General features: G+C 72.3%; 48 protein-coding genes and 1 riboswitch (1 of these 49 cut by a window edge). Of the genes, 32 read left to right on the top strand and 16 right to left on the bottom strand.

Going from position 1 to position 57,671, the window contains the following annotated elements:
- Window positions 1-134, top strand: partial view of a putative T7SS-secreted protein gene (locus tag ACFV3R_RS13900; protein ID WP_385580766.1) — the end only. It extends 1,117 nt beyond the left edge of the window; only the last 134 of its 1,251 coding nucleotides appear in the window; its start codon lies off the left edge, out of view; the stop codon is at window positions 132-134.
- Window positions 135-175: 41 nt separating this feature from the next.
- Window positions 176-670, top strand: coding sequence for a hypothetical protein (locus ACFV3R_RS13895; protein ID WP_385580762.1), 495 nt, complete (start codon window positions 176-178; stop codon window positions 668-670).
- A gap of 73 nt (window positions 671-743) precedes the next feature.
- On the opposite strand, the gene ACFV3R_RS13890 is transcribed toward ACFV3R_RS13895, so the two are convergent.
- On the bottom strand, window positions 744-1,469 hold the full coding sequence (locus tag ACFV3R_RS13890) for a hypothetical protein (protein ID WP_385580758.1): 726 nt from the start codon (window positions 1,467-1,469) through the stop codon (window positions 744-746).
- Between the two features lie 502 nt (window positions 1,470-1,971).
- Here ACFV3R_RS13890 and ACFV3R_RS13885 point away from each other — a divergent pair.
- Together ACFV3R_RS13885 and ACFV3R_RS13880 are read left to right on the top strand one after the other, a co-directional pair.
- Window positions 1,972-4,041: a helicase-associated domain-containing protein gene (locus ACFV3R_RS13885; protein WP_385580755.1), complete on the top strand. Its 2,070-nt coding sequence runs from the start codon at window positions 1,972-1,974 to the stop codon at window positions 4,039-4,041.
- Between the two features lie 101 nt (window positions 4,042-4,142).
- Entirely contained in the window at window positions 4,143-4,793 is a 651-nt protein-coding gene (locus tag ACFV3R_RS13880; protein WP_385580753.1) for a uridine kinase, read from the top strand.
- A 23-nt stretch (window positions 4,794-4,816) separates the two neighbouring features.
- On the opposite strand, the gene ACFV3R_RS13875 is transcribed toward ACFV3R_RS13880, so the two are convergent.
- Window positions 4,817-6,268, bottom strand: a complete 1,452-nt coding sequence (locus tag ACFV3R_RS13875) for a glycine hydroxymethyltransferase (RefSeq protein ID WP_385580750.1) — start codon at window positions 6,266-6,268, stop codon at window positions 4,817-4,819.
- Between the two features lie 18 nt (window positions 6,269-6,286).
- Window positions 6,287-6,375: riboswitch (ZMP/ZTP riboswitch) on the bottom strand.
- A 186-nt stretch (window positions 6,376-6,561) separates the two neighbouring features.
- Between ACFV3R_RS13875 and ACFV3R_RS13870 the strand changes: the two genes are divergently transcribed.
- From ACFV3R_RS13870 to ACFV3R_RS13860, 3 genes are all read left to right on the top strand, one after another.
- The gene (locus tag ACFV3R_RS13870; protein ID WP_385580747.1) at window positions 6,562-7,044 is read left to right on the top strand and encodes a type II toxin-antitoxin system PemK/MazF family toxin; all 483 of its coding nucleotides are present in this window, start codon (window positions 6,562-6,564) and stop codon (window positions 7,042-7,044) included.
- A gap of 79 nt (window positions 7,045-7,123) precedes the next feature.
- Window positions 7,124-7,825, top strand: a complete 702-nt coding sequence (locus tag ACFV3R_RS13865) for a methylated-DNA--[protein]-cysteine S-methyltransferase (protein WP_385580744.1) — start codon at window positions 7,124-7,126, stop codon at window positions 7,823-7,825.
- Window positions 7,826-7,866: 41 nt separating this feature from the next.
- Window positions 7,867-8,421 carry a DUF1697 domain-containing protein gene (locus tag ACFV3R_RS13860; RefSeq protein ID WP_385580741.1) on the top strand — a complete coding sequence of 185 codons (555 nt, stop codon included), beginning with the start codon at window positions 7,867-7,869 and terminating at the stop codon, window positions 8,419-8,421.
- 185 nt (window positions 8,422-8,606) lie between these two features.
- Here ACFV3R_RS13860 and ACFV3R_RS13855 read toward each other — a convergent pair whose 3' ends face one another.
- Window positions 8,607-9,515 carry a glycerophosphodiester phosphodiesterase gene (locus tag ACFV3R_RS13855; protein WP_385580738.1) on the bottom strand — a complete coding sequence of 303 codons (909 nt, stop codon included), beginning with the start codon at window positions 9,513-9,515 and terminating at the stop codon, window positions 8,607-8,609.
- A gap of 433 nt (window positions 9,516-9,948) precedes the next feature.
- Here ACFV3R_RS13855 and uvrB point away from each other — a divergent pair, with 433 nt between their 5' ends.
- From uvrB to ACFV3R_RS13840, 3 genes are all read left to right on the top strand, one after another.
- Window positions 9,949-12,117: an excinuclease ABC subunit UvrB gene (gene uvrB, locus ACFV3R_RS13850; protein ID WP_385580735.1), complete on the top strand. Its 2,169-nt coding sequence runs from the start codon at window positions 9,949-9,951 to the stop codon at window positions 12,115-12,117.
- A gap of 410 nt (window positions 12,118-12,527) precedes the next feature.
- Window positions 12,528-13,106: a TerD family protein gene (locus ACFV3R_RS13845; protein ID WP_385580732.1), complete on the top strand. Its 579-nt coding sequence runs from the start codon at window positions 12,528-12,530 to the stop codon at window positions 13,104-13,106.
- A 447-nt stretch (window positions 13,107-13,553) separates the two neighbouring features.
- Entirely contained in the window at window positions 13,554-14,546 is a 993-nt protein-coding gene (locus ACFV3R_RS13840; RefSeq protein WP_385581120.1) for a TerC family protein, read from the top strand.
- Between the two features lie 171 nt (window positions 14,547-14,717).
- On the opposite strand, the gene ACFV3R_RS13835 is transcribed toward ACFV3R_RS13840, so the two are convergent.
- A complete protein-coding gene (locus ACFV3R_RS13835; RefSeq protein ID WP_385580729.1) occupies window positions 14,718-15,374 on the bottom strand; it encodes an MBL fold metallo-hydrolase in 657 nt (218 codons plus the stop codon).
- A gap of 463 nt (window positions 15,375-15,837) precedes the next feature.
- On the opposite strand from ACFV3R_RS13835, the gene uvrA reads away from it, so the two are divergent.
- Complete coding sequence (gene uvrA / locus ACFV3R_RS13830; protein ID WP_385580725.1) at window positions 15,838-18,855, top strand: excinuclease ABC subunit UvrA; 3,018 nt, start codon at window positions 15,838-15,840, stop codon at window positions 18,853-18,855.
- Window positions 18,856-19,009: 154 nt separating this feature from the next.
- Here uvrA and ACFV3R_RS13825 read toward each other — a convergent pair whose 3' ends face one another.
- The 3 genes from ACFV3R_RS13825 to ACFV3R_RS13815 all read right to left on the bottom strand — a co-directional run bounded on the left by ACFV3R_RS13825 (window position 19,010) and on the right by ACFV3R_RS13815 (window position 22,235).
- Entirely contained in the window at window positions 19,010-19,654 is a 645-nt protein-coding gene (locus ACFV3R_RS13825) for a DUF4230 domain-containing protein (RefSeq protein WP_385580721.1), read from the bottom strand.
- 542 nt (window positions 19,655-20,196) lie between these two features.
- The gene (locus tag ACFV3R_RS13820; RefSeq protein ID WP_385580718.1) at window positions 20,197-21,147 is read right to left on the bottom strand and encodes a carbohydrate kinase; all 951 of its coding nucleotides are present in this window, start codon (window positions 21,145-21,147) and stop codon (window positions 20,197-20,199) included.
- Window positions 21,144-22,235 (bottom strand): LacI family DNA-binding transcriptional regulator, encoded by a 1,092-nt coding sequence (locus tag ACFV3R_RS13815; protein WP_385580715.1) that lies wholly within the window; start codon window positions 22,233-22,235, stop codon window positions 21,144-21,146. Before ACFV3R_RS13815 ends, ACFV3R_RS13820 begins: the two co-directional genes overlap by 4 nt.
- 245 nt (window positions 22,236-22,480) lie before the next feature.
- On the opposite strand from ACFV3R_RS13815, the gene ACFV3R_RS13810 reads away from it, so the two are divergent.
- The 14 genes from ACFV3R_RS13810 to ACFV3R_RS13745 all read left to right on the top strand — a co-directional run bounded on the left by ACFV3R_RS13810 (window position 22,481) and on the right by ACFV3R_RS13745 (window position 39,101).
- The gene (locus tag ACFV3R_RS13810) at window positions 22,481-23,524 is read left to right on the top strand and encodes a zinc-dependent alcohol dehydrogenase family protein (RefSeq protein WP_385580712.1); all 1,044 of its coding nucleotides are present in this window, start codon (window positions 22,481-22,483) and stop codon (window positions 23,522-23,524) included.
- Window positions 23,521-25,026 (top strand): sugar porter family MFS transporter, encoded by a 1,506-nt coding sequence (locus ACFV3R_RS13805; protein ID WP_385580709.1) that lies wholly within the window; start codon window positions 23,521-23,523, stop codon window positions 25,024-25,026. The genes ACFV3R_RS13810 and ACFV3R_RS13805 overlap by 4 nt, the downstream gene beginning before the upstream one ends.
- A gap of 86 nt (window positions 25,027-25,112) precedes the next feature.
- Window positions 25,113-25,517 (top strand): Rieske (2Fe-2S) protein, encoded by a 405-nt coding sequence (locus ACFV3R_RS13800; RefSeq protein WP_385580706.1) that lies wholly within the window; start codon window positions 25,113-25,115, stop codon window positions 25,515-25,517.
- A 217-nt stretch (window positions 25,518-25,734) separates the two neighbouring features.
- On the top strand, window positions 25,735-28,281 hold the full coding sequence (uvrC, locus tag ACFV3R_RS13795; RefSeq protein WP_385580703.1) for an excinuclease ABC subunit UvrC: 2,547 nt from the start codon (window positions 25,735-25,737) through the stop codon (window positions 28,279-28,281).
- A gap of 166 nt (window positions 28,282-28,447) precedes the next feature.
- The gene (rapZ, locus tag ACFV3R_RS13790; RefSeq protein WP_385580699.1) at window positions 28,448-29,353 is read left to right on the top strand and encodes an RNase adapter RapZ; all 906 of its coding nucleotides are present in this window, start codon (window positions 28,448-28,450) and stop codon (window positions 29,351-29,353) included.
- Window positions 29,350-30,399 (top strand): uridine diphosphate-N-acetylglucosamine-binding protein YvcK, encoded by a 1,050-nt coding sequence (yvcK, locus tag ACFV3R_RS13785; protein ID WP_385580697.1) that lies wholly within the window; start codon window positions 29,350-29,352, stop codon window positions 30,397-30,399. The genes rapZ and yvcK overlap by 4 nt, the downstream gene beginning before the upstream one ends.
- Window positions 30,390-31,379, top strand: a complete 990-nt coding sequence (gene whiA, locus ACFV3R_RS13780) for a DNA-binding protein WhiA (RefSeq protein ID WP_385580694.1) — start codon at window positions 30,390-30,392, stop codon at window positions 31,377-31,379. The genes yvcK and whiA overlap by 10 nt, the downstream gene beginning before the upstream one ends.
- Before the next feature lie 350 nt (window positions 31,380-31,729).
- Window positions 31,730-32,734, top strand: coding sequence for a type I glyceraldehyde-3-phosphate dehydrogenase (gene gap, locus ACFV3R_RS13775; RefSeq protein ID WP_385580692.1), 1,005 nt, complete (start codon window positions 31,730-31,732; stop codon window positions 32,732-32,734).
- Between the two features lie 170 nt (window positions 32,735-32,904).
- Window positions 32,905-34,116, top strand: coding sequence for a phosphoglycerate kinase (locus ACFV3R_RS13770; protein ID WP_385580690.1), 1,212 nt, complete (start codon window positions 32,905-32,907; stop codon window positions 34,114-34,116).
- An 8-nt stretch (window positions 34,117-34,124) separates the two neighbouring features.
- On the top strand, window positions 34,125-34,910 hold the full coding sequence (tpiA, locus tag ACFV3R_RS13765; protein WP_385580687.1) for a triose-phosphate isomerase: 786 nt from the start codon (window positions 34,125-34,127) through the stop codon (window positions 34,908-34,910).
- Between the two features lie 191 nt (window positions 34,911-35,101).
- Window positions 35,102-35,338, top strand: coding sequence for a preprotein translocase subunit SecG (secG, locus tag ACFV3R_RS13760; protein ID WP_385580684.1), 237 nt, complete (start codon window positions 35,102-35,104; stop codon window positions 35,336-35,338).
- A gap of 224 nt (window positions 35,339-35,562) precedes the next feature.
- The gene (locus ACFV3R_RS13755) at window positions 35,563-35,898 is read left to right on the top strand and encodes an RNA polymerase-binding protein RbpA (protein ID WP_093836171.1); all 336 of its coding nucleotides are present in this window, start codon (window positions 35,563-35,565) and stop codon (window positions 35,896-35,898) included.
- Window positions 35,899-36,220: 322 nt separating this feature from the next.
- On the top strand, window positions 36,221-37,882 hold the full coding sequence (gene pgi, locus ACFV3R_RS13750) for a glucose-6-phosphate isomerase (RefSeq protein WP_385581117.1): 1,662 nt from the start codon (window positions 36,221-36,223) through the stop codon (window positions 37,880-37,882).
- A 151-nt stretch (window positions 37,883-38,033) separates the two neighbouring features.
- Window positions 38,034-39,101 (top strand): LacI family DNA-binding transcriptional regulator, encoded by a 1,068-nt coding sequence (locus tag ACFV3R_RS13745; protein ID WP_385580680.1) that lies wholly within the window; start codon window positions 38,034-38,036, stop codon window positions 39,099-39,101.
- Between the two features lie 45 nt (window positions 39,102-39,146).
- On the opposite strand, the gene ACFV3R_RS13740 is transcribed toward ACFV3R_RS13745, so the two are convergent.
- Window positions 39,147-39,869, bottom strand: a complete 723-nt coding sequence (locus tag ACFV3R_RS13740) for a polysaccharide deacetylase family protein (RefSeq protein WP_385580677.1) — start codon at window positions 39,867-39,869, stop codon at window positions 39,147-39,149.
- 550 nt (window positions 39,870-40,419) lie between these two features.
- Between ACFV3R_RS13740 and ACFV3R_RS13735 the strand changes: the two genes are divergently transcribed.
- The 3 genes from ACFV3R_RS13735 to ACFV3R_RS13725 all read left to right on the top strand — a co-directional run bounded on the left by ACFV3R_RS13735 (window position 40,420) and on the right by ACFV3R_RS13725 (window position 42,837).
- Complete coding sequence (locus ACFV3R_RS13735) at window positions 40,420-41,802, top strand: endo-1,4-beta-xylanase (protein ID WP_385580672.1); 1,383 nt, start codon at window positions 40,420-40,422, stop codon at window positions 41,800-41,802.
- A 112-nt stretch (window positions 41,803-41,914) separates the two neighbouring features.
- Complete coding sequence (locus tag ACFV3R_RS13730; protein WP_385580669.1) at window positions 41,915-42,244, top strand: hypothetical protein; 330 nt, start codon at window positions 41,915-41,917, stop codon at window positions 42,242-42,244.
- A 173-nt stretch (window positions 42,245-42,417) separates the two neighbouring features.
- Window positions 42,418-42,837, top strand: a complete 420-nt coding sequence (locus tag ACFV3R_RS13725; protein WP_385580667.1) for a PPOX class F420-dependent oxidoreductase — start codon at window positions 42,418-42,420, stop codon at window positions 42,835-42,837.
- A gap of 91 nt (window positions 42,838-42,928) precedes the next feature.
- Here ACFV3R_RS13725 and pgl read toward each other — a convergent pair whose 3' ends face one another.
- The 5 genes from pgl to tkt are packed head-to-tail and all read right to left on the bottom strand — an operon-like array spanning window position 42,929 to window position 49,505.
- Window positions 42,929-43,678 (bottom strand): 6-phosphogluconolactonase, encoded by a 750-nt coding sequence (gene pgl / locus ACFV3R_RS13720; RefSeq protein ID WP_385580665.1) that lies wholly within the window; start codon window positions 43,676-43,678, stop codon window positions 42,929-42,931.
- Window positions 43,675-44,718, bottom strand: a complete 1,044-nt coding sequence (gene opcA / locus ACFV3R_RS13715) for a glucose-6-phosphate dehydrogenase assembly protein OpcA (RefSeq protein WP_385580662.1) — start codon at window positions 44,716-44,718, stop codon at window positions 43,675-43,677. The genes pgl and opcA overlap by 4 nt, the downstream gene beginning before the upstream one ends.
- The gene (gene zwf, locus ACFV3R_RS13710) at window positions 44,715-46,244 is read right to left on the bottom strand and encodes a glucose-6-phosphate dehydrogenase (RefSeq protein WP_385580659.1); all 1,530 of its coding nucleotides are present in this window, start codon (window positions 46,242-46,244) and stop codon (window positions 44,715-44,717) included. Before zwf ends, opcA begins: the two co-directional genes overlap by 4 nt.
- Before the next feature lie 4 nt (window positions 46,245-46,248).
- Window positions 46,249-47,367, bottom strand: coding sequence for a transaldolase (gene tal, locus ACFV3R_RS13705; protein ID WP_385580656.1), 1,119 nt, complete (start codon window positions 47,365-47,367; stop codon window positions 46,249-46,251).
- Window positions 47,368-47,405: 38 nt separating this feature from the next.
- On the bottom strand, window positions 47,406-49,505 hold the full coding sequence (gene tkt / locus ACFV3R_RS13700) for a transketolase (protein ID WP_385580654.1): 2,100 nt from the start codon (window positions 49,503-49,505) through the stop codon (window positions 47,406-47,408).
- A 583-nt stretch (window positions 49,506-50,088) separates the two neighbouring features.
- On the opposite strand from tkt, the gene ACFV3R_RS13695 reads away from it, so the two are divergent.
- Window positions 50,089-51,057, top strand: coding sequence for a heme o synthase (locus tag ACFV3R_RS13695; RefSeq protein WP_385580651.1), 969 nt, complete (start codon window positions 50,089-50,091; stop codon window positions 51,055-51,057).
- Between the two features lie 181 nt (window positions 51,058-51,238).
- Window positions 51,239-52,123: a hypothetical protein gene (locus ACFV3R_RS13690; RefSeq protein WP_385580648.1), complete on the top strand. Its 885-nt coding sequence runs from the start codon at window positions 51,239-51,241 to the stop codon at window positions 52,121-52,123.
- 209 nt (window positions 52,124-52,332) lie between these two features.
- Here the strand turns inward: ACFV3R_RS13690 and ACFV3R_RS13685 are convergent, their stop codons facing one another.
- The 3 genes from ACFV3R_RS13685 to ACFV3R_RS13675 all read right to left on the bottom strand — a co-directional run bounded on the left by ACFV3R_RS13685 (window position 52,333) and on the right by ACFV3R_RS13675 (window position 55,131).
- Complete coding sequence (locus ACFV3R_RS13685) at window positions 52,333-53,340, bottom strand: heme A synthase (RefSeq protein WP_385580645.1); 1,008 nt, start codon at window positions 53,338-53,340, stop codon at window positions 52,333-52,335.
- A gap of 67 nt (window positions 53,341-53,407) precedes the next feature.
- Window positions 53,408-54,199 (bottom strand): ABC transporter permease, encoded by a 792-nt coding sequence (locus ACFV3R_RS13680; RefSeq protein WP_385580641.1) that lies wholly within the window; start codon window positions 54,197-54,199, stop codon window positions 53,408-53,410.
- Entirely contained in the window at window positions 54,196-55,131 is a 936-nt protein-coding gene (locus tag ACFV3R_RS13675; protein WP_385580638.1) for an ABC transporter ATP-binding protein, read from the bottom strand. The genes ACFV3R_RS13680 and ACFV3R_RS13675 overlap by 4 nt, the downstream gene beginning before the upstream one ends.
- 336 nt (window positions 55,132-55,467) lie before the next feature.
- Here ACFV3R_RS13675 and ACFV3R_RS13670 point away from each other — a divergent pair, with 336 nt between their 5' ends.
- Together ACFV3R_RS13670 and sufB are read left to right on the top strand one after the other, a co-directional pair.
- Entirely contained in the window at window positions 55,468-56,166 is a 699-nt protein-coding gene (locus ACFV3R_RS13670) for a helix-turn-helix transcriptional regulator (protein ID WP_385581114.1), read from the top strand.
- The gene (gene sufB / locus ACFV3R_RS13665) at window positions 56,163-57,584 is read left to right on the top strand and encodes a Fe-S cluster assembly protein SufB (protein WP_385580635.1); all 1,422 of its coding nucleotides are present in this window, start codon (window positions 56,163-56,165) and stop codon (window positions 57,582-57,584) included. The genes ACFV3R_RS13670 and sufB overlap by 4 nt, the downstream gene beginning before the upstream one ends.
- Window positions 57,585-57,671 lie beyond the last annotated feature (87 nt).

The following is a 57,671-nucleotide window of genomic DNA, read 5'->3' as shown; positions in this document are numbered from 1 at the left end:
GGGGGAAGGTCGGGTTCCAAGTCGAGGTCGACCCACAGAAGGTCGTGGACACGGTCGGTGACATAGGGGACAAGGTGGGTGAAGGGCTCGACGCGGTGGGTAACGGGTTGGAGTCCCTCAATCCCTTCGGATAACACTGGGCCGCGCACCTCGCACACTAGGGAGTTGACCGACAATGGCAACCACACTGCCCCTGAAAATCGAGTTCTCACTGCCGGAGGGCTGGCAGCCGGCGCCCCCCGACGAGGTCGGTGCTCCGGGGGTGGCTTTCATTGCCCTCCATCCCGCATCGCAGGACACCTTCACCGCGAATATCACCATCGCGGGCAAGGACCACGAGGGGGATGTCGACCTGATGGCCCTCGCGCACGAGTCGGTTCAGCGCCTACGTGAGGGGGCCGCGGTGAGCGTCGCCCGGCAGGCTCAGGGAGGGACACCGGAGATTCCCGCCCTGACGCAGACTCTGCGTGTCTCCACCACATTGCGTAAGCGGCCCACCGAACTGATCCAGAACCAGGTTTACCTGCTCATGCGCGACGCGCGCGACCCGTCCAGGAAGGCGGTGATCGAACTCGCGCTGACGGCCAAACAGTCGCAGCTGGAACAGGTCGCGGAGGACTTCGAGGAATTCGTCCGGTCCATTCGGCCGGCGAACTCCGGCAAGGCATGAGACATGGGCACTCCGATGCCCGCGGTGAGCCTCGGTGACGTGTCGCCAGGGCTCACCGCGGGCTTAACCCTTCTCAGTACGTGCGTGTGGCCTGGACGGGCAACTGGTCCACGACGTCGCAGAGATAGTCCAGCATCTGGTCGATGTGTTCCGCCAGCAGGCGCCCGGGGCGTGAGGTGATGAGGAGGTCGCCCTGGAAGCGGAGCGGCCAGTCGCGAGAGCGTTCATCGGACATGAGAAACCTCGTCAACGGACCTGACAGGATTTCTCGTGCGGACTTCTGCTCGTCGGCGACCAGGAGGAATGTGTCGTCGAACGCGGGGTCGCCCAACTCCATCACCCTGCCGGCGCTGAACACATTCTCCATGCGGGCGTTCACCTTGTCACCGAACCGCGGTTTCTTGACGATCAGCCGTGGCACGGACGTCGAAAGAGTCACTGTGAACAGGGCGAAGTGCTTCACCGTGTCCGGCCCGTCCACGTCCCTGTCCCGCCGGACATACTCGAAGCAACTGATCGTGCGGCCACGGTACTCACCCACGATGTGGTCCTGTACGGGCACGTTCTTGCACGTGGTGGGCAGTGGGGAACCGCCGCAGTAGCGATCGGCCCCGTCGGGCACGACACCGACGTGTGTCCACCCTCGGTTCCTCACCAACTGCATGATTTCTTCACGCCGTTGCGGGTTTGGGCTCCCCTTCTTCTTCCCTCGTAGCCAAACCCATATGCCGCCGACCAGAGCGGCGACCATGAACAGGAGGGTGCCGAGCGCAATGAGTCCTTCCTGAGCCTCTTCCATGCGGCATGAGTATGTCGGACAGTGCGGCGGAAGCGAATACCGGGGCCACGGGACCACTCCGCGCCGGATTCCGCCTGCCGGGAGGCGGACGGGCGTGCCGGGCGCCCCACGGACGGCGCAGCTTCGACCGTCCCGGGACCCCTCAGCTCGTCCTCGGTGCGAAGCCGCCTCCGCGCCCGAGGCAGTCGTCGGCCCGACGCTCGACGATCTTGACCAGGTCTTCGCCTGCCGCACGCGGCTACGTCCCCGCCCCGGCTGCGCACTGCTTACGTTCCTCTCAGCAGAAGGGAATCCCGTCCCACCGCCGCAGTGCTCATCCAGCCCGGCGCCGACGCTCGAGCCCGCCGCACAGCGGGCCGGGCCCGTACCTGCGCGGAGGCTCCCGGCTCTCCCTTCGCTTCGGCGCCGCAGCCCGAGAACCGGCCATGGTGCTGAGCCGGCAGGACCGGACCGGTGAAGTGCAGCGCCCCACCTTGAAGCCCGGCGGCCTAAGGTCGGGGACGTGGAAGGTCTCGACGTACTCACCGGCGCCCTCGCCCGGCGCACCCCCGACCGGCTGGCCGCCCTCCTCGTCCGGTACGCGGAGCCGCTCTCCCGCAGGCCCGCGCCGACCACCCTGCGCGAACTGGCGACGGCGCTGTGGTCCTACGAGACGCTGCACCACGTCGTCCTCCACCTGGACCACCCGCGTCTGACGGTGCTCGCCGCCGCGGCACGCGTCAGCCAGGCACGGGCCGCCGGGAGCGCGACGGCCCCCGAGACGCCGGCCGCGGACGCCGGATACCAGACGCTGTTCTCGCACAGCCTCACCTTCACCCATCTCGCCAGCGCCCCCGTACCGTTCGCGGAACTCCACGCGGCCCTCGACACCACCCGGGCGGGCGCGGCACGTACCGCAGTCGAGGCGGCCGTGGACCGGCTCCGCCGCGACGCACTGCTGGTCGTCGCCGAGCCGTACACCGCCGAGGGGGAGGACGCGGCGCTGCTCCTGCCACCCCGGCTGCCGCAACTCCTCGGACGCGTCGGTTCCGGCCCTCTCGTCCCCGCCCCGCCCGCACCCTTCCCGCCGCTCCCCGCAGCCCCCGCCCCCGGCCGGGCAGCCGCGGACGACGGCCCTGAGAGCCGCTGCGGCGGGGCGAGCGGGACCTCAGGGCCCGACCGCGACCTCGTGGCGGACGAGGCGCAGGTGGCCCTGACCGTCTTCCTGGCCACCGCCGACCGGCTGCTGCACGCCCTCGCCGAACGTCCGGCCACTCTCCGCAAGGCCGGTGGGCTCGCCGTACGCGAGATCCGCCGGCTCGCCGAGGCCGCCGGAGCCGGCGTGGCGCGGACCCGGCTCCTGCTGGACCTGACACTGGCCGCCGGCCTGACCGCCCTCTCCCGCACCCCGGCCGGCATCACCGCCGCACCCACGGCCGCCTACGACGACTGGCTGGCGGCCCCTTCGGCGCAGCGGGCCGTCCCGCTCCTGAGCGCCTGGCGCGATCTGTGGCACGTCCCCGGCCACGAGCCCCCCGGCGTCACCCCCACCGCCCTGGTGCGCGGTGAGGACCGGCACGCCCCCGCCCTGCGGTACGCACTGCTCGCCGCCCTGGCCGAGGGCACCGCCGGGCCCGGGCCGCGAGTCGCCGTCCCCGCCGCCCGGACCGGCCGGCCGACGCCCACGGCACCGCCGAGGGGCCCCGACGACCACGAACTGGCGCGCGCCCTCACCGCCACCGCGGCCTGGCACCGGCCACTGGCCTTCACCGAGGAGGCCCCGGACACCGACCGGGCCGCAGCATGCCTGGCCGAGGCCGCCTACCTGGGACTCGTCGCCCACGCCACCCTCACCCCGGCCGGCACCGCCCTCCTGGGCGCGTCCGGCACTGCCGAGGCCCCGCCCCCCGGCGGTGACGACCTGCCGGGAGTCGAGGAGGCCGAGGCAGCGCTGGCCCGTACGCTGCACTCCCTCCTGCCGCAGCCGCTGGACCACGCCCATTTCCAGAGCGACGCCACGGCCACCGTCACCGGGACCCCCGCCCCGCAGCTCACCGCACTGCTGACCTCGGTGGCGACCCGGGAGACCGGAGATGCCGCCGTGACCTGGCGGTTCAGCAGCACCTCGGTGCGCGCCGCCCTCACTGCGGGGCACCGTGCGTCAAGCCTCCTGGACGCCCTGGCCGCCGTCTCTGCCACCGGTGCACTGCCGCCGGCCCTGACCACGCTGATCACCGAGGCGGCCCGCAGCCACGGCCGCCTCCGGGTCCTTCCCGCGGCGTCCCCCGGCGCCTGCCGCGTGCAGTGCGACGAGTCCTCGCTGGCCGCCGAACTCCTCGTGGCGGAGGGCCTGCAGGTCCTGGAACTGCGGCCGGAGACGAGCACGGTGCTTGCCGGCTCGCAGTCCCCGGCGGCGACCCTGTCAGCCCTGCGCAGCGCCGGGTACGCACCGACAGCGGCCGACGGTTCCGGAACCCCCCTCCTCGAACGGCCCGCCGCCCACCGGGCCCCCACCACCGCACCCCGTGCCGTCGACCGCCTCGCACAGGCCCGCCGGCTCCTGGACCGTGAGGCGGAGGCGCGCGTGCCCTGACCGCCGCACGGCCTCGCCGACGCGCTGTCCAGGAGCGGGCGGGCCGTCGACAAGCCCGGCCCTCCGCGTCCGGCGCCGGCCGCCCCGCGCACAATGGGGGAGTGCAGTGGGAAGCGATCACCTGGGACCGGCTGACCGACGCGCTTGCCGAGCACCTGCTCCGCACGGCCCCCGAGGGCGGCGGCCCCTGGCTGCGCGTCGCACTCGACGGGGCACCGGCGGCCCACCCCGAGGACCTGGCCGGCCGCCTGGCGGAGGCACTGCGGCTCGGGGGGCGGGAGGTGCACCGGGTCGACGCCCACGGCTTCCTGCGGCCGGCCTCGCTGCGACTGGAGTACGGCCACCACGACGCCGACGCCTACTACACCGAGTGGTTCGACCGCCGGGCGCTGTGGCGGGAGGTGTTCACGCCGCTGGAGGCGGGGGGCACGGGCCGGGTCCTGCCCGACCTCTGGGACCCCGTCACGGACCGGGCCACCCGCAGCCCGTACACCCGGCTCGCCCCCGGCGGCGTCCTGCTGCTGCACGGACCGCTGCTGTTCGGGCAGTGGTTCCCCTTCGACCTGTCCGTCCACCTGAGCCTGTCGCCCGCCGCGCTGGAGCGGGCGACACCGCAGGACGAGCGGTGGACGCTGCCGGCGTTCGCCCGCTACGAGGCGGAGGTGGCGCCGGCCGGGGCAGCCGACGTCGTGGTACGCGTCGACCACCCCCGCAGGCCGGCGTGGAGCGGCCCGCCCCCGACCGGGCACTGAACGCGCCCGGGCCGGCCGCCGGTTCAGCTCAGGTCGACGCCGGGGTACAGCGGGTGCCGGTCCAGCAGTTCCGCGGCGCGCTCGGCGACCTTCGCCGCCACCCCTGCGGCGATCGCGTAGCGGGCCTTGGAGGGCCCGCCGGCTCCGGTGCCCGACGGCGAGGTCGCGCGCAGCACCGTGTCGATGAGCTCGGCGATCTCGTCCATCTCCGCGCCGCCGAGGCCCCGGGTGGTGAGCGCCGGGGTACCCAGCCGGACGCCCGAGGTGTACCAGGCGCCGTTGGGGTCGCGGGGCACCGCGTTGCGGTTGGTGACGATGCCGGCGTCCAGCAGCGCGGCCTCCGCCTGCCGCCCCGTCAGGCCGTAACCCTGGACGTCGAGCAGGACGAGGTGGTTGTCGGTGCCACCGGTGACCAGGGACGCACCGCGGTGCAGCAACCCCTCCGCCAGGGCGCGGGCGTTGTCCACCACGCGCTGCGCGTAGTCGCCGAACGCCGGCTGCCGGGCCTCCGCCAGCGCCACCGCCTTCGCCGCCATCATGTGGGGCAGCGGTCCGCCCAGGACCATCGGGCAGCCCCGGTCGACGTGCTCGGCGAGGTCCTCGTGGCAGAGCACCATGCCGCCCCGCGGTCCGCGCAGCGACTTGTGGGTGGTGGTGGTCACCACGCCGGCGTGCGGCACCGGGTCGAAGTCACCGGTGAGGACCTTGCCGGCCACCAGGCCGGCGAAGTGGGCCATGTCCACCATCAGCGTCGCCCCGACCTCGTCGGCGATCTCCCGCATGATGCGGAAGTTGACCCGCCGCGGGTACGCGGAGTAGCCGGCGACGAGCACCAGCGGCCGGAACTCGCGGGCCGCCGCCCGCACCGCGTCGTAGTCGAGCAGCCCCGTCTCCGGGTCCGTGCCGTAGCTGCGCTGCTCGAACATCTTGCCGGAGATGTTGGGGCGGAAGCCGTGCGTGAGGTGCCCGCCGGCGTCCAGGGACATACCGAGCATGCGCTGGTCGCCCAGGGCCCGCCGCAGCTGCGCCCAGTCCTCCTCGGACAGGTCGTTGACGTGGCGCACCCCCGCCCGGGCCAGCGCCGGGCTCTCCACGCGCTGGGCGAGGACGGCCCAGAACGCGACGAGGTTGGCGTCGATGCCGGAGTGCGGCTGCACATAGGCGTGCGGGGCGCCGAAAACCGCGCGGGCGTGCTCGGCGGCGACCGACTCGATCGTGTCGACACTGCGGCAGCCGGCGTAGAAGCGGCGGCCGACGGTGCCCTCGGCGTACTTGTCGGTGAGCCAGTTGCCCATCGCCAGCATCACGGCGGGTGAGGCGTAGTTCTCGCTGGCGATGAGCTTGAGGGACGCCCGCTGGTCGGCGATCTCGGCGCCGATGGCGTCGGCGATACGGGGTTCGACCTGGCGGACGACGTCCAGGGCGCTGCGGAAGGCGGTGGACGCCTGCTCGGACGCGACGGGGTGGTTCGTCATGGGGCCTCCTGGGTGACGGTAGGCGGCCCAGGCGCGCGACCTCGAAATCCAGGCTCGGCCGCTTCCCCGTGGTCGGTTCCACTTGTGCGCCAGTTGCGGCCGTGGGCGAGTCTAACAACGCGGCCGCGGTCCCCACCCCGGGAAGCCGGGGAAGCCCCGGACGCCCCGGAAGCCCGGAAAACACGGGAGCGGGGAGGCTGCGGGTGTCCGGGAGGCCCGGAAAGCGCGAGAAGCCCGGGAGGCGCCGGGACCCGGGGGCCGCGGGCGGCGGCGCAGGGCGCTAGCGTGCGCCCGTGACACGACCTCACCACGACACCGCCCGTCCGCAGGACGTCGACCCGCCCGCCACCTCGCCCGGCCGCTCCGGAGCCACGGCCACCGAGGAGGTGGAGCCCCGTGCCGTCGGCCCGGTGCGGACCCTCTACGCACCCGACCCCGACGGCGAGCCCGACCCCGGCGAGATCGTCTGGACCTGGGTCCCCTACGAGGAGAACGACGGCCGCGGCAAGGACCGCCCGGTACTCGTCGTAGCCCGCGAGCCGGCGGCCGGCACGCTGCTGGCCGTCCAGCTCTCCAGCAAGCGGCACGACATGGACCGCGAATGGGTGTCCATAGGCTCCGGGCCGTGGGACGGCGCCGGCCGCCCCTCCTGGGTGAACCTCGACCGGGTCCTGCGCGTCCACTCCGAGGGCATGCGCCGTGAGGCGTGCGCGCTGGACTGGCCGCGGTTCGACCGGGTCATCCACCGGCTGCGGAAGATCTACGGCTGGCGCTGACCGGCGGACCGGCGCCCCGGGACGGCGGCCGTCCGCCCGCGGAACCCCGGCTGTCGGTGGTGCCTCCTAGCCTGGTCGCGTGAGACTCTCCCTCGACCAGGACGGCGGACGCCCCGCCACCGCCGCAGCCCGCCCCGGCGGTGGTCCCGACGACGGCTGCGGTCCGCCGCAGGCCGCCGGCGGGCCCCGTCCCGGCGGCACCGCCCCGGCCCCCGGGACGCCCGACCGGGCCGCGGCCGCCGACGGCGGGTGGGCCTGGGGCCGCCGGGACACCCCCATCGGGCCGCTGCTGCTGGTGGCCACGGCTGCCGGCCTGCGGCAGGTGGTCTTCCACGCCGACGACCGCACCACCGGCCGCACCCTGGCGCGGCTGCGCGCCGCCGAAGGCGAGGCGAGGGCCGGTGACGACGACCTCGCCTCGGCACACCTGGAGCAGGCCGCAGCGGAACTGGCCGCCTATCTCGACGGCGGCCTGCGCCGGTTCACCGTCCCGCTGGACTGGTCCCTGACCTGCGGCTTCACAGGCCGGGTCCTGCGGGAACTCGCCGCACACGTCCCCTACGGCACCGTGGTCGGCTACCAGCACCTCGCCGACCGGGTGGGTGAGCCGGGGGCGGCCCGCGCGGTCGGTGCCGCCATGGGGGCGAACCCGCTTCCCGTCGTCGTGCCCTGCCACCGGGTGGTGGCGAGCGACGGCGGCATCGGCGGGTTCGGCGGCGGCCTGGAGACCAAGCGCCGGCTGCTGGCGCTGGAAGGCGTCCTGCCGGACCCCCTGTTCTGAACCGCCCCTGCCCTCAGCGGCCGAGTCAACCGGAGGAACCCATGCCGTCGCGCCAGGTAGCACTGCTCAGAGGGATCAACGTGGGGGGACGCACCATGTTCCCGACCGCCCGGCAGCGGGAACTGATGGCCGAACTCGGCTACCGGGACGTCACCGTCCACCTCCAGACCGGCAACATCGTCCTGGCCGACCCCGGTACGCCGCCCGAGCAGACCGCCCGGACCATCGAGGAGGCCGTCGCCGCCGAACTGGGCAGACCGGTCGCGGTCACCGTCCGCACCGCCGCGGAACTGGCGGCCACCGTCGAGGCCAACCCCTTCCCGGAGGCCGTCGCGGAGCCGAAGACCCTGCACGTCGTCTTCCTCGCCGAGGCGCCGGCCGATCCGGGCGCCTTCGACCGCATCGACGCGGCCCGCTTCGCCCCGGACGCCTTCCGCCTGGCCGGGCGGGAGATCTACCTGTGGTGCCCGGACGGCGTCGGACGCTCCAAGCTGGCCGCCACCGTCACCCGCACCGGCGATGCCGTGGGCGGCTCCGCCACCGCCCGCAACTGGAACACCGTCACCCGGCTCCTCCGACTCACCGGCGGTGCCTGACAGCAGGCTCGCCCAGCAGTGTCCGCGGCGGTGTCCGCGGCCGGGGCCGCCGGGCAGAAAGCCCCGGACGGGAGTACCCGAGGCCGGCAGCGCCCGCGCCCGGAGCTGTCCGTGTCCAAAGCTGTCCGTGTCCGAAGCCGTCCGTGTCCAGGGACTGCTTCCACCGTCGCTCCCGTCCGCCGCCCTCACTGCCGGTGCAGGGCCGACGCCACGACGTCCGGCACGTCGCTGATGACGCCGTCGGCGCCCGCCCGCGCCAGCCGTACCGCCTCGTTCTTCTTGTCCACCGTCCAGACGAAGGACCGCAGCGGCTCACCGTGCGGCCCGCGCCTGCCGTGCACGGCGGCCAGGTAGGCCGCGTCCGCTTTCCGCTGCTCCGGGTTGACCAGGTCGCAGAAGCGCGCGTACTGCGGCAGTTCACGCACCCTGGGCCGGCCGAGGAAGCCGGTGCGCACCGCCGGGCGCAGCCGGTGAACGGTGCGCAGGGCCCGGGCGTCGAAGCTCTGGACCACCAGCCGTCGCCGGACGTGGGCCTGGTCCAGCCACCCCGCGGTGCGGAGCGTGGCGAGCGTCTGCCGCTCGATGCCCGGGTAGCGGGCGGGGTCCTTCAGCTCCAGCAGCAGGCTCTGCCGGTTGCGCTCCAGGGCGGCCAGGTAGGCCGTCAGCGTCGGGACCCGCTCACCGCGGTACCGGCGGCCGAACCAGCCGCCCGCGTCCAGCCGCCCCACCTCTGCCGCGGTGAGGTCGCCGACCCGCCACGGCGACCTGCCGGGGTAACGCTGCTCGACGTCGGTGGTCCGCGTCAGCGTCGCGTCGTGCAGGACGACGAGGACGCCGTCGCGGGTGCGCTGCACGTCGTTCTCGACCCAGCGCACCCGGCGCCGGGCGGCCTCGTCGACGGCCGCGACGGTGTTCTCCGGCGCGTAGTGCGAGGCACCCCGGTGGCCGACGGTGACCACCTGGCGGGCACCGGGGGAGGTCTTCGCGGGTGTGGCGGAGGCCGCCGGCGCCGGGGGGCGGGCGGGGGAGAGGACGGCGGTGAGGGCGATGACCACTGAGGCGGCGGCGACGGCGAACGGACGGTGACTTCGCAAGGCGGGCTCCAGGGCGGGCCGGGGCGATGCCGCGCGTCCACCCCCGGCACGGCCGGGCGGCGGGCGGTGGCCTACCGTCAACGGACTGCCACCCACAGCCACCGCTGCAACGTTCCCCGGTCGGGTTCACCCGTGGGCGGGACAGCACAGGCCACGCGCGCGCCCCGCAGACGGCGGTCCCGCGCCCCCCACCGGCGGCGCACACGCCGGCCCTGCCCCGGCCGCCGAGGGCGCGCACGCCCGTCCGGGACCGGCCCCCGAGGCCCCCTCGCCCCCGGGGGCGCCACCGCTCCCGGCGCCCCGTCCCCGCGCGCCCCACCCGCGCCGCCACTGCCCGTCGCCGGTTCGGCCGTCTCGAAGTCCTCGCAGGTCAGAGCGGGTGGACGCCCTCATCACCCGTCGGATGTCGGTGGGGAGTCGTACCGTGGTTGTCATGCGGCCCGTTACCCAGATCGAACGCACGGTGGCACCCTTCGAGGTCGTCAGCCCCTACCAGCCCAGCGGCGACCAGCCGACCGCGATCGCCGAGCTCGCCCAGCGGGTCGGCGGTGGTGAGAAGGACGTCGTCCTGCTCGGCGCGACGGGCACCGGCAAGTCGGCGACCACCGCGTGGATGATCGAGAAGTTGCAGCGCCCCACGCTGGTGATGGCGCCCAACAAGACCCTCGCCGCGCAGCTCGCCAACGAGTTCCGCGAGCTCCTCCCGAACAACGCCGTCGAGTACTTCGTCTCGTACTACGACTACTACCAGCCCGAGGCCTACGTCCCGCAGTCGGACACCTACATCGAGAAGGACTCCTCCATCAACGAGGAGGTCGAGCGGCTGCGCCACTCCGCGACGAACTCGCTGCTCACCCGGCGGGACGTCGTGGTGGTCGCCTCCGTGTCCTGCATCTACGGCCTGGGCACCCCGCAGGAGTACGTCGACCGCATGGTCCCCCTCAAAGTGGGCCAGGAGGTCGACCGCGACGAGCTGCTGCGCCGGTTCGTGGACATCCAGTACACCCGCAACGACATGGCGTTCACCCGCGGCACCTTCCGGGTCCGCGGCGACACCATCGAGATCTTCCCGGTCTACGAGGAGCTCGCCGTCCGCATCGAGATGTTCGGTGACGAGATCGAGGCGCTCTCCACCCTCCACCCGCTCACCGGCGAGGTGATCAGCGAGGACCAGCACCTCTACGTCTTCCCCGCCAGCCACTACGTCGCCGGGCCGGAGCGGATGGAGCGGGCCATCGCGGGCATCGAGGCCGAACTCACCGAGACGCTGGCCACCATGGAGAAGCAGGGCAAACTGCTGGAGGCCCAGCGGCTGCGGATGCGCACGACCTACGACATCGAGATGATGCGCCAGATCGGCACCTGCTCGGGCATCGAGAACTACTCGCTGCACATCGACGGCCGCGAGAAGGGCACCGCCCCCAACACCCTGCTGGACTACTTCCCGGAGGACTTCCTCCTGGTCATCGACGAGTCCCACGTGACCGTCCCCCAGATCGGCGCGATGTACGAGGGCGACGCCTCCCGGAAGCGGACGCTGGTCGAGCACGGCTTCCGGCTGCCCTCCGCGATGGACAACCGCCCCCTGAAGTGGGAGGAGTTCCAGGAGCGCATCGGGCAGACGGTCTACCTCTCGGCGACACCCGGCAACTACGAGCTGTCCCGGGCCGACGGCCACGTCGAGCAGATCATCCGCCCCACCGGACTGGTCGACCCGGAGGTCGTGGTCAAGCCCACCGAGGGGCAGATCGACGACCTGGTGCACGAGATCCGCACCCGCACCGAGAAGGACGAGCGGGTCCTGGTCACCACCCTCACCAAGAAGATGGCCGAGGACCTCACCGACTACTTCCTCGAACTCGGCATCCAGGTGCGCTACCTCCACAGCGACGTCGACACCCTGCGCCGCGTCGAGCTGCTGCGGGAACTGCGGGCGGGCGAGTACGACGTACTGGTCGGCATCAACCTCCTCCGTGAGGGACTGGACCTCCCGGAGGTCTCCCTGGTGGCGATCCTCGACGCCGACAAGGAAGGCTTCCTGCGCTCCGGCACCTCCCTCATCCAGACGATCGGCCGCGCGGCGCGCAACGTCTCCGGCCAGGTCCACATGTACGCCGACAAGACGACGCCGGCGATGGAGCGGGCCATCGACGAGACCAGCCGGCGGCGGGAGAAGCAGCTGGCCTACAACAAGGCCAACAACATCGATCCGCAGCCGCTGCGGAAGAAGATCGGCGACATCGTGGCCACCATCGCGCGCGAGGAGGTCGACACCGAGGAACTGCTCGGCACCGGCTACCGCAAACCGGCGGAGGGCAAGGGCAAGGGCAAGCCCGCACCCGTGCCGTCCCTGGGAGGCAAGGCCGCGCAGGGCGGCGGGACCCGGGGAGCCAAGGCCGCGAAGGACGGCAAGAGCAAGCAGGAAGCCGCCGCCCCCACGGACCGGCCCGCCGAGGAACTGGCCGGCATCATCGAGGAGATGACCGAGCGGATGCGCGCCGCGGCAGCCGAGCTCCAGTTCGAGGTGGCGGCCCGCCTCCGCGACGAGGTCGGCGAACTCAAGAAGGAACTCCGTCAGATGCAGGAGGCCGGTCTCAAGTAAGGAGAGTCCCTGCCCACTGGCCGCCCGGGCCGCGCGGCCCGGGCACCGCTTCTCGCCGCGTTGCCGAACAGCCCGGGTGGCTGCCGCCCGGTGGCCCGACTAGCAGGTGTGCCCACGGGGGCTCGTTCTGCGCCCCGACGGTGAGCGAAGCGGAACGCTTGCCGTGTGCTCGTGTGCCCGTGAGCCCGTGTGCCCGTGTGCCCGTGAGCCCGTGTGCCCGTTGAGGCTGGTGTGCGGCGTGCGCCGGGCCCACCCCGGGCATGTGTAGCGATGGCGCCACAAAACGTGCAGCCGGGCGCCCGGTTCCCCACGCGGCGCATAGGGTCGAGGTGTCACCGGCACCGGGGCGGTCCCGCCGCGGGGCGCCGGTGCACACCGGGCACCACGCGAACGCAGAGAGGGGACGGCGAGTGTCGGTCAACCTGTCCAAGGGTCAGGGCATCAGCCTGCAGAAGTCCGACGGAAACGCCCTGACCGCAGTGAAAATGGGGCTGGGATGGCGCGCGGCGCGCCGCAAGGGACTGTTCGGCATGAGGACGCGGCAGATCGACCTCGACGCCTCCGCCGTGCTCTTCGCCGGCCGGGAGCCGGTGGACGTGGTGTTCTTCCAGCACCTCACGAGCAACGACGGCTCGGTGCAGCACACCGGCGACAACCTCGTCGGCGGTACGGGGGAGGGGGCCGACGACGAGGTCATCCTGGTCGACCTGCCCGGCGTGCCCGAGAAGGTCGACCAGATCGTCTTCCTCGTCAACTCCTACTCGGGCCAGACCTTCGAGGAGGTGGAGGACGCCTTCTGCCGCCTCGTCGACCAGGGGAACGGTCAGGAGCTGGCGCGGTACACCCTGGCAGGCGGCGGCCGGCACACCGCGCAGATCATGTCCAAGGTCCACCGCGGGCCCGCCGGCTGGCAGATGACCGCCATCGGTGAGCCCGCCGACGGCCGCACCTTCCAGGACGTGGTCCCGGCGATCCTCCCGCACCTCTGAGGGGTCCTTGCCATATGCCCGCCCGGGCCGCGTGGTCCGGCACCGCACCTCACGGCGTTGCCGAAAAGCCCTGGTAGCTCCGCTACGAGGACTCTCCGGCGCCTTGCGATGCACGGCACCGGACCACGCGACCTCATCGGACGCTCATCCTGCAAGGACCTCTGAGGCACGGGCCACCACCGGCCCACTCCACGGCCGCCCGGTCGCCGACCGGGCGGCCGTTCCCATGCCCGGCCACGACCAGCCGATATGGTCAACCCTTTACTGTTCTTGGTGCTTCCTTTACTCTTCTGGGTGTGGAGGGGAGTACTCCTCGCGCGGCGTCCCCGTCATCACGGACATCCGTCCCGGGGAGCCGGCCCGCACCGCCCGCCCCGGCGGTACGGGTGGAAGAGACCTCCGGCAGCGACGACGCTGGACATGCCGTACGACCTCGCCGGAGGAGCAGTGGACGTCTCCCTCACCCTTTGGATCCTCACAGTTCTCGGCCTGTGCGCCCTGGTCGGCGCCGACTTCCTCATCGGCGGGCGCAGGCCCCACGAGGTCTCCCTGCGGGAGGCCGCGACCTGGACGGGCGTCTGGGTCGCGCTGGCCGGCCTCTTCGGCCTGGGTCTCTACTTCTTCGCCGGCGGTGAGCCCGCCGGAGAGTTCTTCGCCGGGTACGTCACCGAGAAGTCGCTGAGCGTGGACAACCTCTTCGTCTTCGTCCTGATCATGGGCAAGTTCGCGGTGCCCGCGGCCTACCAGCAGCGGGTGCTCATGGTGGGGGTGCTCATCGCGCTCGTCCTGCGGGCCGTCTTCATCGCTGCGGGAGCGGCGATCATCGCCAACTTCTCCTGGATCTTCTTCGTGTTCGGTGCCTTCCTCGTCTGGACGGCCTGGAAGCTCGTCCAGGAGGCCCGCAGCGGGGGAGCGGCGGACGAGGAGTTCGAGGAGAACCGTCTGCTGCGGGCGGTCGAGCGGCGCTTCCCGTCCACGAGCCGCTACCACGGGACCAGGCTGCTCGTCGTGGAGGGCGGCCGGCGGCTGATGACGCCGATGCTGGTGGTCGTCCTGGCCATCGGCACGACCGACCTGCTCTTCGCCCTGGACTCCATCCCTGCGATCTTCGGGCTGACCCAGGACCCGTACGTCGTCTTCACCGCCAACGCCTTCGCGCTCATGGGGCTGCGGCAGCTGTACTTCCTCATCGGCGGACTGCTGGAGAAGCTGGTCCACCTCTCCTACGGCCTGTCGGTGATCCTCGGCTTCATCGGCGTGAAGCTGGTTCTGCACGCCCTGCATGAACAGGGCGTGCCCGTGCCCGAGATCAGCACGCAGGTGTCGCTGGGCGTCATCTGCGCGGTGCTGGTGGTCACGACCGCCACCAGCCTGCGGGCCTCCCGCCGCCGGGCCCGCGCGGAGGCGGAGCGTGAGCGTGTGGCGTCCCCGGGAGCCTGAGCGCCCGCGGCGCCGACGGCCGGTGGGGCGGGGGCCCGTAAGCCGTGGGCGGGGCGGCCTCGGCGTGGGCGGCGAAGGTCTTCAGGAGGCCCTGGCGGAGCGGTGGGGCCGATCGGGGCGGGGCAGGTCCGGGCGGGCACGGCTCCGGGCCCGAGCGGCCCCCGGGGGGCGTCACCAGCCCCGTGCCCGCCACTCCGCGAGGTGGGGCCGCTCGGCGCCGAGGGTGGTGTCGGCGCCGTGTCCCGGGTAGACCCACGTCTCGTCCGGCAGCCGGCCGAAGAGCTTGGTCTCGACGTCGGTGAGCAGCCGGGTGAAGGCCTCGGGGTCCTGGTGGGTGTTGCCCACTCCGCCGGGGAAGAGGCAGTCGCCGGTGAAGACGTGCGGGTGGCCGTGCGGGTCGTCGTAGACCAGGGCGATGCTCCCCGGCGTGTGGCCGACCAGGTGGCGGGCGGTGAGCTCGACCTCCCCCACGGTGATGACGTCACCGTCCTCGACCAGCACGTCGGTCGGCACCGGGATGCCCTCGGCGTCCTCCTTGCCCGCGTACGTCCTGGCCCCCGTCGACCCGGCGACCTCCGCCAGCGCACTCCAGTGGTCACCGTGGCGGTGGGTGGTGACCACCGACTCCACGCCGTCCTCGCCGATCAGCGACAGCAGGGTCTGCGGTTCGGCCGCCGCGTCCACCAGCAACTGCGCACCGGTCGCGCGGCAGCGCAGCAGGTACGCGTTGTTGTCCATCGGGCCGACGGCGACCTTGGAGATCATCAGGTCGGTGAGTTCGTGCACATCGGCGGGCCCGCCCACAGTCACAGCTCCGGTGTAGGTCATGGTCCCAGCCTAGGCGGGCGGGGTGACGGTGAGGCGCGTGCGAGCGGTTCCGCCCGCCCCGGGACGGCGTGGACGGGGGTGGCCCGGCAAGGCGTGCGGTGTTCCGCGCGGCGGCGTCCGCCGGGGTGACTGTGGACGATTCGTGTGCGGTGCGTGACGGAACGTGGGAGCGAACCGGACGCCCCGGGACGGAAGTGGTGAACTGGTTGCCTGAAACGGGATGGAATCGACTCCGCCACACGTTCGGGTGAAGAGGGTGGGCGAAGCCCGGTAATCGAATGCGCGTGCTATAGGCTCGTCTACGGCATCGCAACCACCTCCCCGTGACGGTCCCCCTACTCTGGACCGGGGACCGCGCGGCGCCCCACCCGGCGGCCGCCGACCGTCCCACCACCGGGAACGTCTCCGACCGTCCTCCCGAAACCCACCGCACCCGCGGTTCTCACGAAAGGTGCCGACCGGCGTGGCCGACCGTCTCATCGTCCGTGGCGCTCGCGAGCACAACCTCCGTAACGTCTCGCTCGACCTCCCCCGCGACTCCCTCATCGTCTTCACGGGGCTCTCCGGGTCGGGCAAGTCCTCGCTCGCCTTCGACACGATCTTCGCCGAGGGGCAGCGCCGCTACGTCGAGTCGCTCTCCTCCTACGCACGGCAGTTCCTCGGGCAGATGGACAAGCCCGACGTGGACTTCATCGAGGGCCTCTCGCCCGCCGTCTCCATCGACCAGAAGTCCACCTCCCGCAACCCCCGCTCCACCGTCGGCACGATCACCGAGGTCTACGACTACCTCCGCCTGCTCTTCGCGCGGATCGGCAAGCCGCACTGCCCCGAGTGCGGGCGGCCCATCGCCCGCCAGTCGCCGCAGGCGATCGTCGACAAGGTCCTGGAACTGCCCGAGGGCAGCCGGTTCCAGGTCCTCTCGCCGCTGGTGCGGGAACGCAAGGGCGAGTTCGTGGACCTCTTCGCCGACCTCCAGACCAAGGGCTACAGCCGGGCCCGGGTCGACGGGCAGACCGTCCAGCTCAGCGACCCGCCCCAGCTGAAGAAGCAGGAGAAGCACACCATCGAGGTGGTCGTCGACCGCCTCACCGTCAAGGACGGCGCCAAGCGGCGGCTGACGGACTCCGTCGAGACCGCGCTCGGCCTCTCCGGCGGCATGGTCGTCCTGGACTTCGTCGACCTCGACGAGGACGACCCGCAGCGTGAGCGGATGTACTCCGAGCACCTGTACTGCCCCTACGACGACCTCTCCTTCGAGGAGCTGGAGCCGCGCTCCTTCTCCTTCAACTCGCCCTTCGGCGCCTGCCCGGAGTGCACCGGCATCGGCACCCGCATGGAGGTCGACCCGGAGCTGATCGTCCCGGACGAGGAGAAGTCGCTGGACGAGGGGGCCATCCACCCCTGGTCGCACGGCCACACCAAGGAGTACTTCGGCCGCCTCGTCGACGCCCTCGCCGACGCCCTGGGCTTCCGCACCGACATCCCCTGGGCCGGCCTGCCGCAGCGCGCCAAGAAGGCCCTGCTCAACGGCCACCGCACCCAGATCGACGTGCGCTACCGCAACCGCTACGGACGGGAGCGCCGCTACACCACCGCCTTCGAGGGCGCGCTGCCGTTCGTGCGCCGCCGCCACAGCGAGGCCGAGAGCGACGCCAGCCGGGAGCGCTTCGAGGGCTACATGCGCGAGGTCCCGTGCCCGACCTGCGAGGGCACCAGGCTCAAGCCGATCGTGCTGGCCGTCACCGTGCAGGACAAGTCCATCGCCGACGTCTCGGCCATGTCGATCAGCGACTGCGCCGAGTTCCTGCGCGGCATGCGGCTCGACGCCCGCGAGAAGAAGATCGCCGAGCGGGTGCTGAAGGAGGTCAACGAGCGGCTGCGCTTCCTGGTCGACGTCGGCCTGGACTACCTCTCGCTCAACCGCGCGGCCGGCACCCTCTCGGGCGGCGAGGCACAGCGCATCCGGCTGGCCACCCAGATCGGCTCGGGGCTGGTCGGCGTGCTCTACGTCCTCGACGAGCCGTCCATCGGCCTGCACCAGCGCGACAACCACCGCCTCATCGAGACGCTGGTGCGCCTGCGGGACCTGGGCAACACGCTGATCGTCGTCGAGCACGACGAGGACACCATCAACACCGCCGACTGGGTCGTGGACATCGGCCCCGGTGCCGGTGAGCACGGCGGAAAGGTCGTCCACAGCGGCCCGTTGGCCGAGCTGCTGACCAACGACGAGTCCCTGACCGGCCAGTACCTGGCGGGCAGGCGCGTCATCCCGACGCCCACGGAGCGCCGGCCGGCGGACCCCGAGCGGCAGCTGACGGTGCACGGGGCGAAGGAGAACAACCTCCGCGACATCGACGTCTCCTTCCCGCTGGGCGTGCTCACCGCGGTCACCGGCGTGTCGGGTTCGGGCAAGTCCACCCTGGTCAACGACATCCTCTACACCCACCTGGCGCGTGAGCTCAACGGCGCCAAGTCGGTGCCGGGCCGCCACACCCGCGTCACCGGGGACGACCTGGTCGACAAGGTGGTCCACGTCGACCAGTCGCCCATCGGCCGCACCCCGCGGTCCAACCCGGCGACCTACACCGGTGTCTTCGACCACGTCCGCAAGCTCTTCGCCGAGACGACGGAGGCCAAGGTCCGCGGCTACCTGCCGGGGCGCTTCTCCTTCAACGTCAAGGGCGGGCGGTGCGAGAACTGCCACGGCGACGGCACCATCAAGATCGAGATGAACTTCCTGCCGGACGTCTACGTCCCCTGCGAGGTCTGCCACGGCGCCCGCTACAACCGGGAGACGCTGGAGGTCCACTACAAGGGCAAGTCCATCGCCGAGGTCCTCGACATGCCCATCGAGGAGGCCACGGAGTTCTTCGAAGCGGTGCCCACCATCTCGCGCCACCTGAAGACTCTCAACGAGGTGGGACTGGGGTACGTCCGGCTCGGCCAGCCCGCGCCCACGCTCTCCGGCGGTGAGGCGCAGCGCGTCAAGCTCTCCTCCGAGCTCCAGAAGCGTTCCACGGGCCGTACCGTCTACGTGTTGGACGAGCCGACCACCGGCCTCCACTTCGAGGACATCAGCAAGCTCATCGGCGTGCTGTCCGGCCTGGTGGACAAGGGCAACTCGGTCATCGTCATCGAGCACAACCTCGACGTCATCAAGACGGCCGACTGGGTCGTCGACATGGGGCCCGAGGGCGGCAACGGCGGTGGCCTGGTGGTCGCCGAGGGCTCGCCGGAGGAGGTGGCTGCGGTCCCGAGCAGCCACACCGGGAAGTTCCTGCGCGACATCCTCGGCGACCGGGTCAGCGACGCCGGGTCGGGCGGCCCCCGGCGGGCCGCCACGACGGCGAACACCTCCAAGAAGACGGCGGCCCGCAAGACCGCCGCCAAGAAGGCCCCCGCCAAGAAGGCCGTCGCCAAGGCCCCGGCCGGGGCGGCGAAGAAGGCGGCGGCGACCACGCGCGCCCGCCGGGCCTGACACCAGGGCCCTCCGTTCCCGTCCCCGGCCCGCCCTGCGGGCCGGGGACGGGAACGTACGGTCGCGTGGCGGCGGTCCGGATGCGTACCGCCGCCCGGCGACGGCCGGGGCGCGGACCGGGGGTGCGGTGCGGTCTGCCGCGGCCCCGGGCCTCTCACCGGTGGGCCGGCGGCTCCTGCCCGTAGTGCACCGTCACCTCGCGGAAGCCCAGTGAGCCGAGCAGGCCGCGCAGCATGGTGGTGGTGTTGCGCTCCGCCCGGGCCGTCAGCCTGCTCTCCTTCGCGGCGTCGGTGATGTGCCGTACGGCGAGTTGGTTCACCTGGTGCTCGTCACCCGGATTGTCGGAGAAGAAGTCGCCCAGCCGGTCGAGGAAGCCCCGCTCCTTGACGACGGCGTGGGACCGTTTCGCGTCGAGGGCGGCCTTGCCCAGCCGGGCGTGCGGCAGCCACAACTCGGCGCGGGTGCGCTCCTTGTCCGTCCGGACCGCGCTCGCGCCCAGCCCGCCCAGGTCCACGTAAGAGTCGACCGTCCCGGCCCCCACGTACAGCGTCCGGGAGCCCCGGACGGCGTCGGGCAGGAACTTCGCGTCCTTGTCGAGGTCCACCACCACCTGAAACGAGCCTTCGGCCGCCTCGTACCTGTCCAGGTCGCGCACGGACTTCAGCAGGGCAGGGCCGGTGTGGTCGGTGGTGGTCTCCCCGAACAGGTCCCCGATCCCCGGCACCAGGTGCAGGGCGGCGGCGAGCAGGAACAGGACCGCGGCGAGCAGCAGCACCACCAAGGCGAGGAGCAGACCCACCGGCGACCGGTGCCGCCGTCCGGCAGGTTCACCCGGCCGCCCACCGACCCCGTGCGTCCCCTCGTTCCGGCCCGCCCCGCCGGCCGGTCGCTCTCCACCCGGCCCCGGGCCGAGCCCGTCCTTCCGCCCCGTTCGCAGCCCGGCCATCGGTCCTCCCTGTCCGAAGGGGACCCGACCAGCCGTCCCCGCCTTACAACGCCCCTCTCGCGGATGCCCCGCCCCCGGGGCGGTAAGCGCGGGACCGCGGCGGCGGCGCCGACGGGAGCCGCACCCGTCACGGGGTGGAAGTGGCGTTGTCGGTGGGGGAAGTTGACTCACCAGGGCCGATGCGGGAACGGCCGGCGTCCGGGCGGGTCGGCCGGTGTCCGGGTGGGGGAGCCCGCCGGGAGGCCGTCGCGGGCGACCCCCACCGGCGTCCCGGCAGCCCCTCTCCGGCCGCTCTCCACCCCCTACGGCCCCCGGCCAGGCGCCCCGGCCCACCTCAGGCTCCCGGACCCTCCGGCAGGGGGCTTCGGCCACGCCTCGGCACGGCGTTCCGGTTCTCAGGACTCCAGCTCCCGCGCGTAGGGCGGCTGTGCCCCGGCCCGGGAACAGGTGAGCGCCGCCGCCCGTGCCGCGTAACCGAGCACGTCCCGCCAGCCCTCGGCGTCCAGTGCCGCCACCGCCTCGGCGGTCAGTGCCGAGTGGGTGCCCAACCGGTGCAGCAGCGCCGCGTTGACGGTGTCGCCGGCGCCGATGGTGTCCACGACCGCCACCTCGACCCCGGGCACCCGGACCTCGCCCGCCCCGCGCGTCAGCACGGTCAGGCCCTCGCCGCCACGGGTGAGCACGATCGCCGCCGGCCCCGCCGCCAGCCACGCGTCGAGCGCGGCGCGGAGCCCGGCCTCACCCTCGGTGTCCGCGAGCCACCGGGCGTCCTCCACGGAGAGCTTGAGCAGGTTCACGTCCGGCAGCCAGGAGCGGAAGCGCGACCGGTAGGCGTCCGGGTCCTCGATCAGCCCGGCCCGGATGTTCGGGTCGAGGGTGGTGAAGACGCCGCGCCGGGCCTCCCGCCGCAGCAGCGCCTCGTAGGCGCTCGCCCCCGGCTCCAGCACCAGGGAGCAGGTCCCCACCGACAGCGCGACGGCCTGCTCGGGCAGCTCGGGCGGCAGGGTGAACAGCCGGTCGGCGGTGCCCGCCACGTAGAAGCCGTAGCCTGCCGAGCCGTCGCTGCTGATGTCGGCCACGGCCAGGGTCGTCGGCTCCGGGCCCTGCTGCACCAGGGAGACGTCCACCCCCGCCTCCGTCAGCCCCGACAGCAGTGCCGCGCCGAAGCTGTCGGTGGAGACCCGGGAGCAGAACGCCGCGGGGGAGCCGAGCCGGCCCAGCGCCACGGCCACGTTGTACGGGCCGCCCCCGCGCTGCGGCAGCAGGGCCGGCAGCGGTCCCGGGGAGCCGGGGGCGGCGGGCGCGGGGACCAGGTCGATGAGGGCCTCGCCGGCGACGACGATCACTGTGCGGTTTCCTTTCCACGTGCCGCGGCGGAACGCGCCGAGGCGGGACGGGGGGCGCGGGACGGCGGGGGCACGGTCTCCGGCGGGCAACCGCACGAGGTGCGGTGGACGAAGGTGCAGGGCAGCCGCACCGTGCGCGGCGTCCGGTCGGGCGCCTCCAGCCGCTCCAGCAGCAGCCGCAGGGCGGTGGCCCCCAGATCGCGGCTGGGCTGCCGCACGGCGGTCAGGCTGGGCGAGAAGAGGTCGGCCCACTCGAAGTCGTCGAAACCGGCCAGTGCGACGTCCTCCGGCACCCGCAGGCCCGCGTCGCGCAGCGCCTGCAGGGTGCCGATGGTCATCGCGTTGTTGGCGGTGATCACGGCGGTCGGCGGTTCCGGGGCGGCCAGCAGGTGGTGGGTGGCCCGCCGGGCGCCCTCCGCCTCGGAGTTGCCCCCCGCCAGCAGTTCGGGTGCGAACGGCAGCCCGCGGGCGCGCAGCCCCGCACGGTAGCCCGCCACCCGCTCGTGAGTGGTGCTCAGCCCCGGCAGCCCCGCCACCATGCCGATCCGGGTGTGACCGCGGTCCGCGAGGTGCTCCACCAGTCCCTGCACCGGCCCGGCGCTCTCCGCGCACACCTGGTCATAGGCGGGCTCGGGCCCCGGGTCGACCAGGCGGTCCAGGAAGACGACCGGCACCTGCCGGCGGGTGACGTACTCCACCAGCGCCCCGGGCTCGGCGGAGGGCGCCACGATCAGGCCGTCCACCCGCCGCTCGTGCAGCAGCCGGACCACCGTCAGCTCGTGCTCCGGGTCGTCGTGCGGGTCCGCGATCAGCAGGCTGTAGCCGGCCTCCAGGGCGCGGGACTCCACGCCCTGGAGGATCTCGGTGAAGTACGGGTTGGAGATGGCGGAGACGGCCAGACCCACCGAGCGGGTACGGGCGGTCACCAGCGACCGGGCCAGCGTGTTGTGGGTGTAGCCGAGCACGTCGATGGCGTGCAGCACCGCGTCGCGGGTGGCGGGACGCACGGGGCGGGTCCCGTTGAGCACGTGCGAGACCGTCGCCACCGACACACCGGCGTGCCGTGCCACGTCCACCATCGTCGTCATCAGTTCTCCTCGCTCAGGCGTCGCCCGTACGGCGCGCACCCTCGCCCCCCCCCGGCGACCCACCGGGGCCCCTCGCTCGGGCGGGTGCGCCCCCATGAGACGCCACCGACCCATGAGACGTCACACGTAAGCGTTTGCGCAAGCGTTTACGTCCGCGTTATGTTCCCCGGAACTTCCGACGCCGCCGTCGACAAGCCCCCGCCGTCGACCCGGGTCCAGTCCGCACACCGCTGTGAGGAGGCGCCATGCGCGCTGTCGTGGTCACCGAACCCGGTCGGTCCCTCGTGACCGACATGCCCGACCCCCGTCCCGGTCCCTCGGAGGTGGTCGTGCGCGTCTCCTCCTGCGGGCTGTGCGGCACCGACATGCACCTCCTCGGTGGCGAACTTCCGTCCGCCGGCTACCCGTTGGTCCCCGGACACGAACTGACCGGCGAGGTCGTCGAGGTGGGCGCCGAGGTGCGCACCCCCGTGGTGGGCGACCGGGTCGCCGTCAACCCCAACATGCCCTGCGGCGCCTGCCACTACTGCCGCATCGGCCGGGGCAACCTGTGCGAGGACTACCGGGCCGTCGGGGTCACCCAGGCAGGCGGCTTCGCCGAGCTGGTCGCCGTCCCGGCGTACTGCTGCCACGTGCTGCCCGAGGGGCTGTCCGAGGCGGCGGCCGGCCTGGTCGAGCCGCTCTCCTGCGCCGTCCACGGTTTCAACCGCCTCCCGCGCCGCCCCGGCGAGCACTACCTCGTCTACGGCGCCGGGACCATGGGGCTGATGATGGCGGCGCTGGTACGGCGTGCCGGGGCCGCCTCCGTCTCCGTCGTCGACCCCAACACCGAACGCCTCGCCTTCGCGGAGTCCTTCGGCGTCGACGCGGTCGCCACCGGAGCCGACGGGCTCGGCCGCCGCGAGGGCTTCGAGGTGGTGGTCGACGCCACCGGTGTGGTCGCCGCCATCGAGGACGGCCTCGGCCGGGTCCGCAGGGGCGGGACCTTCCTCCAGTTCGGCGTGGCCGACCCCGCCGCCCGGGCCTCCTTCTCGCCGTTCCGGGTCTACAACCAGGAGATCGACATCATCGGCTCGATGGCCGTCCACCACAGCTTCCAGCCCGCCGTGGACGTCCTCGCCGCCGGACTCGACCTGGACCCGCTGGTCAGCGACGTCCTCCCGCTGGAGGAGTTCGACGAGGCGGTGCGGCGTTTCCGGCAGGGCACCGGCCGCAAGATCCACCTCGCGCCGCGCCCGGACGACCCGCGCACCTCCGCCACCCGCCGCCTCGCGGGAGCGGGCGCATGAGCCCCCGCGTGAAGAACGCCCTCATCTGGGTGTTCGGCGCGCTCGGCGGCATCCTGTGGGGCTACGACACCGGCGTGATCTCCGGGGCCATGCTCTTCGTCCGCCAGGACATCCACCTCACCCCGCTGCTGGAGGGCATGGTCGTCTCCGGACTGCTGGTCGGCGCCATGGCCGGCGCGGGTCTGGCCGGACGCCTCTCCGACGCCTGGGGCCGCCGCCGGCTGATCCTCGCCGCCGCCGCCGTCTTCATCCTCGGCACCCTCGGCGCGGCCCTGGCCACCGGGGCGTGGTCGCTCGTGGCGTTCCGCGTGGTCATCGGCGTAGGGGTCGGCGTCGCCTCCGTCGTGGTGCCGCTCTACCTCAGCGAACTGGCACCCGTGCGGCTGCGCGGCGGGCTGACCTCGCTGATGCAACTCCTGGTCACCGTCGGCATCTTCCTGGCCTACGTCACCGACTACCTGCTCTCCGACGCCCACGCCTGGCGGTGGATGATCGGCCTGGGCATCGTCCCGGCGGCCGTCCTCGCGCTCGGCATCGTCACCCAGCCGGAGAGCCCGCGCTGGCTGGTGGACCGGGGCCGCAACAGCGACGCCCGCACCGTCCTGACCCGGCTGCGGGGCGACGCGGCGACGGCCGACGGCGAACTCGCCGACATCGAGGAGACCCTCGCCGCCGAGCGGGCCGCCAGCGAGCGGCTGAGCCTGCGCGACCTGCTCTCGCCCCGGCTGCGCCCGGTCCTCGTGGTGGGCCTGCTCCTGGTGTTCTTCCAGAACTTCGGCGGCATCAACACCATCATCTACTACGCCCCGACCCTGCTGACCAGCATCGGCTTCCACTCCGGCGGCGCGATCCTCGCCAACGTCGGCGTCGGACTGGTCAACATGCTGATGACGCTGCCCGCGATGCGGCTGATCGACCGCCGGGGCCGCCGCCCGCTGCTGCTGTGGGGCGCGCTGGGCATGTGCGCGGCGATGCTGCTGCTCGCCGCCGTCAACCTCACCGGCCTCGGCTACGGCGCGCTGCTCTCCACCCTCACCCTCTTCGGCCTGGCGCTCTACATCGCCTCCTTCGCCGTCTCCTGGGGCCCGGTGCAGTGGGTGATGCTGCCGGAGCTGTTCCCGATGCGGATCAGGGCGTCCGCGGTGGGGCTGTGCGTGGTGTTCAACTGGCTGTTCAACATGGTCGTGGCGCTGGTCTTCCCCTCGCTGCTGAGCGCCTGGGGCGCCGGCGTCAACTTCCTGATCTTCGCCGTCACCACCTTCCTCGCCTTCCTCTTCGTCCGGCGGCTCCTCCCCGAGACCAAGGGGCGGACTCTGGAGGAGATCGAACGCGACCTGCTGCAGGGCCGGCGCCCCCAGGGCGCTGCGGACGCCCCCGCCGCGACCACGGACCCGGCCCGCGTCCCCGCCGCGGCCCCCGGCCCCCCGCGGCCGGTGGTCCAGCGGCCGGTATCGTCGGCGTCGTCGGGCGGCCCCGCCCCCCGACGCGACCCCTCGCCCTGACGCGGCACCGCCGGTCCGGCGCGCCACCCGGCGGACCGGCCCCGGCGCCGCCCAAGGGCGCCGTCCGCGCGACCCCGGAGACCACCATGAGCAAGCCCCCCACCCGTCGCACCGTGCTGTGGGGGGCGGCGCTCGCCGGCGTCGCAGGTGCCGGGGTGACGGCCTGCGGCCCCGACGACTCCGACGGCGCCGCCCCCACCTCGCCTGTGGAGCTCGGCCCCGCCTCGGACGTCCCGGTGGGCGGTGCCACCCTCTACCGCGAGCACCGGCTGGTGGTCTCCCAGCCGACCGAGGGCGCCTACAAGTGCTTCACGGCGACCTGCACCCACGCCGGCTGCGTCCTGGACAAGGTGGAGAAGGAGGTCGGCTCCTGCCCCTGCCACGGCAGCCGCTTCGACGTCGCCACCGGCAAGGTCGTGCACGGACCCGCCGAGAAGCCGCTCACCGAGGTACCGGTCAGGGCCAGGGGCGGCAAGATCATCGCGGGCTGAGACGCCGCACGCGGTGAGCGGCCGGCCCCGCCCCGCGGCCCGGTGCCGGCGGCCGGCGCGGCCCGCCACGGCGACGGGCCCCCGCTGAGGGCGCCGCGCCGCGCCGCCCGGCACTCCGCAGGCGGGCCGCGGCAGGCCCGGGGCACCGCGCCGGGCGGTGGTGGGGCGCCGGGCCGGGGGCCGGACGCTGTCGGTGCAGCCCAGTAGGGTTGGTCACATGGCCGACCCCAGCAGCTACCGCCCGAAACCGGGAGAGGTCCCCGACTCACCGGGGGTGTACCGCTTCCGGGACGAGCACCGTCGTGTCATCTACGTCGGCAAGGCCAAGAGCCTGCGCCAGCGCCTGGCGAACTACTTCCAGGACCTGGCCCACCTCCACCCCCGCACCCGCACGATGGTCACCACCGCCGCCTCGGTGGAGTGGACGGTGGTCAGCACCGAGGTCGAGGCGCTCCAGCTGGAGTACAGCTGGATCAAGGAGTACGACCCGCGGTTCAACGTCAAGTACCGCGACGACAAGAGCTACCCCTACCTCGCGGTCACGCTGAACGAGCAGTACCCCCGCGTCCAGGTCATGCGGGGCGCCAAGAAGAAGGGCGTGCGCTACTTCGGCCCCTACAGCCACGCCTGGGCCATCCGCGAGACCGTCGACCTGCTGCTGCGGGTCTTCCCCGTGCGCACCTGCTCCGCCGGCGTCTTCAAGCGCTCCCGCCAGATCGACCGGCCCTGCCTGCTCGGCTACATCGGCAAGTGCTCGGCACCCTGCGTCGGCCGGGTCAGCGAGGAGGAGCACCGCGAACTCGCCGAGGAGTTCTGCGACTTCATGGCGGGCCGCACCGGCGCCTACGTCAAGCGCCTGGAGCGCCGGATGAGCGAGGCCGCCGAGGAGATGGAGTACGAGCGCGCCGCCCGCCTGCGCGACGACATAGGGGCGCTGCGGCGCGCCATGGAGAAGAGCGCCGTGGTGCTCGCCGACGCCACCGACGCCGACCTCATCGCCGTCGCCGAGGACGAGCTGGAGGCCGCGGTCCAGATCTTCCACGTCCGCGGCGGCCGGGTCCGCGGCCAGCGCGGCTGGGTGACGGACAAGGTCGAGGCGGTCGAGACGCACGACCTGGTCGAGCACGCCCTCCAGCAGCTCTACGGCGAGGAGCAGGGCGACGCCGTCCCCAAGGAGGTCCTCGTCCCGGTGCTCCCCGAGCCGCCGGAGGCCGTCGGTGAGTGGCTGGCGCACCGCCGCGGCACGCACGTCTCCCTGCGCGTCCCGCAGCGCGGCGACAAGAAGGACCTCATGGCGACGGTCCAGCGCAACGCCCAGCAGGCGCTCGCCCTGCACAAGACCAAGCGGGCCTCCGACCTCACCACCCGCTCCCGCGCCCTGGAGGAGATCGCCGAGGCCCTCGGGCTGGACTCCGTGCCGCTGCGCATCGAGTGCTTCGACATCTCCCACCTCCAGGGCGACGATGTCGTGGCCTCCATGGTGGTCTTCGAGGACGGCCTGGCCCGCAAGGGCGAGTACCGCCGCTTCCAGATCAAGTCCTTCGCCGGCCAGGACGACGTCCGCTCCATGCACGAGGTCGTCTCCCGCCGCTTCCGCCGCTACCTGCGCGAGAAGCAGCAGACCGGCGAGTGGGAGGAGGAGCACGGCGAGAGCCCGCAGAGCGCCGTGCTCAGAGCCGACGGCACCACCGTCCCGGAGCCCGCACCCGCCGCCGCGCGGAACACGGCGCCCGACCACGAGGACGGCCGGGAGGGGACCACCGGCCCCCTGGACGACGACGGCCGTCCCAAGCGCTTCGCCTACCCGCCCCAGCTCATCGTGGTCGACGGCGGCCGGCCCCAGGTCGCCGCCGCCCAGCGCGCCCTGGACGAACTCGGTGTGGACGACGTCGCCGTGTGCGGTCTGGCCAAGCGGCTGGAGGAGGTCTGGCTGCCCGACGACGAGGACCCGGTGGTCCTGCCCCGCAGCAGCGAGGGCCTCTACCTGCTGCAGCGCGTCCGTGACGAGGCCCACCGGTTCGCCATCTCCTACCAGCGCAACAAGCGGGGCAAGCGGCTGCGCTCCGGCCCGCTCGACTCGGTGCCCGGCCTCGGCGAGAGCCGCCGGCAGGCCCTGCTGAAGCACTTCGGCTCCCTCAAGCGGTTGCGGGCCGCGACGATCGAGGAGATCTGCGAGGTGCCCGGGGTGGGCCGCAAGACCGCCGAGACGCTGCTGGCAGCCCTCGCCGGGGCCGAGCCCGCAGGCCCCGCGGTCAACACCGCCACCGGCGAGATCATCGAGGACGAGGAGCGCCCCGCGCCCACCCCCGCGCCCACCCCGACGCCCGCCGAGGAGCCGGCCACGCCCCCGGCCGGCGCAGACCGAGACCAGGCCCCGGCCGCCCCCGAGCCCGGCCCCGAGGCTCCTGACGCCGCGGAGCCGGACACCACCACTGCGGACCGCCCCACGCCCGACACCGGCCCCCCGGCCGCCGCTGCGGCCCCGGAGGGCGGCCAGGACACCGTGGAGCCCAGCCCGGAGGGCCAAGCCGCGGAGCCGGACACCGGCGCTGTGGACCGCCCCACGCCCGACGCCGGCCCCCCGGCCGCCCCCGAGGCCCCGGAGGGCGGCCAGGACACCGTGGAGCCCCGCCCGGAGGACCACGCACCCAGGGACCACGAGCCGGGCGGGAAGGGCCCCCACCGGCACGACGGGGGACCGCACGAGCCGGAACCCCACCGGCCGGACGGCCCGGCACCACACGAACCCCGCGGCCGGGGATGACGCGGCCGGGTCCGTGTCGTTGTGCCGGAGGGGGCCTCCGGCCCCGCGGCCGGCCCGGCACCGCCGGGCGCCGGCACGACGCACCCGGCACACAGCACGACAAGCGGACGACACACGGTGACGGTCCCCAGCGGGCCGGGCAGACACGGAAGCAGACGGTGGAGCGGTGAGTACGGGTACGACGACACGCGAGGCCGGCCAGAGCACACAGGCCACCCCCGAGCTGGTCATCATCTCCGGCATGTCCGGCGCCGGGCGCAGCACGGCCGCCAAGTGCCTGGAGGACCTCGGCTGGTTCGTGGTGGACAACATCCCACCCGAACTCATCCCCCCGATGGTGGAGCTCGGGGCCCGCTCGCAGGGCAACGTGGCGCGCATCGCCGTGGTGGTGGACGTGCGGGGCCGGCGGTTCTTCGACAACCTCAAGGAGGCGCTGGCCACCCTCGACTCGCAGAAGGTCAAGCGGCGGGTGGTGTTCCTGGAGTCCTCCGACGAGGCGTTGGTGCGCCGCTTCGAGTCGGTGCGCCGCCCCCACCCGCTCCAGGGCGACGGGCGCATCGTCGACGGCATCGCCGCCGAGCGCGACCTGCTGCGCGAGCTGCGCGGCGACGCCGACCTGGTCATCGACACCTCCGGCCTCAACGTCCACGAACTGCGCGCCAAGATGGACGCCCAGTTCGCCGGCGAGGAGGTCCCCGAGCTGCGGGCCACCGTGATGTCCTTCGGCTTCAAGTACGGCCTGCCGGTCGACGCCGACCTCGTCGTGGACTGCCGCTTCATCCCCAACCCGCACTGGGTGCCGGAGCTGCGCCCCTACACCGGGCTGAACGAGGAGGTCTCGCAGTACGTCTTCAGCCAGCCCGGCGCCAAGGAGTTCCTGGACGGCTACACCGAGCTGCTGCGCATCGTCGCCGAGGGCTACCGGCGGGAGGGCAAGCGGTACGCGACCATCGCCGTGGGCTGCACCGGCGGCAAGCACCGCAGCGTCGCGATGTCGGAGAAGCTGGCCCGCAGACTCGTCGACGAGGGCGTGGAGACCGTCGTCGTCCACCGCGACATGGGGCGCGAGTGAACCGGCGCGCCCCGCGCCTGCGCCGCGTGCGCCGGCTGGTCCCCAGCGGCCGGACCAGCAGGGGCGCGACGCCGAAGGTGGTGGCGCTGGGCGGCGGCATGGGGCTGTCCGCCTCGCTGGCCGCGCTGCGCCGCATCACCCGGGACCTGACCGCCGTGGTCACGGTCGCCGACGACGGCGGCTCCAGCGGCCGGCTCCGCGACGAGCTCGGCGTGCTGCCCCCCGGCGACCTGCGCAAGGCCCTGGCCGCGCTCTGCGGCGACGACGACTGGGGCCAGACCTGGGCCCGCGTCATCCAGCACCGCTTCTCCAGCCAGGGCGAACTGCACGAACACGCGGTCGGGAACCTGCTGATCGTGGCCCTGTGGGAGCAGCTCGGCGACCACGTCCAGGCGCTCGACCTGGTGGGCAGGCTGCTGGGCGCCCACGGCCGGGTCCTGCCGATGTCCGCCGTCCCACTGGAGCTCCAGGCCCTGGTCAAGGGCCACCACGAGGGTCGTCCGGACGAGGTCTCCACCGTCCGCGGGCAGGCCACGGTGGCCCTCACCCGCGGCGAGGTCCAGTCCGTCCACGTCGTGCCGGTGAACCCGCCCGCCGTCCCCGAGGCGGTCGGCGCGGTACGGGACGCCGACTGGGTGGTACTCGGACCTGGCTCCTGGTTCTCCTCCGTGATCCCGCACCTCCTGGTGCCGGAGCTGCTCCAGGCGCTGGAGGAGACCCAGGCCCGCCGGGTGCTCTCGCTGAACCTGGCCCCGCAGCCCGGTGAGACGGATGGCTTCTCCCCGCAGCGTCATTTGGAGGTTTTGGCCCGACACGCCCCTAAACTCGCCTTCGACGTGGTGCTCGCCGACCAGGCCGCCGTGCCCGACGCCGAGAGCCTGATCGTGGCCGCCAAGGAACTCTTCGGCGCCGAGGTCGAGCTGGCGGCTGTCGCCGCCCGCCCCGAGACGGCGGTAACGGTCGCGGCCCGGCATGATCCGGAGCTGCTGGCCGCCGCGTACGACCGTATTTTTCGTATGCATGGAAGGATCGGCCCATGGCGATGACGCCAGCGGTGAAGGACGAAATCTCCCGGCTTCCCGTGACCCGCACCTGCTGCCGGAAATCGGAGGTCTCCTCCATCCTGCGGTTCGCGGGTGGGCTGCACCTCGTCAGCGGCCGCATCGTGATCGAGGCGGAGCTCGACACCGGCATCGCCGCCCGCCGCCTGCGCAAGGACATCCTGGAGATCTTCGGGCACTCCTCCGACCTCGTCGTGATGGCCCCCAGCGGCCTGCGCCGCGGCAGCCGCTACGTGGTGCGGGTCGTCGCCGGCGGTGACCAGCTCGCCCGCCAGACCGGCCTCGTCGACGGCCGGGGGCGCCCCATCCGCGGCCTGCCGCCCCAGGTGGTCTCGGGGGCCACCTGCGACGCCGAGGCGGCCTGGCGGGGCGCGTTCCTCGCCCACGGCTCGCTCACCGAGCCCGGGCGCTCCTCCTCGCTGGAGGTGACCTGCCCGGGCCCCGAGGCGGCGCTGGCCCTCGTCGGGGCGGCCCGGCGGCTCGGCATCGCGGCCAAGGCACGCGAGGTCAGGGGCGTCGACCGCGTCGTGGTCCGGGACGGTGACGCCATCGGCGCCCTGCTCACCCGGCTCGGCGCCCACGAGTCGGTGCTGGCCTGGGAGGAGCGCCGGATGCGCCGCGAGGTGCGGGCCACCGCCAACCGGCTGGCCAACTTCGACGACGCCAACCTGCGCCGCTCCGCGCGGGCGGCCGTCGCCGCCGGGGCCCGGGTGCAGCGCGCCCTGGAGATCCTGGGTGAGGAGGTGCCCGAGCACCTCGCCGCCGCCGGCCGGCTCCGCATGGAGCACAAGCAGGCCTCCCTGGAGGAGCTCGGCGCCCTCGCCGACCCGCCGCTGACCAAGGACGCGGTCGCCGGCCGCATCCGCCGCCTGCTGGCCATGGCCGACAAGCGCGCCCAGGACCTGGGCATCCCGGGCACCGAGTCGAATCTCACGGAGGAGATGGCCGAGGGCATGGTCGGCTGACAGCCGCCGCACCCAACCGCCCCCGCTCCCGCGCCGCCCCCGTCGCCCGCCAGGGCGCCGGGGGCGCGGCGTGCCGGAAACGCCCTGCTCCGGGCCGGTGGACAGGGCTCTGCCGCCCCTGCCGCCCGCCGGGCCGCCCGCGCCCACCCACCCGGTGGCCGCCCTCGCGGACGGGGAGGTGTACTCCCTCGGCGAACACCGCGTCGCGACCCCTCTCGTGAGCGGGCGTTGCAGCCCCCTGTCAATGTCACGTAGGTCTCGCAATGGGGGTAGGGTCGGAGACGGTCGGGGACATCCCAAACAGCTGGCCGGTGGTTTAGCAGCCGGCTTACCAACGAGGAGATCGGTTCGTGACGATCCGCGTAGGCATCAACGGATTCGGCCGCATTGGTCGCAACTACTTCCGCGCGCTCCTGGAGCAGGGCGCGGATATCCAGATCGTCGGTGTCAACGACCTGACCGACAACGCCACCCTGGTGCACCTGCTGAAGTACGACTCGATCCTGGGTCGCCTGAAGCAGCCCGTCAGCCACACCGACGACACCATCACGGTCGGCAACCAGACCTTCAAGACGATGGCCGAGCGGGACCCGGCGAACCTGCCGTGGGCCGAGCTGGGCGCCGACATCGTCGTCGAGTCGACCGGCATCTTCACCAAGAAGGCCGACGCCGAGAAGCACATCCAGGCCGGCGCCAAGAAGGTCCTGATCTCCGCGCCCGCCAAGGACGAGGACATCACCATCGTCATGGGCGTCAACCAGGACAAGTACGACCCGGCGCAGCACAACGTCATCTCCAACGCCTCCTGCACCACCAACTGCGTGGCGCCGATGGCGAAGGTCCTGGACGAGAACTTCGGCATCGTCAAGGGCATGATGACGACGGTGCACGCGTACACCAACGACCAGCGCATCCTTGACTTCCCGCACAAGGACCTGCGTCGCGCCCGTGCCGCCGCGGAGAACATCATCCCGACCACGACCGGTGCCGCCAAGGCCACCGCGCTGGTCCTCCCGCAGCTCAAGGGCAAGCTGGACGGCATCGCCATGCGCGTGCCCGTCCCCACCGGCTCCGTGACCGACCTGGTCATCGAGCTGGACCGCGAGGTCACCAAGGACGAGGTCAACGGCGCCTTCCAGAAGGAGGCCGAGGGCCAGCTCAAGGGCATCCTGGAGTACACCGAGGACCCGATCGTCTCCTCGGACATCGTGAACTGGCCGGCCTCCTGCACCTTCGACGCCTCCCTGACCATGGTCCAGGGCAAGAGCGTCAAGATCGTCGGTTGGTACGACAACGAGTGGGGCTACTCCAACCGCCTGGTGGACCTGACCACCTTCGTCGGCGGCCAGCTCTGATCCTCGCCGCAGACGGCACGGCGGCGCCGTGCCGGGCGAGAAAAGCAGCGATGTGAGGACGGGGCTCGTACCGTGCGCGACGTGGCGCCGGGCGAGCCCCGTCCCATGACCGGTTCCGCTCTGTGTCGCGGGGCCGTGCAGGATCACCCGACCAACGAAAGTCATCTGCCATGAAGACGATCGACGAACTGGCCCACGACGGCCTCGCCGGCAAGCGGGTCTTCGTCCGTGCCGACCTCAACGTCCCGCTGGACGGCACCACCATCACCGACGACGGCCGCATCCGCGCCGTCGCGCCGACCATCGCGCGCCTTGCCGAGCTCGGCGCGAAGGTCGTCGTCGCCAGCCACCTGGGCCGCCCCAAGGGCGCCCCGGACCCGGCCTTCTCCCTCGCGCCCGCTGCCAAGCGCCTCGGCGAGATCCTGGGCACGGACGTGGCATTCGCCACCGACACCGTCGGCGACTCCGCGAAGTCCGTCGTGGCGGGCCTGGCCGACGGCCGGATCGCCGTGATCGAGAACCTCCGGTTCAACCCCGGCGAGACCGCCAAGGACGACGCCGAGCGGGGCGCGTTCGCCGACCGGCTCGCCGAACTCGCCGACGTCTACGTCGGTGACGGCTTCGGCGCGGTGCACCGCAAGCACGCCTCGGTCTACGACCTGCCCGCGCGGCTGCCGCACGCCGCCGGCAACCTCATCGCCACCGAGGTCGGCGTCCTGAAGAAGCTCACCGAGGACGTCAAGCGCCCCTACGTCGTGGTCCTCGGCGGCGCCAAGGTCTCCGACAAGCTGGCCGTCATCGACCAGCTCCTCGGCAAGGCCGACCGCCTGCTGATCGGCGGCGGCATGGCCTACACCTTCCTCAAGGCCAAGGGCTACGAGGTCGGGATCTCCCTGCTCCAGGAGGACCAGATCCCGCAGGTCAAGGAGTACATGGAGCGCGCCGAGAAGAACGGCGTCGAGCTCGTGCTGCCCGTCGACGTGCTCGCCGCGAGCGACTTCCCGGACCTGAAGACCAAGGCCCCGGCCGACTACGTCACCGTCGACGCGGACGCGATCCCCGCCGACAAGGAGGGCCTGGACATCGGCCCGAAGACCCGGGAGCTGTTCGCCTCCAAGCTCTCCGACGCGGCGACGATCTTCTGGAACGGTCCGCTGGGCGTCTTCGAGCACCCCGACTACGCCGGCGGTACCCGCGCCATCGCCCGCGCCCTCCTCGACAGCGACGGCTTCTCGGTGGTGGGCGGCGGCGACTCCGCAGCCGCGGTGCGTACCCTCGGCTTCGACGAGAACGCTTTCGGCCACATCTCGACCGGTGGCGGCGCCAGCCTCGAGTACCTCGAGGGCAAGACGCTCCCCGGCCTCGCCGCTCTGGAGGACTGAGCACCCCGATGAACAACGCGACGGAACGCCAGCCGCTGATGGCGGGCAACTGGAAGATGAACCTCAACCACCTCGAGGCCATCGCACACGTCCAGAAGCTCGCCTTCGCGCTCGCCGACAAGGACTACGAGGCCGTCGAGGTCGCCGTCCTGCCGCCCTTCACCGACCTGCGCTCGGTGCAGACCCTGGTCGACGGCGACAAGCTCAAGATCAAGTACGGCGCCCAGGACGTCTCGGCACACGACTCCGGCGCCTACACCGGCGAGATCTCCGGACCGATGCTGGCCAAGCTCAAGTGCTCCTACGTGGCGGTCGGCCACAGCGAGCGCCGCCAGTACCACGGCGAGACCGACGAGCTGTGCAACGCCAAGGTCAAGGCCGCCTTCAAGCACGGCATCACCCCGATCCTCTGCGTCGGTGAGGGCCTGGACGTCCGCAAGGCCGGCAACCAGGTCTCCCACACCCTCGCCCAGCTCGACGGCGCCCTGAAGGACGTCCCCGCCGAGCAGGCCGAGACGATCGTCATCGCCTACGAGCCGGTGTGGGCCATCGGCACCGGCGAGGTCGCGACCCCGGAGGACGCCCAGGAGGTGTGCGGCGCGATCCGCGGGCGCCTGGCCGAGCTGTACAGCCAGGAGCTGGCCGAAAAGGTCCGCATCCAGTACGGCGGTTCGGTCAAGGCCGGCAACGTCGCAGCGATCATGGCGCAGCCGGACGTCGACGGCGCCCTGGTGGGCGGCGCGGCGCTGGACGCGGACGAGTTCGTCAAGATCGTCCGCTTCCGCGACCAGTAGTCCACACGTTCGCGGGACCGTGCGGCGCCGAGTGCGGCGCCGCACGGCGTCGGCTATGACGACGGGCCCCCACCGTCGTACTCTGTCGGGGCCGGAGGCGCGGATCAGCGCTCCCGGCCCCGCACCGCACCAGCCCACCCGCCCGACCAGGCGGGTTCCCGTCACCGAAGTCCCAGAGAGTTGGTCCAGCCGTGGTCATCGGGTTCTCGATCGCCCTCATCGTCTTCAGCATCCTGCTGATGATGCTGGTGCTCATGCACAAGGGAAAGGGCGGCGGCCTCTCCGACATGTTCGGCGGTGGCATGCAGTCCTCGGTCGGTGGTTCCTCGGTCGCCGAGCGCAACCTCGACCGCATCACCATCGTCATCGCGCTGCTCTGGTTCGCCTGCATCGTCGCGCTCGGCGTGCTGATGAAGCTGGACAGCTGAGGGCAGAACGCCTTCCACAGCAGAAAACCGCCCGCACCACGCCATCTGACGCCCCGTCGGAAACGCGACCTATCATGGTGGTCACGGTGATTCGTACGTCCACAGCGGTGTAACTCCGCCCACTGGACGGGCGTTGAGCCGTACGTAAACTACAAGCGCCTGGGGAATCCCGGCAGCGGAGCTGCAACGCGCTTCGCAGCACCATGACGCAGGGAGTTACAACCGTGGCAAGTGGCAACGCGATCCGAGGGAGTCGGGTCGGGGCGGGGCCCATGGGGGAAGCCGAGCGGGGCGAGTCCGCGCCGCGGCTGCGCATCTCCTTCTGGTGCTCCAACGGACACGAGACGCAGCCGAGTTTCGCCAGCGACGCACAGGTCCCCGACACCTGGGACTGCCCGCGCTGCGGGTTCCCGGCCGGTCAGGACCCGGACAACCCGCCGGACCCGCCCCGCACCGAGCCGTACAAGACCCACCTGGCGTACGTCCGTGAGCGCCGCAGCGACGCCGACGGCGAGGCCATCCTCGCCGAGGCGCTGGCCAAGCTGCGGGGCGAGATCTGAGGCCCGCGCGCGGGCGCCGCAGCCGCCCTCCGCATCCGTTGTGACCGGCCCGGCCCCGGGGCTCCCCGCGGCCGGGCCGAGCTGTGTCCGGGTCCCGCCGGCCGGGGTGCGCCGCCGTCCCTCCCGGCCCCACCGCGAGGGCGGCCCGCGGCGTGTCGTGCCGCCGCGGAGGAGTTCTCGGCGACGGTAGGGGAGGGGACCAGGGTATCCCGGGCGGCATTCGGGGCACTCGGCGCCCAGTCACCTCATAACGACCTCTGATCAATTAGGTTGGAAGTCGGCGGGGTTCGTATCCGGAAGAAGCAGAAAGCTGATGCGCGAGATGCCAGACAACAACGCGGAGAGCCGCACCAGGCTGGACCAGACGCCGGAGTGGGCGGCCCTGGCCAAGCACCGCGAGCAGATGGAGGGGGTGCACCTGCGGGACCTCTTCGACGGCGACGCCGACCGCGCGGAGCGCTACACCCTCCAGGTCGGTGACCTGTACCTGGACTACTCCAAGCACCTGGTCAACGACGAGACGCTGCGTCTGCTGCGCGACCTGGCGGCCGCCCGCGGGGTCGCCGAGCTGCGTGACGCCATGTTCCGGGGCGAGAAGATCAACGTCACCGAGGACCGCGCCGTGCTGCACACCGCACTGCGCTCGCAGGTCTCCCAGTCGATCGCGGTGGACGGGGAGGACGTCGTCCCCGAGGTCCACGCCGTACTGGCCAAGATGACGGTCTTCGCCGACCGCGTCCTGTCCGGGGAGTGGAAGGGTCACACCGGCCGCCGCATCAGGAACGTCGTCAACATCGGCATCGGCGGCTCCGACCTCGGCCCCGCCATGGCCTACGAGGCGCTGCGCGCCTACACCCACCGCGACATGGTGTTCCGCTTCGTCTCCAACGTCGACGGCGCCGACCTGCACGAGGCGGTCCGCGACCTCGACCCGGCCGAGACGCTCTTCGTCGTCGCCTCCAAGACCTTCACCACCATCGAGACCATCACCAACGCCACCTCCGCCAAGCGGTGGCTGCTGGAGGGTCTCGGCGCCGGTGAGGAGGCGGTGGCCAAGCACTTCGTCGCCCTCTCGACCAACACCGAGAAGGTCGCCGAGTTCGGCATCGACACCGAGAACATGTTCGTCTTCTGGGACTGGGTCGGCGGACGCTACTCCTACGACTCGGCCATCGGCCTGTCCCTGATGATCGCCATCGGCCCGGACCGGTTCAAGGAGATGCTCGCCGGCTTCCACCTGGTCGACGAGCACTTCCGGACCGCGCCGCCGGAGCAGAACGCGCCGCTCCTCCTCGGCCTGCTCGGCATCTGGTACGGCAACTTCCACGACGCCCAGTCGCACGCCGTCCTGCCCTACAGCCACTACCTGTCGAAGTTCACCGCCTACCTCCAGCAGCTCGACATGGAGTCCAACGGCAAGTCGGTGACGCGCGACGGCCAGAAGGTGCACTGGCAGACCGGTCCGGTGGTCTGGGGCACCCCCGGCACCAACGGGCAGCACGCCTACTACCAACTGATCCACCAGGGCACGAAGTTGATCCCGGCCGACCTCATCGGGTTCGCCCGCCCGGTCGGCGACCTGCGGCCCGACCTCGTCGCCCAGCACGACCTGCTGATGGCCAACCTCTTCGCACAGGGCCAGGCCCTCGCCTTCGGCAAGACGCCGGAGGAGGTGCGCGCCGAGGGGGTGCCGGAGGAGCTGGTCTCCCACAAGACCTTCCAGGGCGACCGCCCGACCACGACGATCCTGGCCGGGGAGCTGACCCCCTCGGTCCTCGGGCAGCTCGTGGCGCTCTACGAGCACAAGGTGTTCGTCCAGGGCGCGGTGTGGAACATCGACTCCTTCGACCAGTGGGGCGTCGAGCTGGGCAAGGTCCTCGCCAAGCGCGTCGAGCCGGCCCTCACCGAAGGCACCGACGTACCGGGCCTGGACCGGTCCACCTCGGCCCTGGTCGCCAAGTACCGGGCGCTGCGCGGGCGGTGACCTGCCTGCGGCCGTCCCGCCGTCCCGCCTGACCCGGGGCGGCGGGGCGGCGGCCCACTGCCCCGGCTGGGCCCGTCCGCCGGGCCCCCGGGCCGGGGACGGGCGGAGCCTGAAGGACGGCCGTCCCTCGAAAGCTTTCGGGCGGTGCCCTATGCTGCACGCCATGAGAGAAGACGGGGGGCCAGGGCGCGTCACACTCGCCCAGGTGGCCGAGGAGGCGGGGGTGTCGGTCTCGACCGTCTCCAAGGTGCTCAACGGACGGCAGGACGTCTCTCCTGCGACCCGCGTGAAGGTGGAGGAACTCCTCCAGAACCACGCCTACCAGCGCACGCAGCGCTCCTCGCAGGAGCCGGCACTGGTGGAGATCGTCTTCCACGAGCTGGAGAGCGTGTGGGCGATGGAGCTGATCCGCGGCGTCCAGAACGTCGCCAAGGCCAACCAGGTCAGCGTGGTGCTGACCGAGACCGGGACCCGGCACGCTCCGGGGCCCGACTGGATCAGCGGGGTGGTGCAGCGCCGTCCCCTGGGAGTGGTGCTGGTCTTCTCCTCCCTCCCGCCCGCGGTGAAGAAGCAACTGCGGGCCCGTTCCATCCCGTTCGTGGTGATCGACCCGGCGGGCGACTCCGAACCCGACGTGCCCTCGGTGGGCTCCGCCAACTGGTCCGGTGGCCTCGTCGCCACCCGCCACCTCATCGAACTGGGCCATCGCCGGATCGCCATCATCACCGGCCCGCGGGACATGCTCTGCTCGATGGCCCGGCTGGACGGTTACCGCTCGGCCATGAGCATGGCCGGCCTGGAGATCGACCCGGAGCTGATCGCCTTCGGTGACTTCCACGTCGAGAGCGGCAGGACGCAGGCCGGCCGGCTCCTCCAGGGTCCCGACCGGCCGACCGCGATCTTCGCCGGCAGCGACCTGCAGGCCCTCGGGGTCCTGGAGGCGGCGCGGCTGAGCGGGCTGAGGGTGCCCGAGGACCTCTCGGTCGTCGGCTACGACGACGTGCCGCCCGCCCGCTGGTCCAGCCCCGCCCTCACCACCGTCCACCAGCCGCTGCGGCAGATGGCCGAGGAGGCGGTGCAGATGCTGCTGCGCCTGCGGACGGGGGAGCGGACGGCTACGCGGCTGGAGCTGACGACCAATCTCGTGGTCCGCCGGAGCACCGCGGCGCTGGTGGAAGGCGCGGCCCGCCCCGCCGCCTCGGGGCTGGCCCGGCCCTGAGCCCGGACCGCACCCCGCCCCGGGGCCGGCGGCTGCAAGGCGGGCCTACGGTGCGGTGACCACGGCGGCGTTCCCCGGGGTGCCGGTGATCCTGCCGGGGCACATGTGGCGGGCCGCCAGGCCGTCGAGGATCTGCGGGACGGCGGCCACGGTGGTGCTGTAGCCGCCGTCGTGCATCAGGACGATGCCGCCGGCCCGGAGTGTGGCGTTGGCCTGGACGATCTGCGCGGTGCTGGCGCCGTTCCAGTCCTGGGAGTCCACGCTCCACAGCACCTCCGCCATGCCGAGCCGGGCCTCGTCGCTCTTGACCTGGCTGTTCGTCTCTCCGTAGGGGGGCCGGAAGAGGGTCGGTCGCTGCCCGGTGACCCGCTGGACCGCGTTCTGGGTGTCGACCATCTGCTGGTAGGCGGCGGGTTCGCCGATCTGCGGCAGGTGGGGGTGGGTGTAGGTGTGGTTGCCGATCCACATGCCCGCGGCCTGCTCCGAGCGCAGCAGGTCGGGGTACTGGTCGGCGTGCTGCCCCCAGATGAAGAAGGTCGCCTTGGCCTGCCCCGCCTGCAGGGCGCTGAGCAGTGCGGTGGTCGACGCCGGGTTGGGGCCGTCGTCGTAGGTGAGGCCGACGTAGCCGCCCGAGCAGTCCGTCCACCGCGCGGCGGTGGGGGAGGCGGACGTCGGGGCGGCACCTGCGGGCTGGCTGAGCAGCGCCGCCAGAGCGGCCAGGGCGGCGACGAGGGCCGTGCGGATCGGGGTGCGCAGGGAACGGGACACCGGACTTCCACCTCTTTCTCGGGGCGCGGAGCGTGGGCGGTGAAACATCCCGGAGTGTGCACCGGTTGTTTTCGCTCAGCAAGACGTGCGGCAGGGCGGGTTCTGCGCGGAATGCTGCCCGTTGGAGGCTCTGCTGAGGGCTCACCAGGGCGAACCGCTCGGGGTGGGGGAGCAGAAACTTTCCGTTTTCGGCGGCCGTCGATGCCGCTGTGCCTGTCCGTGAGAGGTGGCGAAAATTTCGTCATCGCATGTGTCGCCGCCCAGCACCGTGCCGGCGACTCAGTTCCTCAATGGGTGCATCACCGCAGTTCGCAGGCGGAAAAGGGGTGGTTCGGGCCGCTCGGGCTCGCGAAACAGTTGCGGTGAGGAGCGTTGACGCGACTTTTTGACATGTGCATACTCCGGTGCGATCGCTCGTCACTGTTCCACCCGCACCGTCCGATTCCCGTGGCGCCCGGCCGCACCCGCAGCACCCCCCGGTCGCCGCGGTCCACGACGTCCCGGCCCGGCGCCCCCGCCGCGCCCCGGACCCGCCCGAAGGGACAGCACGTTGACCGAGCACGTACCCCGCCGTACCGCAGAGCCCCGCCGCCTCCGCCGGACGGTGGTCCTCGCCCTGACCGGTGCGCTGGCCGCCGCCGGGCTGGCTGTCTCCGCAGGCGCCGCGCAGGCCGCCGACAGCCTAGGCTCCGCCGCCACCGCGAAGGGCCGCTACTTCGGCACCGCGGTCGCCTCCGGGCACCTGGGCGAGACGGACTACGCCGCCACGCTCGACCGGGAGTTCAACGCGGTCACCCCGGAGAACGAGATGAAGTGGGACGCGACCGAGAGCAGCCGGGGGAACTTCACCTTCGGCGCCGCCGACCAGATCGTCAGCCACGCCAAGGCCAAGGGGATGAAGGTGCGAGGCCACACCCTCGTCTGGTACTCCCAACTCCCTGGCTGGGTCGGTGGGCTGGGCGCCTCGGATCTCCAGAACGCGATGGACAACCACATCACGCAGGTGATGCAGCACTACAAGGGCCAGATCTACGCCTGGGACGTGGTCAACGAGGCGTTCCAGGACGGCGGCAGCGGCGCCCGCCGCAGCTCGCCGTTCCAGGACAAGCTCGGTGACGGCTACATCGAGCACGCCTTCCGCACCGCCCACTCCGTCGACCCGGCCGCCAAGCTCTGCTACAACGACTACAACACCGACGGTGTCAACGCGAAGAGCAACGCCGTCTACGCCATGGTCAAGGACTTCAAGCAGCGCGGCGTGCCGATCGACTGCGTCGGCTTCCAGTCGCACTTCAACAGCCAGTCACCCGTGCCCGGTGACTACCAGGCGAACCTGCAGCGCTTCGCCGACCTCGGCGTGGACGTCCAGATCACCGAGCTGGACATCGAGGGGTCGGGCTCCGCGCAGGCCACCAACTACGGGAACGTCGTCAAGGCGTGCCTGGCGGTCTCCCGCTGCACGGGCATGACCGTGTGGGGAGTCACCGACAAGTACTCCTGGCGCAGCAGCGGCACCCCGCTCCTCTTCGACGGCAACTACGGCAAGAAGCCCGCCTACGACGCCGTTCTCGCGGCGCTCGGCGGCTCGTCCTCGGGAGGCGGCACGGACCCCGGCGACGGCGGCGGCTCCACCAAGAGCTGCACTGCCACCTACACCGAGACGCAGCGCTGGGGTGACCGCTTCAACGGCCAGGTGACGATCCGGGCCGGCAGTTCCGCGCTCAGCGGCTGGAAGGTCCCGGTGACGGTGCACTCCCCGCAGAAGGTCTCCACGACCTGGAGCGGCAACCCCAGCTGGGACGCCGGCGGCAACGTCATGACCATGGCCTCCACCGGGGGCCTGGCGGCAGGGGCCACCACCAGCTTCGGGTTCACCGTGATGGCGAACGGCACCTGGACCGCGCCGGCCGTCGGAGCCTGCACGGCCTCCTGAGCCGGCGGCGGGGCCGGCCGCATCCGCCGCCGGCCCCGCCCTCGTCCGCGCGGGCCGGCCCTGGTGGGCAGTGCCTGGTGCGGGCTACCGGCGGGAGGTAGCGTTCCCCGGCATGGACGACCTGCTGCCCTACCTCGTCCTCGCTGCCGCACTCGCAGCGGTGATGGCGCTCTGCCGGTGGTTTGCCGCGCTGGTGCGCCGCCGCGGAACCGCGGGGGCGGCCGTCACCGCGGCGCTGGCGGCCTACAACGAGGCGCACCGCGTCACCGCGTACGAGGCGCACCAGGAGATGCTGGCGCAGGCGGAGCGGCAGGCCCCGGCCGTCTCCCCGGACGGCAGGTGGACACCGGGACAGCCGGTGGCCGCGCCGGACCGGCGGACGGCCGCCACCCGGCGCCCCGGCCGGCGCGGCGGCTTCCTCGCCCGGCTCCTCGGCCGCTGACCCAGGACGCCCCCGGCAAAGCCCCCGTGCCGCCGGCCGTGCGCCACGTCGGGGTGTGGCCGGACACGGGCGCCGACCGGTGATCATCCTGTGGCAGGCTGGGCAGACGCTGAGCAGACCGGGCGAAAGCCCCGGAAAGCCGTCGCACCACCGAGCGAGGAGTACACCGCCTCATGTCGAAGCCGCCGCTTCCCGACGAAGCCGTCGCCATGCTGAAGAAGCCCAACCAGTCCGTCATCACCACCCTGCGCTCCGACGGCCAGCCGGTCTCCACGGCGACCTGGTACCTCTGGGACGAGGGCCGGGTGCTGGTCAACATGGACGAGGGACGCAAGCGCCTGGAGCACGTCCGGCGCGACCCGCGCGTGACGCTGACCGTCCTGGACAAGGACAACTGGTACACCCACATCAGCATCATCGGCCGTGTCGCCGAGATCCGCGAGGACGAGAACCTGACCGACATCGACCGGCTGGCCCGCCACTACCTCGGCGAGCAGTACCCCCAGCGCGACCGCAGCCGGTACAGCGCCTGGATCGAGATCGACCGCTGGCACGGCTGGGGCACCCTGAAGGACAGCAGCCAGCCGGGCTGACCGGAGCCGCCCCCGTACGACGGAGCGGGTCCGCGCCCTCGGTGAAGGGTGCGGACCCGCTCCGTCGTCTCCGGCGAACGGCGGCCGTCCGTCAGGACAGCCGGCTCGCGGCGTCCTCGTCCAGCAGCCACAGGGTGCGCTCGCGGCCGCGGGCACCCGAGGCGGGCGCCCGGTCGGGGTCGGTGGCCGCCAGCGCGGTGGCCACCGCCTCGGCCTTGTCCTCGCCCGCCGCCAGCAGCCACACCTCACGCGCCGCGCCCACGGCCGGCAGCGTGAAGGAGATCCGCCGCGGCGGCGGCTTGGGCGAGTCGGTCACGCCGACCACCGTCCGCTCCGTCTCCTTCACCCCGGCAAGACCGGGGAAGAGGGAGGCGATGTGGGTGTCGGGGCCGACGCCGAACATGGCCACGTCGAACTCCGGCACGCTGCGACCGGACCCGGCCGCGGCGTCGAGCTCCGCGGCGTAGGCGGCAGCGGCGGCGTCCAGGTCCTCGCCGTGCACGCCGTCGGACGGCGCCATGACGTGGACCCGGGCCGGGTCGAGCGGAACGGCGTCCAGCAGGGCCTCGCGGGCCTGTGTCTCGTTGCGCTCCGGGTCACCGGCGGGCAGGAAACGCTCGTCGCCCCACCACAGGTCCACCCGGGACCAGTCCACGGCGTCCCGGGCGGCGCTCCGGCCGAGGGCCGCGAGCAGCCCGTTGCCGTTGCGCCCGCCCGTGAGCACCACCGAGGCCGAGCCGCGGGCGGCCTGCGCGTCCACGACCGCGGTCACCAGGCGGGCCGCGGCAGCTTCCGCCATGACCTCCTTGTCGCGGTGGACGAGGACCTGGCGGACGCTCACTTCGACGCCGCCTTCTTGGCCGGGGCGGCCTTCTTGCGGGCCGGCGCGGACTCGGAACCGGACTTCTCCGCCTCCCGGGCCGGCGCCGAGTCCGCCGCGGCCTGCCCCGAACCCGACCCGGCACCCAGCTTGTCGACGCCGAACTTCAGCGCCGCCTCGTAGGTGTCGTCCGGGTCCAGCCGGCGCAGTTCCTCGGCGAGCAGCTCGGGCGTCTCGCGGCGCTGCAGCGCCACCGCCCGGTCCGGCTGGCCCTCCATGGAGAGGGTCGCCAGCTGGCCGTCGCCGCGGCTCAGCGCGATCGGGCCGCAGTCGGTCTCCATCCGCACCGACGTCAGGCCGGGGCCCTTGGAGACGGTGCGCTCGACGGGAACCTGGAGGCGGTCGGCCAGCCACATGCCCAGCAGCTCGCAGCTCGGGTTCTCGCCCTCGCCCTCGACCTGCACCGAGGCGACCTTGCACGGCAGCTGGTCCAGCGCCGCCGCCAGCATGGAACGCCACGGGGTGACGCGGGTCCACGACAGGTCGGTGTCGCCGGGCGCGTAGTTGGCGCCGTGCTCGGTGAGCTCCCGGATCGGGTCCTCCGCCGCGTAGACGTCGGTCACGCGGCGCTGGGCCAGCGCGCCCAGCGGGTCCTTGGAGGGGTCGGTGGGGCCGTTGACCGGCCACCACACCACGACCGGCGCGTCCGGCAGCAGCAGCGGCAGCACCACGGACTGGGCGTGGTTGGACACCTCGCCGTAGAGCCGCAACACCACCGTCTCACCGGTGCCGGCGTCCGCGCCGACCTGGATCTCGGCGTCCAGGCGGGCGGCGGCGCGGTCCCGCGGCGAGCGGGTGCGCTTGATGACCACCAGGGTGCGGGAGGGGTGCTCGCGGGAGGCGTCGCTGGCCGCCCGCATCGCGTCGTACGCGTTCTCCTCGTCGGTGACGATGACGAGGGTGAGGACCATGCCCACCGCCGGGGTGCCGATGGCACGCCGGCCCTCGACCAACGCCTTGTTGATCTTGGAGGCAGTGGTCTCCGTGAGGTCGATCTTCATGGCCGACGCCAGCTCCGTCCGTCTCGTGCGAGCATTTCGTCCGCCTCGTCCGGGCCCCAGGTGCCCGACGGGTACTGCGCGGGCTTGCCGTGCTTGTCCCAGTACTGCTCGATCGGGTCGAGGATCTTCCAGGACAGTTCGACCTCCTCCGTGCGCGGGAAGAGGTTGGCGTCACCGAGCAGGACGTCCAGGATCAGACGCTCGTACGCCTCGGGGCTGGACTCGGTGAAGGACTCGCCGTAGGCGAAGTCCATCGACACGTCCCGCACCTCCATGGAGGTGCCCGGAACCTTCGAACCGAACCGGACCGTGATGCCCTCGTCCGGCTGGACGCGGATGACCAGGGCGTTCTGCCCCAGCTCCTCGGTGGCGGTGTGGTCGAAGGGCGAGTGCGGGGCGCGCTGGAAGATCACCGCGATCTCCGTGACGCGGCGGCCCAGCCGTTTGCCGGTGCGCAGGTAGAACGGGACGCCCGCCCAGCGGCGGTTGTCGATGGAGAGCTTGATCGCCGCGTAGGTGTCCGTCTTGGACTTGGGGTCGATCCCCTCCTCCTCCAGGTAGCCGGGCACCTTCTCACCGCCCTGCCACCCCCCGGAGTACTGGGCCCGCACCGTCTCCGCGCCGAGGTCCTTCGGCAGCCGCACGGCGCTGAGGACCTTCGCCTTCTCCTGCACCAGCGCGTCCGCGTCGAAGGAGGAGGGCTCCTCCATCGCGGTCAGCGCCAGGAGCTGCAGGAGGTGGTTCTGGATGACGTCGCGGGCGGCGCCGATGCCGTCGTAGTAACCGGCCCGGCCCCCGATGCCGATGTCCTCGGCCATCGTGATCTGCACGTGGTCCACGTAGGACCGGTTCCAGATCGGCTCGAACATCGTGTTGGCGAACCGCAGCGCCAGGATGTTCTGGACCGTCTCCTTGCCCAGGTAGTGGTCGATCCGGAAGACCTCCCGCTGCGGGAAGACCTCGTGGACGATTGCGTTGAGCTCCCGGGCGCTCTTGAGGTCGTGGCCGAAGGGCTTCTCGATGACGGCGCGCCGCCAGGAGCCCTCCTGCTGGTCGGCCAGGCCGTGCTTCTTGAGCTGCTGGACGACCTTGGGGAAGAACTTCGGCGGGACCGAGAGGTAGAAGGCGTAGTTGCCGCCGGTGCCCTGCGCCTTGTCGAGCTCGTCGACGGTCGCCCGCAGCGTCTCGAAGGCCTCGTCGTCGTCGAAGTTGCCCTGGACGAACCGCATGCCCTGGCTGAGCTGCTGCCAGACCTCCTCGCGGAACGGGGTCCGGGCGTGCTCCTTGACCGCGTCGTGCACGACCTGGGCGAAGTCCTCGTTCTCCCAGTCGCGACGGGCGAAGCCGATGAGCGAGAAGCCCGGGGGCAGGAGTCCCCGGTTGGCCAGGTCGTAGACGGCCGGCATCAGCTTCTTACGTGACAAATCGCCCGTGACGCCGAAGATGACCAGGCCCGACGGCCCCGCGATGCGCGGGAGCCGCCGGTCCTGGGCGTCACGGAGCGGGTTGGCTCCGTTGTCAGTCAAGTCCTCAGCCCTCCGAGGGAGCGAGGCGCTTGAGCTCCGCCTCGGTCGACTTGAGCAGGTCGTTCCAGGCGTCCTCGAACTTCTCGACGCCCTCCTCCTCGAGGACCTTCACGACGTCGTCGTAGTCCACGCCGACGCTCTTGAGCGCGTCGATGTCCTTCTGCGCCTGCTCGTAGCCGCCGGCGACGGTGTTCCCGGTGACCTCGCCGTGGTCGGCGACGGCCTCCAGGGTGGGCTCGGGCATGGTGTTCACGGTGCCCGGGGCGACCAGGTCCACGACGTACATCGTGTCCTTGTACTCCGGGTTCTTCACGCCGGTGGAGGCCCACAGCGGACGCTGCACGTGGGCACCGGCCTTCTCCAGGGCGGTCCAGCGCTCGCCGGAGAAGACCTCCTCGTAGGCCTGGTACGCCAGTCGCGCGTTGGCGACCGCAGCCTTGCCCTTGAGGGCCTTGGCCTCGTCGGAGCCGACCGCGTCCAGTCGCTTGTCGATCTCGGTGTCGACACGCGAGACGAAGAAGGACGCCACGGAACGGATCTTGGAGAGGTCCAGGCCCGCGGCCTTCGCCTTCTCCAGGCCGGCCAGGAAGGCGTCCATGACCGCGCGGTAGCGCTCCAGGGAGAAGATCAGCGTGACGTTGACGCTGATGCCGAGGCCGATGACCTCGGTGATCGCCGGGAGGCCCGCCTCGGTGGCAGGGATCTTGATGAAGGTGTTCGGACGGTCCACCAGCCAGGCCAGCTGCTTGGCCTCGGCGACGGTCGCGCCGGTGTCGTGCGCCAGCCGCGGGTCGACCTCGATGGAGACCCGGCCGTCCTGGCCGCCGGTGGCGTCGAAGACCGGGCGCAGCACGTCCGCGGCGTCGCGGACGTCCGCCGTGGTGATCATCCGGACGGCTTCCTCGACGGTCACGCGACGGGTGGCGAGGTCCTGGACCTGCTGCTCGTAGCCCTCACCGGAGGAGATGGCCTTCTGGAAGATCGACGGGTTGGTGGTGACACCCACCAGGTGGGACTGGTCGATCAGCTCGGCCAGGTTGCCGGACGTGATGCGCTGGCGCGACAGGTCGTCCAGCCAGATCGCCACGCCCTCGTCGGAAAGGCGCTTCAGTGCGTCTGTCATGGGGTTCGCATCTCCTATGTCTTCGTGTCTCTTCAGCGTCAGCGCGCAGCGGCGTCGAGCGATTCCCGGGCGGCGGCGGCGACCGCGTCGGCGGTGAAGCCGAACTCGCGGTACAGCACCTTCGCGTCCGCCGAGGCACCGAAGTGCTCCAGCGACACGACGCGCCCGGCGTCCCCGACGTAGCGGTGCCAGGTCAGAGCGATACCGGCCTCGACTGCCACCCGGGCCTTGACGGCGGACGGCAGCACGCTTTCGCGGTACCCCTGCTCCTGCTCCTCGAACCACTCGACGGACGGCATCGAGACCACGCGGGTGGGCACACCCTGCGCCTGGAGCTGCTCACGCGCCTCGACGGCGAGCTGCACCTCGGAGCCGGTGCCGATCAGGATCACCTGCGGCTCGACGGCCCGGCCGTCGCTCTCCGCGTCCAGGAGGACGTACCCGCCCTTGGCGGCGTCCTCGTTCACCTCGTAGGTCGGCAGGCCCTGGCGGCTGAGCGCCAGACCGTGCGGGGCCCCCTTGCCGAACTCCTTCGTCCAGCGGCGCATGATCTCGCGCCAGGCGATCACCGTCTCGTTGGCGTCGGCCGGACGGACCACGTTCAGGCCCGGGATGGCGCGCAGCGAGGCGAGGTGCTCGACCGGCTGGTGGGTCGGACCGTCCTCACCGAGACCGATGGAGTCGTGCGTCCACACGTAGGTCACCGGCAGGTGCATGAGGGCCGACAGCCGCACGGCGTTGCGCATGTAGTCGGAGAACACCAGGAAGGTGCCGCCGTAGATGCGGGTGTTGCCGTGGAGCGCGATGCCGTTCATCTCCGCGGCCATGGAGTGCTCGCGGATACCGAAGTGAACGGTACGCCCGTACGGGTCGGCCTCCGCCAGCGGGTTCCCCTCGGGGAGGAAGGAGGAGGTCTTGTCGATCGTGGTGTTGTTCGAGCCCGCGAGGTCGGCGGAACCGCCCCACAGCTCGGGGATGACCGCGCCCAGCGCCTGGAGGACCTTGCCGGAGGCGGCGCGGGTGGCGACGGCCTTGCCGGTCTCGAAGTAGGGGAGCTTCTCCTCCCACCCGGCGGGCAGCTCACCGGCGTTGATCCGGTCGAACTCGGCGGCGCGCTCGGGGTTGGCGGTGCGCCACTCGGCGACGTGCTTGGTCCACTCGGCCTTGGCGGCGGCACCGCGGTCCAGGGCGCCGCGGGTGTGGGCCAGGACCTCGTCGGAGACCTCGAAGGACTTCTCCGGGTCGAAGTCGAGGACGCGCTTGAGGGCGGCGACCTCGTCCGCGCCCAGCGCCGAGCCGTGGGCGGCCTCGGTGTTCTGGGCGTTCGGGGCCGGCCAGGCGATGATGGAGCGCATCGCGATGAAGGAGGGCCGGTCGGTGACGGCCTTGGCCTCCTGGATGGCGGCGTACAGGGCCTGGGGGTCCAGGTCGCCGTTCTCCTTGGGGGCCACCCGCTGCACGTGCCAGCCGTAGGCCTCGTAGCGCTTGCAGGTGTCCTCGGAGATGGCCGTCTCGGTGTCGCCCTCGATCGAGATGTGGTTGTCGTCCCACAGCATGATCAGGTTGCCGAGCTTCTGGTGGCCCGCCATGGAGGACGCCTCCGCGGAGATGCCCTCCTGGAGGCAGCCGTCACCGGCGATGGCGTAGACGTAGTGGTCGAACGGCGAGGTGCCCGGGGCCGCCTCGGGGTCGAACAGGCCGCGCTCGTAGCGGGCCGCCATCGCCATGCCCACGGCGTTGGCGACACCCTGGCCCAGCGGACCGGTGGTGGTCTCGACGCCGGTGGTGTGGCCGTACTCCGGGTGGCCCGGGGTCTTGCTGCCCCAGGTGCGGAACGCCTTCAGGTCGTCCAGCTCCAGGCCGAAACCGGCGAGGTAGAGCTGGATGTAGAGGGTCAGCGAGGAGTGGCCCGCGGACAGCACGAAGCGGTCACGGCCGGTCCAGTCGGCGTCCGCCGGGTCGTGACGCATCACCTTCTGGAAGAGGGTGTACGCGGCGGGGGCCAGGCTCATCGCCGTACCGGGATGGCCGTTGCCGACCTTCTGTACGGCGTCGGCGGCCAGGACGCGGACGGTGTCAACGGCCCGCTGGTCCAGTTCGGTCCACTCGATCTCTGTGGTGGTCGGCTTCGTGCTCACCCTGAGTCAGGGCTCCTCTCCACATGTCGCAAGCCGGAACGGTCGTCCCGGGGCGGTGCCGAGCCTACCCCTGTGGGGGCGTGCATCTTTTCGACTGCGTAGCGGTGAAGCAGTCGCTGTCACCTTCAAGACTCGATGCTTGAGGCAACCAAAAGGTGTACTCAAACATTCCCGTACCCGCAGAAGATCCCGATAAGACCGGTGTTCCGCCCGGCTCATGCGTTCAGCATGTGAAGACAACGGGGTCTCTGAGGGCTCTCTGGGGGGCTGCGGGCTCTGTGAGATGAACGCCACGGGAAATGTGGGCCGCGCCCTTGCGGCCGCGCGCTCATCGCCGCACGTGCGAGCGGGTCTTGGCTCGTCCGCGCAGCCCGGTGCAGGTCGAGGCGGCGGCGTTGGGGCCGGGTCCCCGGCGACAGCGGCGGAGGGGCCAACACGACCCACCCCCGCGGAGGGCGCCGAACGTGCGCCGTCTAAAGTGGCGTGGTACGCGCAAGTTCCTGACCAAACCTTACGGTCGCAGGACTTGCAGGCATTGTCTAAGGCGGCCCGGGCCGCTGACGAAACTTCTCCAGGGGTGTGCGTGACGGCCGTCGAATCCCGTCCTGCGGGCGCGCTTGTTCAGGGCACGGGGACGTCCCAGGGCCGCCCGTCGGGCCAACGTCCGGCCGCTGCCCGTGTCAGGGCGTTCGTCGCACTGACCAAGCCGCGCGTCATCGAACTGCTGCTGATGACCACCGTTCCGGTGATGTTCCTGGCGGCGGGCGGTGTCCCGGACCTGTGGCTGGTGCTGGTGACCTGCGTGGGAGGGTTCCTCTCCGCGGGCGGCGCCGCCGCCTTCAACATGTACATCGACCGCGACATCGACGCGCTGATGGACCGCACCTCGCAGCGTCCGCTGGTCACCGGAATGGTCTCCCCCCGGGAGTGTCTGGTCTTCGCCACGGCTCTCGCCGTCGGTTCGACCGCCCTGTTCTGGTTCCTGGTCAACCCGCTCTCCGCGGTGCTCTCCCTCGCAGCGCTCCTCTTCTACGTCGTCGTCTACACGATGTGGCTCAAGCGGCGCACCGCCCAGAACATCGTCTGGGGCGGCATCGCCGGGTGCATGCCGGTCTTCATCGGCTGGTCGGCGGTGCGCGACTCGGTCTCCTGGGCCTCGCTCGTCCTCTTCCTCGTCATGTTCTTCTGGACGCCGCCGCACTACTGGCCGCTGTCGATGAAGACCAAGGAGGACTACGAGCGCGTCGGCGTCCCGATGCTCCCGGTCATCGCCGGCAACAAGGTGGTCGCCCGGCAGATCGTCCTCTACAGCTGGGTGATGGTCGCGGTCTCGCTGCTCCTGCAGCCCCTGGGATACACCGGGTGGTTCTACACGGTGGTCGCCGTGGCGCTGGGCGCGATGTGGCTCAAGGAGGCCCACGGCCTGCAGTCCCGCGCCAAGGCGGGCGTGACCGGGGCGCAGCTGAAGGAGATGCGGCTCTTCCACTGGTCGATCACCTACGTCTCGCTGCTGTTCGTGGCGATCGCCGTGGACCCGTTCCTGCACTTCTGAACCGGCCACCACCGCGGTCACCCGCCCGCTCTCCCGCCCTCCCCGGCCGGCCCCCGCCCAGCGCGAGGGCCGGCCGGAGCCTTTTCCGGGGCGCCGCGGTGCGCCGGGCCGGGCCGCGGTCCGGCCGGCGGGGCAGGAGGGGCGGTGTGGAAAAGCGTTACCGGTGGGTAGCATCCCGTCCATGGCAGACAGCAAGCAGGCCGCACAGGCGGACCAGGACCAGACCACCGCCACGCTCGCCGACGCCCGGGCGGGCAAACGCGCCGCGCGCCGTGTCGCCCGGCTCACCAAGGAGATCCAGGCGTTCGCCGCGGCCCACGGCGGCGGCGCCCGGGGACAGCTCGCCCACATCGGCCTGGGACGGGTGCGGATCGCCCTGGTCGCCGCGGACGGCACCTGGGGCACACTCCTGGCGGAGAGCGGAGAGATCGCCGAGCAGGCCGCCGAGCGTGCCGGGCTGACGCTCCAGGAGAACTTCGACGGGGAGATGGCGGCGCAGGTGCGCACCGGCCCCTACGAGTGGTCGCGGATGGCGGGCATCCAGCTCGGCGGTCGCCCCAACCCCCCGCTGCCCGCGGAGCCCGTCGCCGAACCCGCCCCCGAGGCCGAGACGGTGCCCGACCCCGAGACGTCCGAGGTGACGGGACGCCAGAAGCCCGGCGGCGCCCCGACGACGCCGAAGGCCCCGGCGAAGCCCGTCGCGAAGCCCGCAACCCCTGAGGCTCCGGCGAAGTCTGCCGAGGCCGAGCCCGCCAAGGCTGAGTCCGCAGCGAAGGCTGCTGAGGCCGAGCCCGCAGCGAAGCCTGCGGCTCCCGAGGCGGAGCCCGCAGCCCCCGAGGCGGAGACGAAGCCGGAGCCTGAGCAGAAGCCGGAGCCGGAGCCGGAGCCGGAGGGCGGGGCGGGATCCGCCTCGGGAGCCGAGGCCGGGACGGAGGCGAGGACCCGGGCCCCCGAAGAGACACCGGCGTCCGCGGCGGACCAGGATTCCCGGCCCGCCGGGAAGCCCGGCACCGCCGGTGCCAAGAACGCCGGCGCGAAGAACGACGAGGCGGCGGACGCCGAGTAGCGGGCCCACGAGGCGAAGGACCCCGAGGCCCGGGTCTCGGGGCGGCGGGCGCCGGCGGAGAGTTCACGGGCCCCGCGTCGCGGGCCCTCGGCCGGGAGCTCCGCCGGCGCGCCCGCCGGGTCGGGCGAGGTCGACAGCCGAGCGGCGGGCCCGAGGAGTCTGGCGGGGCCCGCCGCTCGGACGGCTCGGCGTGGGAACCGGCCCTCGGGTCAGGCGCCGGTGGCCACGGTCTCCGCCTCGTGCGCGGTGGCCTCGGCCCCCGACCGCTCCTGGGCGGGCAGCTGCGCCGGCGACTCGGGCAGGCCGCGGTCGCGGGTGGCCAGGGCGATCCAGAGGGCGGTGATCCACACCAGGGTGGAGCCGAACATGTGCAGGCCCACCACGAACTCGGGCAGCCCGGTGAAGTACTGGACGTAGCCGATGACTCCCTGGAAGAGCACGACGCCCATCATCGCCAGTATTGGCCGCCGGGCCGAGGCCGGGGCCTTCACCGCGCGCAGGGCGAACCAGAGGGCCACCGTCAGCCCGACCACGATGTAGACGAAGTCGACGTGGAGCTGGGTGATCTCCTGCCAGTCCACGCGGATGCGGGTGACCTCCCGGGCGTCGCCCGCGTGCGGGCCCGCGCCGGTGACCAGCGTGCCGATCACGGTCAGCACGCCGGTGGCCAGCACCAGCAGCCAGGCCAGCTGCCGCACCGGCCGGGCGACCAGGTCGCGCGCCGGCTCGTCCCCCTCGGAGGCGCGCTTCCAGGAGACCACCGCCACGGTGAGCAGGGCGGTGGAGAGCAGGAAGTGCGCGGCCACGAGGTAGGGGTTCAGGCCCGTCAGCACGACGATGCCGCCCCAGACGGCGTTGCCCATGACGATCCAGAACTGGGCCCAGCCCAGCCTGGTCAGCGACCGGCGGCGGGGCGCACGGGCCCGGGCGGCCACGATGAACAGGCCGATGGCGGCGCACAGCACGTACGTCAGCATGCGGTTGCCGAACTCGATGAGGCCGTGGACGCCCATCTCGTGCGTCGGCGTGAGGCTGCCGGGGGTGCAGCGGGGCCAGGTGGAGCAGCCGAGTCCGGACTCGGTGAGGCGGACCGCGCCACCGGTGATGACGATGACCACGGCCATGACGACGGTTGCCGCCGCGGCCAGCCGCACGAAACGCGCGGAGGGCTGCCAGTGGCGGGCGACGAGCTCGAAGGGGTTCAGCGTGGAGGGCACGCGCACCATCGTAGGCGGCTCCTTGTGCAAAGTTTCACGAGCCCCCCGGTGTGTGCGGCCGTGCGGCTCACTCCCAGCGGAAGAACCGTCCCGCGGCGCCCAGCCCGAGCACCGCCCAGACGGCCAGGACGCCCAGGTCCTTCCACGGCACCCCCGCTCCGTCACGCAGCACGCCCCGCAGCCCGTCGGAGAGGGCGGCGACCGGCAGGTAGCGCAGCACGTCACCGGCCGCGCCGAACTTGGCCAGCGGCACGATCACGCCGCCCGCGACCAGCAGCAGCAGGAAGACCAGGTTCGCGGCGGCCAGCGTCGCCTCCGCCTTGAGCGTGCCGGCCATCAGCAGGCCCAGGCCGGAGAAGGCCGCGGTCCCCAGCACCAGCAGGAGCAGCACGGTGAGCGGGTCGCCGTGCGGGGACCAGCCCAGCGCCAGTGCCACGACGGCCAGCAGCACCACCTGGAGGGCCTCGGTCACCAGGACGGCGCAGGTCTTGGCGGTCATCAGGGCCCACCGGGGGAGCGGGGAGACGGCGAGCCGCTTGAGCACGCCGTAGCGCCGCTCGAAGCCGGTCGCGATGGCCTGACCGGTGAAGGCGGTGGACATCACGGCCAGCGCCAGGATGCCGGGGGCGAGGAAGTCCACGGACGCGCCGGGGCCGGTGTCGACCACGTCGACGCACGAGAAGAGGACCAGCAGCACGGTGGGGATGACCACGGTCAGCAGCAGCTGCTCGCCGTTGCGCAGCAGCATCCGGGTCTCCAGCGCCGCCTGCGCCCGGATCATCCGCCCCAGCGGAGCGGCCCCGGGGCGCGGCGCGAAGGTGCCGGCACCGGTGGTGTCCGTGGTGGAGGTGAGACTCATCCGCGCAGCTCCTTGCCGGTCAGTTCGAGGAAGACGTCCTCCAGGGTGCGGCGCTCCACGGTGATGGAGTCCGGCATCACGCCGTGCTGCGCGCACCAGGAGGCCACGGTGGCGAGCAGTTGCGGGCCCACGTCGCCCTGGACGCGGTAGGAGCCGGGGGAGGGCTCGACGGCGACCGAGTCCGGCGGCAGCGCCTTCAGGAGGGTCTCCAGGTCCAGGCCGGGACGGCCGCCGAAGCGCAGCGAGTTCTCCGCGCCCCCGCGGCACAGCCGGGCCGGGCTGCCCTCGGCGATGACGCGGCCCCCGTCGATGATCGCCACGTGGTCGGCGAGCTGCTCGGCCTCGTCCATGAAGTGGGTGGTCAGCACCACGCTGACGCCGTCCGCACGCAGTTCCCGGACCAGGTCCCAGGTGGCGCGGCGGGCCTGCGGGTCGAGCCCGGCCGTGGGCTCGTCGAGGAAGACCAGTTCGGGGCGGCCGACGACGGCCATGGCCAGCGCGAGGCGCTGCTGCTGCCCACCGGAGAGCCGCCGGTAGGCGGTGCGGCCGCAGGCGTCCAGGCCCAGGCGCTCCACCAGCATGTCCACGTCCAGCGGATCGGCGTGCAGCCGCGCGGTGTGGCGCAGCATCTCCTGCGCGCGGGCACCGGGGTAGACGCCGCCCGACTGGAGCATGACGCCGATGCGGGGCCGCAGCGCCGCGGCGTCCCGCAGCGGGTCGAGCCCGAGCACGCGGACGGTGCCGGCGTCGGGGCGGCGGAAGCCCTCGCACACCTCGACGGTGGTGGTCTTGCCGGCGCCGTTCGGGCCCAGGACTGCGGTGACGGTGCCGCGCAGGACGGTCAGGTCGAGCCCGTCCACCGCGGTTTTCGCCGGGCGGGTCCCGTAGCGCTTGACCAGGCCTGCGACCTCGACGGCGGGCTCGTGTTCCATGCCGGGAAGTCTACGAAGTCGCCGCGGCGGCCGGTGGCGCGCCCCGGACCGGCCGCGGAGGGTGCTGGTCAACCCCACCTTAGGTAACCCTAAGTGATCGAGGACACCACGCCCTGCTGCCGATCACGCTTGTGCGCCTCGCTGGAATTACGCAACAATGACGTTGTGAAAAACGTGAGCGCGTACGAGGAGGAGCGTGCGGCCGGGGCCGCCCCCGCCCCCGCCGCCGCGTCGACACACGCCGCCGGGTCCGACCCGGACGGCCACCACGACCGGCCCGAGGGGCGGCGGACCACCACCGCCGGCGTCGACGAGCAGCGCGGCACCCGTGACCGCGTGGCCCGCTCGATCCTGGACCACGGTCCGTCCACCGCCGCGGAGCTCGCCCGCCGTCTTCAGCTGACGCAGGCCGCGGTCAGGCGCCACCTGGACGCCCTTGCCGCGGAAGGGGTGGTCGAGCCGCGCGACAAGCGCGTCTACGGGAACCGGGGCAGGGGAAGACCGGCGAAGGTCTTCGCTTTGACCGAGTGCGGGCGCGACGCCTTCGACCAGGCCTACGACACGCTCGCCAGCGAGGCGCTGGGCTGGATCGCCCAGAGCGCCGGTGGCGGGGAGAAGGGCAGGGCCGCGGTCGCGGCCTTCGCCCGCGCCAGGCTGGCCGCGCAGGCCGAGCGGTACCGCGAGAGCGTCGCGGCTGCGGCCCCCGAGGACCGCACCCGGGCGCTGGCTCAGGCGTTGACGGCGGACGGGTACGCTGCTACCGCGCGCAGCGCCCCCAACCCGCAGCAGGGCGAGCAGCTCTGTCAGCACCACTGCCCGGTGGCGCACGTCGCCGAGCGGTACCCGCAGCTGTGCGAAGCGGAGACGGAGGTCTTCTCCGACCTGCTCGGCACGCACGTGCAGCGGCTGGCGACCCTCGCCCACGGCGACGGAGTGTGCACGACCTTCGTGCCACGCCTCGGACGCCAGAGCGAGGGCACCACCCCACAGACCACCACAGCATCTGCAAGCACGGCCGGGAGGAAACCCGCATGACTGCCCCCACGGACACTGCTCACCCCGAGCTCGAGGGCCTGGGCAACTACGAGTACGGCTGGGCCGACTCCGACGTGGCCGGCGCTTCCGCGAAGCGTGGGCTCTCGGAGGAGGTCGTCCGGGACATCTCCGGCAAGAAGAACGAGCCGGAGTGGATGCTCAAGCTCCGCCTGAAGGGCCTGCGGCTCTTCGACAAGAAGCCCATGCCGAACTGGGGCTCCGACCTCACCGGCATCGACTTCGACAACATCAAGTACTTCGTCCGCTCCACCGAGCAGCAGGCCGCCTCCTGGGAGGAGCTGCCCGAGGACATCAAGAACACCTACGACAAGCTCGGCATCCCGGAGGCGGAGAAGCAGCGCCTGGTCGCCGGTGTCGCCGCGCAGTACGAGTCGGAGGTCGTCTACCACCAGATCCGTGAGGACCTGGAGGAGCAGGGCGTCATCTTCCTCGACACCGACACCGCGCTCAAGGAGCACCCGGAGCTCTTCCGGGAGCACTTCGGCACGGTCATCCCGGCCGGCGACAACAAGTTCGCCTCGCTGAACACCGCGGTCTGGTCCGGCGGCTCCTTCATCTACGTCCCGCCGGGCGTCCACGTCGACATCCCGCTGCAGGCCTACTTCCGGATCAACACCGAGAACATGGGCCAGTTCGAGCGGACCCTGATCATCGTCGACGAGAACGCCTACGTGCACTACGTCGAGGGCTGCACCGCGCCGATCTACAAGTCGGACTCGCTGCACAGCGCCGTCGTGGAGATCATCGTCAAGAAGGGCGGCCGCTGCCGCTACACGACGATCCAGAACTGGTCGAACAACGTCTACAACCTGGTCACCAAGCGTGCCGTGGCCTACGAGGGCGCGACCATGGAGTGGGTCGACGGCAACCTCGGCTCCAAGGTGACGATGAAGTACCCGGCCGTCTACCTCATGGGCGAGCACGCCAAGGGCGAGACGCTCTCCATCGCCTTCGCGGGCGAGGGCCAGCACCAGGACGCCGGCGCCAAGATGGTGCACATGGCGCCCAACACCTCCTCCAACATCGTCTCCAAGTCGGTGGCGCGTGGCGGTGGCCGGACCTCCTACCGCGGCCTGATCGAGATCGGCGAGGGCGCCGAGGGCTCCAAGTCCAACGTGCTCTGCGACGCCCTGCTGGTCGACACCATCTCGCGCTCGGACACCTACCCCTACGTGGACGTCCGCGAGGACGACGTGTCCATGGGCCACGAGGCGACCGTCTCCAAGGTCAGCGAGGACCAGCTCTTCTACCTCATGGCCCGCGGCCTCTCCGAGGACGAGGCCATGGCGATGATCGTGCGCGGCTTCGTCGAGCCGATCGCCCGCGAGCTGCCCATGGAGTACGCACTGGAGCTCAACCGGCTGATCGAGCTGCAGATGGAGGGCTCGGTCGGCTGACGACGGGCCCCGGGGGGCCCCCCGGCCCCGCGGGGGCGCCCCCCCCCCCCCCCCCCCCCCCCAACCCCCCCGCGGCCCCCCCCCCCC

The sequence above is a fragment of the Streptomyces sp. NPDC059740 genome, assembly GCF_042733155.1.
Classification (GTDB): domain Bacteria; phylum Actinomycetota; class Actinomycetes; order Streptomycetales; family Streptomycetaceae; genus Streptomyces.
This window is presented reverse-complemented; position numbering and strand designations above follow the sequence as displayed.

Excerpts from the sequence above, each read along its gene's own strand:
- ACFV3R_RS13895 (WP_385580762.1), top strand. The coding sequence starts at position 176 with ATGGCAACCACACTGCCCCTGAAAATCGAGTTCTCACTGCCGGAGGGC.
- ACFV3R_RS13890 (WP_385580758.1), bottom strand. The coding sequence starts at position 1,469 with ATGGAAGAGGCTCAGGAAGGACTCATTGCGCTCGGCACCCTCCTGTTC.
- ACFV3R_RS13875 (WP_385580750.1), bottom strand. The coding sequence starts at position 6,268 with ATGACGAACCACCCCGTCGCGTCCGAGCAGGCGTCCACCGCCTTCCGC.
- ACFV3R_RS13860 (WP_385580741.1), top strand. The coding sequence starts at position 7,867 with ATGCCGTCGCGCCAGGTAGCACTGCTCAGAGGGATCAACGTGGGGGGA.
- uvrB (WP_385580735.1), top strand. The coding sequence starts at position 9,949 with ATGCGGCCCGTTACCCAGATCGAACGCACGGTGGCACCCTTCGAGGTC.
- ACFV3R_RS13835 (WP_385580729.1), bottom strand. The coding sequence starts at position 15,374 with ATGACCTACACCGGAGCTGTGACTGTGGGCGGGCCCGCCGATGTGCAC.
- ACFV3R_RS13815 (WP_385580715.1), bottom strand. The coding sequence starts at position 22,235 with ATGACGACGATGGTGGACGTGGCACGGCACGCCGGTGTGTCGGTGGCG.
- ACFV3R_RS13810 (WP_385580712.1), top strand. The coding sequence starts at position 22,481 with ATGCGCGCTGTCGTGGTCACCGAACCCGGTCGGTCCCTCGTGACCGAC.
- ACFV3R_RS13805 (WP_385580709.1), top strand. The coding sequence starts at position 23,521 with ATGAGCCCCCGCGTGAAGAACGCCCTCATCTGGGTGTTCGGCGCGCTC.
- ACFV3R_RS13800 (WP_385580706.1), top strand. The coding sequence starts at position 25,113 with ATGAGCAAGCCCCCCACCCGTCGCACCGTGCTGTGGGGGGCGGCGCTC.
- uvrC (WP_385580703.1), top strand. The coding sequence starts at position 25,735 with ATGGCCGACCCCAGCAGCTACCGCCCGAAACCGGGAGAGGTCCCCGAC.
- whiA (WP_385580694.1), top strand. The coding sequence starts at position 30,390 with ATGGCGATGACGCCAGCGGTGAAGGACGAAATCTCCCGGCTTCCCGTG.
- ACFV3R_RS13770 (WP_385580690.1), top strand. The coding sequence starts at position 32,905 with ATGAAGACGATCGACGAACTGGCCCACGACGGCCTCGCCGGCAAGCGG.
- tpiA (WP_385580687.1), top strand. The coding sequence starts at position 34,125 with ATGAACAACGCGACGGAACGCCAGCCGCTGATGGCGGGCAACTGGAAG.
- pgi (WP_385581117.1), top strand. The coding sequence starts at position 36,221 with ATGCCAGACAACAACGCGGAGAGCCGCACCAGGCTGGACCAGACGCCG.
- ACFV3R_RS13745 (WP_385580680.1), top strand. The coding sequence starts at position 38,034 with ATGCTGCACGCCATGAGAGAAGACGGGGGGCCAGGGCGCGTCACACTC.
- ACFV3R_RS13730 (WP_385580669.1), top strand. The coding sequence starts at position 41,915 with ATGGACGACCTGCTGCCCTACCTCGTCCTCGCTGCCGCACTCGCAGCG.
- ACFV3R_RS13725 (WP_385580667.1), top strand. The coding sequence starts at position 42,418 with ATGTCGAAGCCGCCGCTTCCCGACGAAGCCGTCGCCATGCTGAAGAAG.
- opcA (WP_385580662.1), bottom strand. The coding sequence starts at position 44,718 with ATGAAGATCGACCTCACGGAGACCACTGCCTCCAAGATCAACAAGGCG.
- tal (WP_385580656.1), bottom strand. The coding sequence starts at position 47,367 with ATGACAGACGCACTGAAGCGCCTTTCCGACGAGGGCGTGGCGATCTGG.
- ACFV3R_RS13690 (WP_385580648.1), top strand. The coding sequence starts at position 51,239 with ATGGCAGACAGCAAGCAGGCCGCACAGGCGGACCAGGACCAGACCACC.
- ACFV3R_RS13680 (WP_385580641.1), bottom strand. The coding sequence starts at position 54,199 with ATGAGTCTCACCTCCACCACGGACACCACCGGTGCCGGCACCTTCGCG.
- ACFV3R_RS13675 (WP_385580638.1), bottom strand. The coding sequence starts at position 55,131 with ATGGAACACGAGCCCGCCGTCGAGGTCGCAGGCCTGGTCAAGCGCTAC.
- sufB (WP_385580635.1), top strand. The coding sequence starts at position 56,163 with ATGACTGCCCCCACGGACACTGCTCACCCCGAGCTCGAGGGCCTGGGC.